General features: G+C 62.6%; 45 protein-coding genes and 1 pseudogene (1 of these 46 running past the window's edge). 27 read left to right on the top strand and 19 right to left on the bottom strand.

Annotated elements, in window-relative coordinates:
• Positions 1–240: 240 nt before the first annotated feature.
• Positions 241–1473 (bottom strand): ROK family transcriptional regulator, encoded by a 1233-nt coding sequence (locus tag J4E08_RS16365; protein ID WP_502949287.1) that lies wholly within the window; start codon positions 1471–1473, stop codon positions 241–243.
• Positions 1474–1735: 262 nt separating this feature from the next.
• Here J4E08_RS16365 and J4E08_RS16370 point away from each other — a divergent pair, with 262 nt between their 5' ends.
• The 16 genes from J4E08_RS16370 to infB all read left to right on the top strand — a co-directional run bounded on the left by J4E08_RS16370 (position 1736) and on the right by infB (position 24756).
• On the top strand, positions 1736–2761 hold the full coding sequence (locus J4E08_RS16370; protein WP_349539422.1) for a sugar ABC transporter substrate-binding protein: 1026 nt from the start codon (positions 1736–1738) through the stop codon (positions 2759–2761).
• A gap of 112 nt (positions 2762–2873) precedes the next feature.
• Positions 2874–3944: an ABC transporter permease gene (locus J4E08_RS16375; RefSeq protein ID WP_183966958.1), complete on the top strand. Its 1071-nt coding sequence runs from the start codon at positions 2874–2876 to the stop codon at positions 3942–3944.
• The gene (locus J4E08_RS16380; protein ID WP_349539423.1) at positions 3941–4741 is read left to right on the top strand and encodes an ATP-binding cassette domain-containing protein; all 801 of its coding nucleotides are present in this window, start codon (positions 3941–3943) and stop codon (positions 4739–4741) included. Before J4E08_RS16375 ends, J4E08_RS16380 begins: the two co-directional genes overlap by 4 nt.
• Before the next feature lie 98 nt (positions 4742–4839).
• Positions 4840–5619, top strand: a complete 780-nt coding sequence (locus J4E08_RS16385; protein WP_349539424.1) for a metallophosphoesterase family protein — start codon at positions 4840–4842, stop codon at positions 5617–5619.
• A gap of 189 nt (positions 5620–5808) precedes the next feature.
• Positions 5809–8184, top strand: coding sequence for a glycogen/starch/alpha-glucan phosphorylase (locus J4E08_RS16390; protein WP_349539425.1), 2376 nt, complete (start codon positions 5809–5811; stop codon positions 8182–8184).
• A complete protein-coding gene (gene glgB / locus J4E08_RS16395) occupies positions 8181–10385 on the top strand; it encodes a 1,4-alpha-glucan branching protein GlgB (RefSeq protein ID WP_349539426.1) in 2205 nt (734 codons plus the stop codon). Before J4E08_RS16390 ends, glgB begins: the two co-directional genes overlap by 4 nt.
• A gap of 31 nt (positions 10386–10416) precedes the next feature.
• A complete protein-coding gene (gene glgC / locus J4E08_RS16400) occupies positions 10417–11673 on the top strand; it encodes a glucose-1-phosphate adenylyltransferase (RefSeq protein WP_183966948.1) in 1257 nt (418 codons plus the stop codon).
• Between the two features lie 9 nt (positions 11674–11682).
• Positions 11683–12069 carry a hypothetical protein gene (locus tag J4E08_RS16405; RefSeq protein WP_349539427.1) on the top strand — a complete coding sequence of 129 codons (387 nt, stop codon included), beginning with the start codon at positions 11683–11685 and terminating at the stop codon, positions 12067–12069.
• Positions 12066–13514: a glycogen synthase GlgA gene (glgA, locus tag J4E08_RS16410; RefSeq protein ID WP_349539428.1), complete on the top strand. Its 1449-nt coding sequence runs from the start codon at positions 12066–12068 to the stop codon at positions 13512–13514. The genes J4E08_RS16405 and glgA overlap by 4 nt, the downstream gene beginning before the upstream one ends.
• A complete protein-coding gene (gene glgX / locus J4E08_RS16415; RefSeq protein WP_349539429.1) occupies positions 13511–15589 on the top strand; it encodes a glycogen debranching protein GlgX in 2079 nt (692 codons plus the stop codon). The genes glgA and glgX overlap by 4 nt, the downstream gene beginning before the upstream one ends.
• On the top strand, positions 15586–17508 hold the full coding sequence (locus tag J4E08_RS16420; protein ID WP_349539430.1) for a 4-alpha-glucanotransferase: 1923 nt from the start codon (positions 15586–15588) through the stop codon (positions 17506–17508). The genes glgX and J4E08_RS16420 overlap by 4 nt, the downstream gene beginning before the upstream one ends.
• A gap of 13 nt (positions 17509–17521) precedes the next feature.
• Positions 17522–19138, top strand: coding sequence for an alpha-D-glucose phosphate-specific phosphoglucomutase (locus tag J4E08_RS16425; protein ID WP_349539431.1), 1617 nt, complete (start codon positions 17522–17524; stop codon positions 19136–19138).
• Between the two features lie 253 nt (positions 19139–19391).
• Positions 19392–19958 (top strand): ribosome maturation factor RimP, encoded by a 567-nt coding sequence (gene rimP / locus J4E08_RS16430; RefSeq protein ID WP_183966936.1) that lies wholly within the window; start codon positions 19392–19394, stop codon positions 19956–19958.
• A 3-nt stretch (positions 19959–19961) separates the two neighbouring features.
• Positions 19962–21575 (top strand): transcription termination factor NusA, encoded by a 1614-nt coding sequence (gene nusA / locus J4E08_RS16435; RefSeq protein ID WP_349539432.1) that lies wholly within the window; start codon positions 19962–19964, stop codon positions 21573–21575.
• A 4-nt stretch (positions 21576–21579) separates the two neighbouring features.
• The gene (locus J4E08_RS16440; protein ID WP_183966932.1) at positions 21580–22227 is read left to right on the top strand and encodes an RNA-binding protein; all 648 of its coding nucleotides are present in this window, start codon (positions 21580–21582) and stop codon (positions 22225–22227) included.
• Between the two features lie 9 nt (positions 22228–22236).
• On the top strand, positions 22237–24756 hold the full coding sequence (gene infB, locus J4E08_RS16445) for a translation initiation factor IF-2 (RefSeq protein ID WP_183966930.1): 2520 nt from the start codon (positions 22237–22239) through the stop codon (positions 24754–24756).
• 179 nt (positions 24757–24935) lie between these two features.
• On the opposite strand, the gene J4E08_RS16450 is transcribed toward infB, so the two are convergent.
• The 4 genes from J4E08_RS16450 to J4E08_RS16465 form a co-directional block, all read right to left on the bottom strand.
• The gene (locus J4E08_RS16450; RefSeq protein ID WP_281374806.1) at positions 24936–25064 is read right to left on the bottom strand and encodes a hypothetical protein; all 129 of its coding nucleotides are present in this window, start codon (positions 25062–25064) and stop codon (positions 24936–24938) included.
• 184 nt (positions 25065–25248) lie between these two features.
• Positions 25249–25647 carry an 8-oxo-dGTP diphosphatase MutT gene (mutT, locus tag J4E08_RS16455; protein ID WP_183966928.1) on the bottom strand — a complete coding sequence of 133 codons (399 nt, stop codon included), beginning with the start codon at positions 25645–25647 and terminating at the stop codon, positions 25249–25251.
• Positions 25648–25772: 125 nt separating this feature from the next.
• Positions 25773–26987 (bottom strand): bifunctional glutamate N-acetyltransferase/amino-acid acetyltransferase ArgJ, encoded by a 1215-nt coding sequence (argJ, locus tag J4E08_RS16460; protein WP_349539433.1) that lies wholly within the window; start codon positions 26985–26987, stop codon positions 25773–25775.
• 2 nt (positions 26988–26989) lie between these two features.
• Positions 26990–27943 carry a peptidylprolyl isomerase gene (locus J4E08_RS16465; RefSeq protein ID WP_349539434.1) on the bottom strand — a complete coding sequence of 318 codons (954 nt, stop codon included), beginning with the start codon at positions 27941–27943 and terminating at the stop codon, positions 26990–26992.
• Between the two features lie 169 nt (positions 27944–28112).
• Between J4E08_RS16465 and secA the strand changes: the two genes are divergently transcribed.
• Positions 28113–30896 carry a preprotein translocase subunit SecA gene (gene secA / locus J4E08_RS16470; protein WP_349539435.1) on the top strand — a complete coding sequence of 928 codons (2784 nt, stop codon included), beginning with the start codon at positions 28113–28115 and terminating at the stop codon, positions 30894–30896.
• 840 nt (positions 30897–31736) lie between these two features.
• On the opposite strand, the gene J4E08_RS16475 is transcribed toward secA, so the two are convergent.
• Positions 31737–33161: an FAD-binding oxidoreductase gene (locus J4E08_RS16475; RefSeq protein ID WP_349539436.1), complete on the bottom strand. Its 1425-nt coding sequence runs from the start codon at positions 33159–33161 to the stop codon at positions 31737–31739.
• A gap of 48 nt (positions 33162–33209) precedes the next feature.
• Here J4E08_RS16475 and J4E08_RS16480 point away from each other — a divergent pair, with 48 nt between their 5' ends.
• Positions 33210–34133 (top strand): LysR family transcriptional regulator, encoded by a 924-nt coding sequence (locus J4E08_RS16480; protein ID WP_349539437.1) that lies wholly within the window; start codon positions 33210–33212, stop codon positions 34131–34133.
• A gap of 5 nt (positions 34134–34138) precedes the next feature.
• On the opposite strand, the gene allE is transcribed toward J4E08_RS16480, so the two are convergent.
• The 10 genes from allE to J4E08_RS16530 all read right to left on the bottom strand — a co-directional run bounded on the left by allE (position 34139) and on the right by J4E08_RS16530 (position 44100).
• A complete protein-coding gene (gene allE, locus J4E08_RS16485; protein ID WP_349539438.1) occupies positions 34139–34876 on the bottom strand; it encodes a (S)-ureidoglycine aminohydrolase in 738 nt (245 codons plus the stop codon).
• Entirely contained in the window at positions 34873–35997 is a 1125-nt protein-coding gene (locus tag J4E08_RS16490) for a M20 family metallopeptidase (RefSeq protein WP_349539439.1), read from the bottom strand. The genes allE and J4E08_RS16490 overlap by 4 nt, the downstream gene beginning before the upstream one ends.
• 3 nt (positions 35998–36000) lie before the next feature.
• Positions 36001–36939, bottom strand: coding sequence for a polysaccharide deacetylase family protein (locus J4E08_RS16495; protein WP_349539440.1), 939 nt, complete (start codon positions 36937–36939; stop codon positions 36001–36003).
• Between the two features lie 3 nt (positions 36940–36942).
• Positions 36943–37830, bottom strand: a complete 888-nt coding sequence (locus J4E08_RS16500; protein WP_349539441.1) for a polysaccharide deacetylase family protein — start codon at positions 37828–37830, stop codon at positions 36943–36945.
• Positions 37830–38549 (bottom strand): aspartate/glutamate racemase family protein, encoded by a 720-nt coding sequence (locus J4E08_RS16505; protein ID WP_349539442.1) that lies wholly within the window; start codon positions 38547–38549, stop codon positions 37830–37832. The genes J4E08_RS16500 and J4E08_RS16505 overlap by 1 nt, the downstream gene beginning before the upstream one ends.
• A 42-nt stretch (positions 38550–38591) precedes the next feature.
• Positions 38592–39404, bottom strand: coding sequence for an ABC transporter permease (locus J4E08_RS16510; RefSeq protein ID WP_183966904.1), 813 nt, complete (start codon positions 39402–39404; stop codon positions 38592–38594).
• A complete protein-coding gene (locus tag J4E08_RS16515) occupies positions 39401–40255 on the bottom strand; it encodes an ABC transporter permease (RefSeq protein ID WP_349539443.1) in 855 nt (284 codons plus the stop codon). Before J4E08_RS16515 ends, J4E08_RS16510 begins: the two co-directional genes overlap by 4 nt.
• Positions 40252–41310 (bottom strand): ABC transporter ATP-binding protein, encoded by a 1059-nt coding sequence (locus J4E08_RS16520; protein WP_349539444.1) that lies wholly within the window; start codon positions 41308–41310, stop codon positions 40252–40254. The genes J4E08_RS16515 and J4E08_RS16520 overlap by 4 nt, the downstream gene beginning before the upstream one ends.
• A gap of 3 nt (positions 41311–41313) precedes the next feature.
• Entirely contained in the window at positions 41314–42345 is a 1032-nt protein-coding gene (locus J4E08_RS16525) for an extracellular solute-binding protein (RefSeq protein ID WP_349539445.1), read from the bottom strand.
• A 108-nt stretch (positions 42346–42453) separates the two neighbouring features.
• Positions 42454–44100: a thiamine pyrophosphate-binding protein gene (locus J4E08_RS16530; RefSeq protein ID WP_349539446.1), complete on the bottom strand. Its 1647-nt coding sequence runs from the start codon at positions 44098–44100 to the stop codon at positions 42454–42456.
• A gap of 417 nt (positions 44101–44517) precedes the next feature.
• Between J4E08_RS16530 and J4E08_RS16535 the strand changes: the two genes are divergently transcribed.
• From J4E08_RS16535 to J4E08_RS16575, 9 genes and pseudogenes are all read left to right on the top strand, one after another.
• The gene (locus J4E08_RS16535) at positions 44518–45855 is read left to right on the top strand and encodes a methyl-accepting chemotaxis protein (protein WP_183966893.1); all 1338 of its coding nucleotides are present in this window, start codon (positions 44518–44520) and stop codon (positions 45853–45855) included.
• 226 nt (positions 45856–46081) lie between these two features.
• A pseudogene (locus tag J4E08_RS16540) lies at positions 46082–46183 on the top strand (IS5/IS1182 family transposase); the annotation flags it as partial.
• Between the two features lie 386 nt (positions 46184–46569).
• Entirely contained in the window at positions 46570–48051 is a 1482-nt protein-coding gene (locus tag J4E08_RS16545) for a sugar ABC transporter ATP-binding protein (RefSeq protein WP_349539447.1), read from the top strand.
• A gap of 72 nt (positions 48052–48123) precedes the next feature.
• Positions 48124–49149, top strand: a complete 1026-nt coding sequence (locus tag J4E08_RS16550; protein WP_221235592.1) for an ABC transporter permease subunit — start codon at positions 48124–48126, stop codon at positions 49147–49149.
• Between the two features lie 106 nt (positions 49150–49255).
• Entirely contained in the window at positions 49256–50254 is a 999-nt protein-coding gene (locus J4E08_RS16555; RefSeq protein ID WP_183966887.1) for a substrate-binding domain-containing protein, read from the top strand.
• A 117-nt stretch (positions 50255–50371) separates the two neighbouring features.
• Complete coding sequence (locus tag J4E08_RS16560) at positions 50372–51130, top strand: GolD/DthD family dehydrogenase (RefSeq protein ID WP_183966885.1); 759 nt, start codon at positions 50372–50374, stop codon at positions 51128–51130.
• Entirely contained in the window at positions 51130–52911 is a 1782-nt protein-coding gene (gene dhaL / locus J4E08_RS16565; RefSeq protein ID WP_349539448.1) for a dihydroxyacetone kinase subunit DhaL, read from the top strand. Before J4E08_RS16560 ends, dhaL (J4E08_RS16565) begins: the two co-directional genes overlap by 1 nt.
• A 122-nt stretch (positions 52912–53033) precedes the next feature.
• Positions 53034–53690, top strand: a complete 657-nt coding sequence (gene dhaL, locus J4E08_RS16570) for a dihydroxyacetone kinase subunit DhaL (RefSeq protein ID WP_349539449.1) — start codon at positions 53034–53036, stop codon at positions 53688–53690.
• A gap of 74 nt (positions 53691–53764) precedes the next feature.
• Complete coding sequence (locus J4E08_RS16575; RefSeq protein ID WP_349539450.1) at positions 53765–55744, top strand: bifunctional sugar-binding transcriptional regulator/dihydroxyacetone kinase subunit DhaK; 1980 nt, start codon at positions 53765–53767, stop codon at positions 55742–55744.
• A gap of 393 nt (positions 55745–56137) precedes the next feature.
• On the opposite strand, the gene J4E08_RS16580 is transcribed toward J4E08_RS16575, so the two are convergent.
• The 3 genes in view from J4E08_RS16580 to J4E08_RS16590 are tightly spaced (at most 36 nt apart) and all read right to left on the bottom strand, a layout consistent with a single transcriptional unit that may run on beyond the window.
• Complete coding sequence (locus tag J4E08_RS16580; protein WP_183966879.1) at positions 56138–56647, bottom strand: Lrp/AsnC family transcriptional regulator; 510 nt, start codon at positions 56645–56647, stop codon at positions 56138–56140.
• Entirely contained in the window at positions 56644–57504 is an 861-nt protein-coding gene (locus tag J4E08_RS16585; protein ID WP_349539451.1) for a VOC family protein, read from the bottom strand. The genes J4E08_RS16580 and J4E08_RS16585 overlap by 4 nt, the downstream gene beginning before the upstream one ends.
• Positions 57505–57540: 36 nt before the next feature.
• A protein-coding gene (locus tag J4E08_RS16590) for an SDR family oxidoreductase (protein WP_349539452.1) crosses the window boundary here: on the bottom strand, positions 57541–57671 show its 3' portion. It continues 580 nt past the right edge of the window; the window shows 131 of its 711 coding nt (coding positions 581–711); its start codon lies off the right edge, out of view — the gene reads right to left on this strand; it ends in the stop codon at positions 57541–57543.

Here is a 57671-nt window from a genome sequence, read left to right on the forward strand (position 1 = left end):
ATCCAGGTGCGTGTCGCTGTGCTTAACCGCTACACCGCTCTTGGCATGCCTGTCACAGAGCCCGTGGGGTAACTCCGTCCGGGGAAGGGGGAAGTTCGGCCAGACTTCGATTTGTGCAACAAAGCCCGCCCTATCCCCCCTGCCCGCAAACCGCCCTTCCCGTCTCCCGCGCAACTGGCCGCGCCGGGCCCGCATCCCTGCGCGGTTGACCAGAAACTCTTGCGCCAGAGAACTGACCGCTCACGCCTTCAGAAACGCATTGCGGTCCACGAGGAACCTGTCTGACAGCGGCAGGCTTGCCGCGCCCAGCGCCCGCGCATCATGACCTATGGTGCCGGGGCGAACTTCGGGAATGTCGATGCCTGCCACGCTGATCTCTTCCAGCCGGGCAGCGGTGCGCCTCACGATCTCGGCCCTGACCGCTTGCGGCATCCAGCCGTCGATCATCACCGTTTCGAAATCGATCATACTGGCGGCGGAGAATGTCGCGTAGGCCAACCCCTCGACCGCCTCCTGCATCCAGGCTTCCAGAACATCCGCGTCCAGCCGCCAGCTTTGCGGCGTGCCCCAGATCATGTCGGCGGAGCCACCGGCTGCCTTTATCATGTCCTCAAGCGAGTTGAGCGACGCCACGTCAACCAGCTGCCGCACCGCGTTGCCCTCGATCCCGATCGGGATGGAGCCAAGCGCCGCAGCGTTCCCGGTGCGACCAGTGTACAGCGTGTTGTCCATCACCATGCCACCGCCGATGAAGAACCCTATGAAAAAATACAAGAAATCACGCGGACGGCTCTGATCGCCAAAGACCAGCTCAGCCCCGCAGGCCGCAGACGCATCGTTGCGCAGATAGACCGGAAACTCCCATGCATCGGCGAGCTCCGTGGCGATATCGCGCTCACGCCAATCGGCCATATCCTCCGGGTTCACCCCCAGCGGCTTGGCCCAGTCGTGCAGGCGAAACGGGATCGCGATCCCCAGACCCGCGACGCGCGCGCGTTGCGCCTTGGTCAGATCCCCCAGCAATTCCTCAACCGACTGCTTGGCAAACTGCACGACGCTGTCCGGCGTCGGATATTTGTGTGTCAGATGCACGCGACCTTCGACGTGCCCGTAAAAGTCGGTCAGGATCAGCTCAAGGCTCCGCCGCCCCACCTTCAGCCCGAGGAAATAAGCGCCACTTTTGGCCAGGCTCATGGGCACGGACGGCTGCCCCACCTTGCCGCGCACCGGTTCACCCTTCTGCAACAGCCCGTCGGCCTCCAACCCGCGCATGATGACCGAAACGGTCTGCGCGGACAGCCCGGTCATGCGGGCAATTTCGGCCTTGGCGAGAGGGCCCACCTGGCGGATCAGGGTCAGCACCAACCGTTCGTTATGCGCCCGAACGCCGGACTGGTTGGACCCGCGCGCGCCCTCGATCATGGTGACCGGGTCCCCCTCGGGCGAGCCGTCTTTGTTGTTCTGGCGTCCCATCGCCTACCCTCCCCTGTTGCTCGCCCACTTCTGCACCGCAGCATGTAACATTGCAGTGCAGAACGATTTTTTTCGGCTTTGCGGCAAGACGCAATGGCAGGAACATCATCGGGATTTCGGTGCGCTGTCAATAATAAATGCGATTGATTTATTTATTGTTGACCGATGGCTCCGAATCAGTTTTTGTAAAGCTGAGAGGCCAAGGAGGGTCTTTGGGCCAAGAGGTGTCGCGCAGTGGCCCCGCGAACTCTGGGAGGATACCATGAAAAAAGTCTTAATGGGTTCGGCGCTTGCGCTGACCACCGCCGCGCTGTCCACAGCCGCTCTGGCAGAAGCTCACAACACCACTGCGTGCCTGATCACAAAAACAGATACCAACCCCTTCTTCGTGAAGATGAAGGAAGGCGCGACAGCCAAGGCCGAAGAGCTGGGCATCACGCTGAAAACCTTTGCCGGCCGCATCGACGGCGACCACCAGACGCAAGTGCAGGCGATTGAAACCTGCATCGCGGACGGTGCAAGCGGCATCCTGCTGACAGCCTCCGACACCGGCTCCATCGTTCCCGCGGTGCAGCAGGCCCGTGACCAGGGCATCCTGGTGATCGCGCTGGACACGCCGCTCAACCCGATTGACGCCGCTGACGCGACCTTTGCCACCGACAACTTCCTCGCCGGTGAGCTGATCGGCCAGTGGGCCGCCGCCACGCTGGGTGATGACGCTGCCAACGCCAAGATCGCCATGCTCGACCTTGGCGTGTCACAGCCGACCGTCGGCGTTCTGCGCGACCAGGGCTTCCTTCAGGGTTTTGGCATTGACCTCGGCGACCCGAACAAATGGGGCGACGAAGAAGATGACCGCATCGTCGGCAACGACGTCACCGCCGGCAACGAAGAAGGCGGTCGCCGCGCGATGGAAAACCTGCTGGCGTTGGATCCGATGATCAACGTGGTCTACACCATCAACGAGCCTGCCGCTGCGGGTGCCTATGAGGCGCTGCGCGCCATCGGTCGTGAAAACGACGTGCTGATCGTTTCTGTCGACGGCGGCTGCCCCGGTATCGCGAACATTGCAGACGGTGTGATCGGTGCGACCTCGCAGCAGTATCCGATGCTCATGGCCTCCAAAGGCATCGAGGCAATCGCAGCCTACGCCAAGGACGGCACCAAGCCCGAGCCGACCGAAGGCAAGGACTTCTTTGACACCGGCGTGAACCTCGTCACCGACAAACCCGTCGATGGTCTCGAGTCGATCTCTGTCCAAGAAGGCACCGACCGCTGCTGGGGCTAACGCCGCTTTGAAACACTGCGAAGGGGCGCACGACGCCTCTTCGTCCCTTGCCCGGACCATGTGATTTCCGTCCGCGCTGCTGACCGCACCCAATTATCCTCGGGAGGACCCCATGTCAGAGACCGCCTCGAAAGGGCAGGACTACGAATCCTCGTTGTCCAAGGCCACCGCCTCGGTCGCCGCGTTCGAAAAACGCAAAGGTCTGGTGCCCCAGATCCAAAGCGCCCTGCACGCCACTCCAGCGCTTGTTCCGCTGGTCGTTCTGGTCCTGTCGATCGTCACCTTTGGCGTATTGCTGGGGTCGAAGTTCTTTTCTCCCTTTGCGCTGACGCTGATCCTGCAACAGGTGCAGATCGTCGGGATCGTTGCCGCCGCGCAATCGCTCGTGATTCTCACCGCTGGTATTGACCTGTCGGTCGGTGCGATCATGGTTTTGTCATCTGTCGTCATGGGGCAGTTCACCTTCCGCTATGGCATCCCCGCGCCGATCTCGATCATGGCCGGCCTGATGTGCGGCACGCTGATGGGTTTCATCAACGGCTGGCTGGTGGCCAAGATCAAACTCCCGCCCTTCATCGTGACGCTGGGCATGTGGCAGATCGTTCTGGCGACCAACTTCCTGTATTCCGCGAACGAGACCATCCGCAGCCAGGACATCGAAGCCGAGGCGCCGATGTTGCAGTTCTTTGGCAACGTGATCCAGGTGGGGTCTGCCCGTCTGACCTTTGGCGCGCTCTTCATGCTGCTGCTGTTTGTCTTGCTGGCCTACATCCTCAACCAGACCGCCTGGGGCCGCCACGTCTATGCCGTGGGCGATGACAAGGAAGCCGCAGAGCTGTCGGGCATCAAGACCAACAAGGTCATCATCACCGTCTACATGGCGTCCGGTCTGATCTGTGCCTTCGCCGGTTGGGCGCTGATCGGGCGCATTGGGTCGGTCTCCCCGACCTCTGGCCAGCTGGCCAACATCGAAAGCATCACCGCCGTGGTGATCGGGGGCATCTCTTTGTTCGGCGGGCGCGGCGCGGTCATGGGCTCGCTCTTTGGCGCGCTGATCGTCGGCGTGTTCACCCTCGGCCTTCGCCTGCTCGGGGCGGACGCGCAGTGGACCTATCTGCTGATCGGCGTGCTGATCATCAGCGCTGTCGCAGTGGACCAGTGGATCAGAAAGGCATCGGCATGACCATTCAACCTATCGTTCAGGGCCGCGGCATCGTCAAACGCTACGGCCACGTGACGGCCATCGACCACGCGGATTTCGACCTATACCCCGGTGAAGTGCTTGCCGTGATCGGTGACAACGGGGCGGGCAAGTCCTCCATCGTGAAGTCGATCTGCGGCGCGGTCATCCCCGACGAGGGCGAGATCAAGATCGAGGGCAAGCCTGTCCACTTCACCTCGCCGCTGGATGCGCGCGAGCAGGGGATCGAGATCGTCTACCAGCAACTCGCGTTGTCCCCTGCCCTGTCCATCGCGGACAACATGTTCGCCGGGAGGGAGCTGCTGAAGCCCGGCATCCGGGGATCGCTGTTCCGTCAGCTCGACAAGAAGCGCATGGAGGATTTCGCCCGCGAGAAGCTGACCGAGCTGGGCCTGATGACCGTGCAGAGCATCAACCAGGCGGTCGAGACTTTGTCCGGCGGTCAGCGTCAGGGTGTCGCCGTGGCCCGCGCCGCAGCCTTTGCCAAGAAGTTCATCATCATGGACGAGCCGACCGCCGCGCTTGGTGTGAAGGAAAGCCGCCGCGTGCTGGAGCTGATCCAGGACGTCCGGGCGAAGGGCATCCCGATCATCCTGATCTCGCACAACATGCCACATGTGTTCGAGGTCGCAGACCGGGTGCACATCCACCGTCTTGGCAAGCGCCATGCGGTGATGGACCCCAAGAGCATCAGCATGTCGGATGCGGTCGCCATCATGACCGGCGCGATGGAGCCGCCCCCGGTGAAGCAACAGCAACTGACGCCGAAAGCGGCGTGATTGTCAGCTGACAATTTGCCCGGCCCAGCGCCGGGCTTTTTGCATTTGGATAATTAAGAAAAGTGTGCATCGTCTTCCCAAAATCGGAGGACGACCTGATGATCGGCGAGACTGGCGGCTCTTTTGCAGTTCTGGCCGACATTCATGGCAACGCGGATGCCTTACGGGCGGTTCTGGCGGACATTGACGCGCAAGGGATCACGCAGGTCCTGAACCTTGGCGATCTGTTCAGCGGCCCTTTGGCGGCACGCGAGACCGCCGAGATCCTGATGGCGCGCGAAATCCTCACCATACGGGGCAACCACGACCGCTATCTGCTTGAACAGACGCCTGCGCGGATGCAGCCATCGGATCGTGTGGCCTTTGAACAGCTTGAGCCTGAGCATCTGACCTGGCTTCAAAGCCTGCCCGCAACACTTTCCCTGACGCCCGATATCTTTCTGTGCCACGGCACGCCGCGCGATGACACCACCTATTGGATGGAGCATGTGCCACCTTCGGGCGTGCCGAATCGCAGACCGCTGGCGGACATCGCTGCGGAGGCGGAGGGCATAGACGCCAGCCTGTTCTTGTGCGGGCATACCCACATCCCGCGGCGGCTGGACATTGGCGGTGGCAGAGTGGTCTTCAATCCCGGAAGCGTGGGCTGCCCCGGCTATGATGACGACCTGCCGCTGTATCATGTGATGGAAACCGGCACGCCCGCCGCCACGTATGGCATTGTGACCCGCACGGCGCAGGGCTGGAGAACCAGCCTTGCGCAGGTGCCCTACGACCCTTGGCGCATGGTCGCCATGGCACGGGCCGCGGATCGCGAAGACTGGGCCGGCGCGATCGGCACCGGCTGGGTCGGGTCACTGCAGCCCCTCACAGCCTGACAGCGCCCAAATTTGTGGCAGAGGCGCCACCGGACCGGAGAAATGCCGCCCAACTGCGCACAATACTTGCGCGAAACATGCTCCTGCCGCAAATGTTAGCGGTAGCATAGACAGACGTCACGACGGGCTGACTTGTGGGCTCAGCGTGCTAGTGTTGAATGAAGCGACGACACCGCCGAGGGCTCCCCCATGAAAAATGATATCCTGCGCCACCTTCGCTATGGACTGGGCAAGGATGCTGCGCATTCCTCGACCTACGACTGGCGCATGGCCCTGAGCCGTGCGCTGCGTGACCGGATGGTGGACCACTGGATCCCCTCCACCCAGGCCGCCTACAAGTCGAAGTCAAAGCGGGTCTACTACCTGTCGATGGAATTTCTGATCGGGCGTCTGGTCGAAGACATGGCCTCCAACCTTGGGCTGGTGGACGAGGCGCGCGCTGCCCTGTCCGACCTGGGGCAGGACTACGATCTGATCGTGAAGGACGAACCCGACGCGGCGCTTGGCAACGGGGGTCTTGGCCGACTGGCCGCCTGCTTCATGGACAGCCTCGCCACCTTGGGCATCCCGGCGATGGGCTACGGCATCCGCTACGAACACGGACTGTTCGAGCAGGATTTTGTCGAAGGTCAGCAGGTCGAGCGCCCGGAAACATGGCTGCAACAGGATCACATCTGGGAATTTGAACGCCCGGAGGTCGAGTATCGCATCACCTTTGGCGGCCACGTGGAACACCACCACGACAAGGCGCATTGGCATCCCGGCGAGACGGTGCTGGCCACCGCCTACGACACGCCGGTGATCGGCTGGAAAGGGCGCTGGGGCAACACCCTGCGCCTGTGGGCGGCGCAGCCGGTCAAGGTCTTCGACCTGGCGTCTTTCAATCGCGGCGATTACCTGTCGGCCTCGCGGTCCGAGGCATTGGCGCGCACGATCTGCCGCGTGCTGTATCCCGATGACACCACCGAGACCGGCAAGGAGCTGCGCCTGAAGCAGGAGTATTTCTTTACCTCCGCATCCATTCAGGATCTGATCCGGCGCTTCATGAGCGACGGCGGGGACATCCGGAACCTGCCCGACGCCGCTGCGATCCAGCTTAACGATACGCACCCCGCCATTGCCGGACCTGAGCTGATCCGGCTGCTGGTGGACGATCACGGGCTGAAGATGGACGAAGCCATGGCGCTGGCGCGGCGTTGCCTCGGCTACACCAACCACACGTTGCTGCCCGAAGCGCTGGAGCGCTGGCCGGAGTGGCTGTTCGGCCGCGTGCTGCCCCGCCACCTGGAGATCGTGCGCGAGATCGAGGACGACCATCAGCGGCGGTTCCCGGACAGCCCGCGTATCCTTGAACACGGCAACGTCTGCATGGGTGAGCTGGCGTTCATCATGGCGCACAAGGTCAATGGTGTCTCGGCGCTGCACACGGAACTGGTGAAACAGACGGTGTTTGCCGATCTGCACAAGCTGCATCCGCAGCGCATCGTCAACGAGACCAACGGCATCACCCAGCGCCGCTGGCTGAAGACCTGTAACCCGGCCCTGTCCACCCTGATCACCGGGCAGATCGGCGACGGCTGGATCACCGATCTGGACGAATTGGCCAAGCTGAAGCCCTTGTCCGGCGACGCGCAGTTCAAGGACGCTTTCATGGCGGCCAAGCGCAGCAACAAGGAGCGGCTGTCCAACTGGGTCAAGGCCGAGATGGGCATAGATATCGACCCGGCCGCCATGTTCGACGTGCAGATCAAGCGCATCCACGAATACAAGCGCCAGCACATGAACATCCTCGAAACCATCGCCCTGTGGAACGAGATGAAGGCCCGGCCGGACGCGGGCTGGACGCCGCGGGTGAAGATCTTTGGCGGCAAGGCCGCGCCGGGCTATTACGTGGCCAAGGAGATCATTCACCTGATCAACGACGTGGCCGCGACGATCAACAACGATCCGGTGACGAAGGATCTGCTGAAGGTCGTCTATCCGCCCAATTACAACGTCACCATGGCAGAGATGCTGATCCCTGCCGCCGACCTGTCGGAACAGATTTCCACCGCTGGCAAGGAGGCCTCGGGCACCGGCAACATGAAATTCGCGCTGAACGGCGCGCTTACCATCGGCACGCTGGACGGCGCCAATGTGGAAATCCGCGAACACGTCGGGGCGGAGAACTTCTTTCTGTTCGGTCTGACGGCGGACGAGGTGATGGAGCGGCGTACCCACCCCGGCTATGCCCGCGCGGCGATTGATTCCAGTCCCCGGATGCAGCGGATCTTTGGCCAGATCGTCGAAGGGCGGTTCAGCCCGCAGGACCCAAGCCGCTATCACGGGCTGGTCGGCACGTTTTATGACAGCGACTACTTCCTGGTGACCTGCGATTTCGACAGCTATTACGACACGCAGCGCCGCGCAGACGAGGCGTTCAAGAACGAACGCAACTGGGCGGCGATGGCGCTGACGAACACGGCGTCGATGGGCTTTTTCTCTTCGGATCGGACGATCAAGGGCTATGCAAAGGACATCTGGCACGTGGGACCGCGGCCCGATGTGGCGGAGGCCGCGGAATGAGCCTGATCGACGCAGATGACCTGTCCCGGCTGTTGTCGGGGCAACATACGGATCCTTTTGGCGTTCTGGGCCTGCATGAGGTCGATGGCCAGTTGGTTGCGCGGGTGTTTCGCCCCGGCGTGGCCGAAGTGGAGGTGATCGACCGCAAGACCGGGCGCCGCGCCGCACGGCTTGAGCGGATCGAGGGCGAAGTCTTTGCCGGGGCCATTCCGCGTCGCAAAAAGTGGTTCCCCTACACGCTGCGCATGACCGAAGGCACGGACACCTGGGTTGAGGAGGATGCCTACGGGTTCGGCCCGGTGATGGGCGAGCTGGATGAATACCTGCTGGGCGAAGGGACCCATGGCCATCTGTGGACCGCGCTTGGCGCGCATGTGATGGAGCATCAGGGCGTCTTGGGCACGCATTTCGCGGTCTGGGCGCCGAATGCCCGGCGCGCCTCGGTGGTCGGCAATTTCAACGGCTGGGACGGGCGGCGGCATGTGATGCGGCGGCGTGGCGCGACCGGGGTGCACGAGATCTTTTTGCCCGGTGTCGCGGACGGCGACTCCTACAAGTACGAGATCGCCAATGGCGACGGCGCGCTGCTGCCGCTCAAGGCTGATCCCGTGGGCTTTGGCGCGGAATTGCCGCCGCGCACGGCCTCCGTTGTGCGCGACCTGCGAAATTACGATTGGAACGATGCGGGCTGGATCGCCCAGCGCGGCAAGACCCATGCCATTGATGCCCCGATTTCCATCTACGAAGTGCATCTGGAAAGCTGGCGCACCGTGCCGGAGGAGGGCAATCGCCCCCTCACCTACCGGGAGCTGGCGGCGCAACTGGTGCCCTACGCCGTGGACATGGGGTTCACGCATATCGAGCTGACACCGATTTCCGAATATCCCTTTGGCGGCTCGTGGGGCTACCAACCGGTCGGACTGTACGCCCCGACCAGCCGCTTTGGCTCACCAGACGATTTTCGGGCGCTGGTCGATGCGGCGCATCAGGCCGGGATTGGCGTCATCATCGACTGGGTGCCGGGGCACTTCCCGACGGACAGCCACGGGCTGGGCCGATTTGACGGCACGGCGCTTTATGAACACGCCGACCCGAAGGAAGGCTATCACCCCGACTGGAACACGCTGGTCTATAACTATGGCCGGGCGGAAGTGGCCAACTACCTGATTGCCAACGCGAAGTTCTGGCTGGAGGAATACAACCTCGACGGGCTGCGCGTGGATGCGGTGGCCTCGATGCTCTACCGGGACTATTCGCGCAAGGACGGCGAATGGGTGCCCAACAAGGACGGCGGACGCGAGAACCTGGAAGCCATCGACTTCCTCCGGCGCATGAATGAACAGGCCTACGCCGCCCAAGACGGGATCATGACGGTGGCCGAGGAAAGCACCGCCTTTCCCGGTGTGTGCGCGCGAACGGACGCCGGTGGGCTGGGGTTTGGCTACAAGTGGAACATGGGGTGGATGAACGACACCCTGCGCTACATGGCCGAGGACCCGATCAATCGGCGGTACCACCACGACAAGATGACGTTCGGGCTGCATTACGCCTTCACCGAGAACTTCATCCTGCCGATCAGCCATGACGAGGTGGTCCACGGCAAGGGCAGCCTGATCGCGAAGATGCCCGGCGACGACTGGCAGAAGTTTGCAAACCTGCGCGCCTATTTCGGCTTCATGTGGTGCCATCCGGGCAAGAAGCTGCTGTTCATGGGCTGTGAATTCGCCCAGATCGCGGAGTGGAACCATGAGCAAAGCCTGGATTGGCACCTGCTGGAAAATTCTGCTCATGCGGGTGTGCAGACCCTGATCCGCGATCTGAACACGCTATATCGTGAAACGCCGGCGCTGCACGGGCTGGACAGCAAGGCCGAAGGCTTCACCTGGATCGACGGTGGCAACGCCAACGACAGTGTCTTTGTCTGGACGCGGCAGGGCGCTGACGGCGAACCGGTGTTGGTCGTGGTCAATTTCACGCCCATGACACACCACGGCTACAGGATCGGCGTGCCGCGCGCAGGCCATTGGAACGAACGCCTGAACACTGATGCGCCGCTCTATGGCGGCTCAGGTCAGGGCAACCCAGGCGGACGCACCGCCGACCCGGTTTCCGCCCACGGGCTGGACCATTCGATCGAGATCATCGTGCCGCCGCTGGCCTGCGTGGTCTTTACTTCGTCCGACGCAAAAGCGGGGAGTTGAGCGCCGGACCGGACCCAGAAAGGGGGGAGACATGGATAACAACGACCGTTTCACACTGGCACAGCAGACCATGGCATTTGTGCTGGCCGGGGGCCGTGGCAGCCGGCTGAAGGAAATGACCGATGTGCGGGCCAAGCCTGCGGTCTATTTCGGCGGCAAGACACGCATCATCGACTTTGCCATGTCGAACGCCACCAATTCCGGCATCCGCCGCATCGGCGTGGCGACGCAGTACAAGGCACACAGCCTGATCCGCCACTTGCAGCGCGGCTGGTCCTTCTTTCGGGCGGAGCGCAACGAGGGTTTGGATATTCTGCCCGCGTCGCAGCAGCTTGACGAGACCAACTGGTACAAGGGCACCGCGGATGCGGTCACGCAGAACATCTCGATCATTCGCGGCTATGAGCCGAAGTATATCCTGATCCTCGCGGGGGACCACATCTACAAGCAGGACTATTCCTACATGCTGGAGCAGCACGTCCAGACCGGGGCAAAGGTCACGGTGGGCTGCATCGAGGTGCCCAAGGCCGAGGCCAGTGCCTTTGGCGTGATGGCGGTGGATGAGAACGACAAGATCATCGACTTCGTGGAAAAGCCCGCCGATCCGCCCACCATGCCCGGCGACGACACGCAGGCATTGGCGTCCATGGGCATCTATGTGTTCGAGGCGGAGTACCTGTACGAGATCCTCGAAAAGGACCGCCCCGACGATGAATCGGAGCATGATTTCGGCAAGGACATCATTCCGGCGATTGTGAAGCAGGGCGGTGCCTATGCGCATCCGTTCAGCCGGTCCTGCGTGCTGTCGGGGCTGGAATCGGAACCGTACTGGCGCGACGTGGGTACTTTGGACGCCTATTGGCAGGCCAACATCGACCTGACGGATTTCAATCCGCCGCTGGATATCTTTGCCACCGACTGGCCGATCTGGACCTATTCCGAGTTGGTCCCTCCGGCCAAGTTCATCCACAACGAAGAGGGTCGTCGCGGTCAGGCTGTGTCCTCCATGGTGTCGGGCGGCTGCATCATCTCCGGCTCGTCGCTGTATCGCTGCATGTTGTTCACCGGGGTGAAGACGCACAGCTATTCGCAGCTCGAAGGGGTGGTGGCCCTGCCCTACGCCGAAGTGGGCCGTCGCGCCTACATCAAGAACGCCATCATCGACCGGGGCGTCAAGATCCCGCCGGGGCTGGTGGTGGGCGAAGATCCGAAGCTTGACGCCAAGCGGTTCCGCCGTACGGAGAAGGGCATCTGCCTGATCACCCAAAGCATGATCGACGCCCTGTAAGGAGACGCCATGACGCTGGAAACCGGCAGCTGGGAGCTTTGGGCCGGGGGCGATCTGTCCCTCGTGCTGGATGTGGACCCGCATGTGGCCTTTGCGTACTTGGTGCGCGAAGGCGGCGGGATGCTGTGTTCGGTCTGGGTGTGCAACCTGCCGGGGCCGCTGCCGGACGAGGATGACGAGGAGGCGCTCCCCGTGGTGGCGAACGCCTTTGTGCTGCCCGGTGCCACGGCGCCTGCCTCGCTTGATGCGCTGGAAATGATCGTGACGCCAACCCGCTGGGTGCTGAGCTGGCCGGGCGGGCGGTCGGTGCTATCTGCAACGTCGACGCTGGGCTGGTCCAGCGCCGTCGGGGCCGACTCGCCCTTTGCCAAACCGCTTGAGGAACTGCCAATATGAACGTGCTGATGGTCGCTTCGGAATGTGCGCCTTTTGTAAAGACAGGCGGGCTGGCCGATGTGGTGGGAGCGCTGCCCGGTGCGCTGGCCCGGCATGGGGTCGACGCGCGGGTGATGCTGCCGTGTTACCCCTCACTGTTTCCGCTCCTGCCCAAAGGGGTCGAGGTGGCGAGCTTTGGCGATCTGCCCGGCGGGTCGGGGCGGCTGGTCATGGTGGAGGCGTCAAGCGACACCGCGGGGCTGACCCTTCTGCTGCTTGATGCGCCGCAACTGTTCGACCGCGCGGGCAAACCCTACAACGGGCCTGACGGGCAGGATTGGCCCGACAATCACCGCCGCTTTGCCTCATTGGCGCAGGCGGCGGCGCGCATTTGTTTTGACGGACTGGAGGGCTGGAAGCCTGACGTGCTGCACGCCCACGACTGGCAGGCGGCGCTGGCCCCGGTCTACCTGAAACAGACCGGGCGCACGGTGCCAAAGACCGTGATGACCATCCACAACATTGCCTTTCAGGGGCGGTATGGCCCGCAGGTGATGCCGGAACTGGGCCTGCGCCACGATTGGTTTCACGCCGATGGGCTGGAGTTCTATGGCGACCTGAACTTTCTCAAGGCCGGGCTGGTCTACGCCGATCATGTCACCACCGTATCGCCCAACTATGCGCGCGAAATCCTGACGCCGCGCTTTGGCATGGGGTTGGAGGGCGTGTTGCAAGCCCGGACAGAGACGCTGACCGGCATTCTGAACGGCATCGACACCGCCGCCTGGGACCCGTCCAACGACCCCGCCCTGCCCGCGCCGTATGATGTGAAAACCCTCAAGGCGAAAAGCGCCAGCCGTCTGGCGCTGGCGGGCAAGCTGGGGCTGGATACGGATCACGCGGGGCCGCTGTTTTGCGTGATCTCGCGCCTGACAGAGCAAAAGGGCCTCGACGCGCTGGCGGCGGCCATCCCGCATCTGGTGGACCAAGGCGGGCAACTGGCGGTGCTGGGCACCGGAGAGCCCGCGTTGGAGGCACTTTTCCAGCAGGCCGCACAGGATCACCCCGGCCGTGTCGGCACGTTCATCGGCTATGACGAGGGCTTTTCGCACCTCGTCCAAGGCGGTGCAGATGCGATCCTGATCCCCTCGCGGTTTGAGCCGTGCGGGCTGACGCAGCTGTATGGTTTGCGCTATGGCACGCTGCCGGTGGTGGCGCGCACCGGCGGGCTCGCCGATACGGTGATCGACGCCAACGCCGCCGCGCTGGCCGCCAAATGTGCCAATGGGTTTGTTTTTGACGAGGTCACGCCGGAGGCGATCAGCGCCGCGCTTGACCGTGTCTTTGCCGCTTATGCGGATCCCAAGCAGTGGCAAGCCATGATGCGCGCCGCCATGCGCCAGCCCGTCGGATGGGAGGAGCAGGCAGGCGCCTACGTCAGCCTGTACGAAAGCCTGCTGCAATGACACCAACATATGAGGTCACCGCCGGACGCCCCAACGCGCTTGGCGCGCAGTGGGATGGCGAGGGCACCAACTTTGCCCTGTTTTCCGACCACGCGCATCGGGTGACGTTGTGCCTGTTCGACACGGACGGCAGGGAAACTCACCAGATCGACTTGCCCGAACGCTCCGGTGCAGTCTGGCATGGCTATGTGCCGCGCCTGTCGCCCGGTCAGCTGTATGGCTACCGCGTGGATGGGCCGTATGCGCCGGACCGGGGCCATCGGTTCAACGCAAACAAACTGCTGCTCGACCCTTATACGCGTGATTTTCACGGCCCGTTCAAACACGATCCCGCCTGTTTCGGCTATGTCTGGGGCGAAGGCGACCAGAGTTTTGACACCCGCGATTCTGCGCCGTTTGTGCCAAAGTCGGTGGTCAGCCACCCGGACTGGCTGCCGCAAGATGCCCGCACGCTGAACCGCGACTGGGAAGATGCGTTTATCTACGAAGCGCACGTCAAGGGCACCACCATCCAGCACCCGATGATCGCAGAGGACAAACGCGGCACCTACGACGCCATGGCCTCTGACGCGATGCTGGAGCATCTGACCACGCTTGGCGTGACGGCGGTCGAGCTGTTGCCGGTTCAGGCGTTCAATCCCGAAGGTGCGCTTCAGGACCGTGGGCTGACGAACTACTGGGGCTACAACACCATCGGTTTCTTTGTGCCGGAGCCAAAGTATCTTGGCCCCTCCGGCGCGCGTGGGTTCCGCGCGATGGTGGACCGGTTCCATGCGGCGGGCATCGAGGTGATCCTCGACGTGGTGTACAACCACACCGCTGAAAGCGACCATTACGGCCCGACGCTGTCCTTTCGCGGCATCGACAACGCGTCCTACTATCGGCTCCTCGATGGGCAACCCCGCTATTACGTCAACGACACCGGGACCGGGAACACATTGAACGTGTCGCACCCGTTTGTGCTGCGGCTGATCCTTGATTCCATGCGTTACTGGGTGACGACCTTTGGCATGGACGGGTTCCGGTTCGATCTGGCGACGACGCTGGCGCGAGAGCCGAGCGGCTTTGACCGACACGGGGGGTTTCTGGACGCCCTGCGACAGGACCCTGTGCTGTCCAACGTCAAACTGATCGCGGAGCCGTGGGACATCGGGCCGGGCGGCTATCGGCTGGGAGGGTTTCCGCCCGAGTTTGCCGAGTGGAACGACCGCTACCGCGACACGATCCGGCGCTTCTGGCGCGGCGATGCACGGGCGGCGCAGGATCTGGGCGGTGCGCTGCTGGGCACGGCGGATCTGTTCGACACGCGCGGGCGACGCGCATGGTCCAGCGTCAACTTTGCCGCCGCGCATGACGGGTTCACCACCGCGGACGTGACCGCCTACGAGCAGCGCCACAACGAAGCGAACGGCGAAGACAACCGGGACGGACACCACGACAATTTTTCCGACAACTTTGGTGTCGAGGGAGAGACCGACGATCCCGACATCCGCGAGGCGCGCCGCAGGCGGGTGCGCAACCTGCTGGCTACCGTGTTCCTCAGCCAGGGGACACCCATGCTGCTGGCCGGGGACGAAGGTGGAAACACGCAAGGCGGCAACAACAACGCCTATTGTCAGGACAACGAGACAGCTTGGCTGGATTGGGAGGTGATGGACGGCAACCTGATCGCCTTTACCGCCGCGCTGGCAGCGTTCCGGCATGCTCATCCCACGCTGCGGCAATCGCGGTTTCTGCATGGCGCGGAACGCTCGGATGGGCGGCGTGACGTGGAGTGGCAGGCGTTTGACGGCGGCGCGCTGAACTGGCGAGATCCGGGGCTGTCGTCGTTGTGCATCCTGCTGCGCGGGTCTGCTGAATCTGCCACGGGAGATACGTCGACCGACACGATCCTGCTTGCGCTGAACCGAGAGGACGCGGATCAGGAATTGCATCTGCCCGACATTGCCCCGCGCCGCTGGCAGCAAGAAATTGACACGTCGCGCGACAAACAGGGTGCGACCATGATCGACGAAAAGACTGTGACCGTGCCGCGTTGCTCTCTGGCCGCGTTTGTCGCGACGGAGGCCACATGAGCGAAACGCTCCGCGCCCTTGCCAACGCATACGGCATTCACCCCGGGTTTCACGATCTGGGCGGGCAGTATCGCACCGCCGCCCCTGAAACGTTGCGCGCGCTTCTGGCGGCAATGGATGTGCCTGCGGGGACCGAGGCGGAGGTCGCGGACTCGCTCGCCGCATTCACCGCCGCGCAGGACGCCCGCCATTTGCCGCAAGAGACAGTGCTGGACGAGGGCACGCCCTGCACCCTGCCCTGCCCCCCGTGCGAGTGGGTGCTGCTGGACGAGACCGACACGGTGAAGGCCGAAGGCAAAGGCATCATCGCCCTGCCGCCGCTGCCCTTTGGCTACTACCACCTTGATGTGCGTGGCAGCGATTGGCGGGAGGAGGTCTTTGTCCTGTGTCGTCCGGCCCGCGGGGCCCCGCTGGTGTCCGAGTTGATCGGCGCGCCGCGTGGCTGGGGCGTGGTGGGTGCCCTGTATGGGCTGCGATCTGACGACAACGGCGGGGTGGGCAGCTTTGCCGATCTGGCGACGGCGGCGCAGCAGTTGGGTCAGGTCGGCGCGCAGTTTCTTGGGATCAATCCGATCCATGCGATCGGCTGGACCGCCAGGCACATCACCTCCCCCTACTCGCCCACGCATCGCGGGTTCCTCAACATCGACCATATTGCCCTGCCCGGCATGGGGCCGACGCCAGAGGCCGAGCTGATCGACTACGATGCGTTCCGCAGCCGCCACAATGCCGCTTTGGAGGCGCGCTTTGCGCAGGTGGAGGATAGCGCACCGATCACCAGCACGCAGCACGGGCTGGAGGATTTCGCCACCTTCGAGGCGCTGTCCGAACGCTACGGCGATGACAGCCGCACGTGGCCCGCCGACCTGCGCCGTCCGGGGGCCAAGGCGCGCGCTGCCGCGGGTCCGCGCGCCCGCTTTCACGCTTGGGCGCAAGCCGAGGCGGAGCGGCAACTGGATCAAGCCGCGCGGACCGCGCAGGAGACGATGGGCCTTGGGCTGTACCTCGATCTTGCCGTCGGGCCGCGTCCCGGCGGGGCGGAGCCCTGGATGAACCCCGATACCATTGCGCGCGGCGTGTCCATCGGTGCGCCGCCGGACCACCTGAACCCGGAGGGGCAAAGCTGGAACCTGGCGGCCCACGCGCCAAGGCAACTGGCCGCCGCACGATACCGCCCGTTGCGACAGATGCTGTCCGACCTGATGCGCCGTGCCGGGCTGGTTCGGATCGACCACGCGCTTGGCCTGACACGCAGCTTTTGGCAGCCCGAGGACGGCAGCCCCGGCGGATACATCACGCAGCCCTTCGAGAGCCTGCTGGCGGTCATCGCCATCGAGGCGCGTCGCGCACATTGCGTGGTGATCGGCGAGGATCTGGGACTGGTGCCGGACGGTTTCCGCGAGACGATGAACGCAGCCGGTCTGCTGTCCTACGCAGTCTGGCAATATGAGACCCACGAGGACGGCACTCTGTTGCCGCCAGAGGCGCTGCGCCCCTTTGCCCTGTCGTGCTTTGGCACCCATGACACGCCTTCGATTGCGGGGTTCTGGCACGGCACGGACATCGCGTGGTGGCACGCCATGGGCTGGCAATCAGGCGAGGAGACCCGCCGCCGCCACGACCAGCGCGCCGATCAGCGCCACGGGCTACGCGGGCTGTGCGCCCTGCCGCCCGACGCGCGCCAGCCACAGATCACCGCCGCGATCCACAATCGCCTGATGCAGTCGCCATCGTGCCTGACGGCGCTGCAACTGGACGATCTCTTTGGCCAGGTGGAGGCGCAGAACCTCCCCGGTACGATTGATGAACACCCGAACTGGCAGCGCCGCCTGCCCTGTTCCAGCGACGCACTGGCCACGGCGCCGGATCTGCGCGATACCTTGCCCGACAGCGCCCTGACGCATGGGCAAATTGATTAAAAGGACTGAATTTATGGATGTTGTGAGCAAACCGATCACGCCTTTCGACGGGCAGAAGCCCGGCACCTCCGGCCTGCGCAAGAAGACACGTGTGTTCATGGAGCCGGGCTATCTGGAGGCTTTTGTTCAGTCGACCTTTGACGCCATCGGCGGATGCGCGGGCAAGACGTTTGTGGTGGGGGGCGACGGGCGCTATTTCAACGCCGAGGCGATCCAGACCATCCTGCGGATGGCGGCCGCCAATGGCGCGGCGCGCTGCATCGTCGGCCAGAACGGACTGCTGTCCACACCTGCGGCGTCCAACCTGATCCGCAAGCGCGAGGCCAATGGCGGGCTGATCCTGTCGGCCAGCCACAATCCCGGCGGCATCGACGAGGATTTCGGCATCAAGTACAACATCGCCAACGGTGGCCCGGCCCCCGAAAGCGTGACGGCAAAGATCTTTGAAAACACCAAGGCAATCTCTGGCTACAAGACGCTGGGAACGCCGGACATCGACCAGTCCGCCATCGGCGAGACCAGCGTGGGCACGATGACGGTCGAGGTTGTCGATCCTGTCACCGAATATGCCGCGCTGATGGAAGAGCTGTTCGATTTCGACGCGATCCGCGCCCTGCTGGCGGGTGGTTTCAGCGTCAAGTTCGACGCGATGCATGCCGTCACCGGGCCTTATGCCACCGCGATCCTCGAAGGGACGCTGGGCGCACCTGCGGGCACCGTGCTGAACGGCGTTCCGCTGGTGGACTTTGGCAAGGGCCACCCGGACCCGAACCCGATCTGGGCGAAGCCTTTGGTAGATCTGGTCATGTCCGAGGACGGACCGGATTTCGCCGCGGCCTCTGACGGGGATGGCGACCGCAACATGATCCTCGGCAAGGGCATTTACGTGACGCCCTCAGACAGTCTGGCGGTTTTGGCGGCCAACGCGCATCTGGCCCCCGGCTATGCGCGCGGTCTGGCGGGTGTGGCGCGGTCCATGCCGACCTCGCGCGCAGCGGATCGCGTGGCCGAAAAGGCGGGGATCAACGCCTTTGAGACGCCCACCGGCTGGAAGTTCTTTGGCAACCTGCTGGACGCGGGCAAGGCCACGCTGTGCGGTGAGGAAAGCGCCGGCACAGGGTCCGACCACGTGCGCGAGAAAGACGGGCTTTGGGCGGTGTTGCTCTGGCTGAACGTGCTGGCGTCGCGAAAGATGTCGGTGCAGGACATCCTCATGGACCATTGGCAGACCTATGGCCGCGACTATTATTCGCGCCACGATTACGAGGCGGTGGACACAGCCGTGGCCGAGGCGATCATGGCCGACCTCCAGTCGCTGTCCAACGGCACCATGCCCGCGGGCATCGAAAAGATCGACAGCTTCTCCTACACCGATCCGGTGGATGGCTCCGTGTCTGAAAACCAGGGGATGCGCGTTTTCTTCGAGGGTGGCGCGCGTGCGGTGATGCGGCTGTCCGGCACCGGCACGGAGGGCGCGACGATCCGCCTGTATCTGGAACAATACACGCCCCCCGACGGCGATCTGACGATAGACACCCAAGAAGCGCTCGCCCCGCTGGTGGCCGCCATCGACAAGCTGACGGACCTCAAGACCCGCACGGGCCGCGATGCGCCTGACGTCATGACCTGACCGCCGGATCGACAGCGACCCAAGGGAACAGCGCGGTGCGCCGTCTTTCCTTGGGCCGTGAAATGGCGCTGTGACGCGCCGCTTGGCCGAGGGTCCGACGCGCGTTGGCGATTCCGCTTGCAAAATCCCCAACGCCCGCCTATATCGCCCTCAACAGCGAGGTGCTGAGGCCTGAAAGGTCGCAGCGCCCACCGAAAAGATGTGCGGGCCGCTGGCCCGCTTTTTTGTTTCTGCGCCCGAAAGGCAAGACTACATGACCGACCTGATCGCAAAAACCGGCATGGACAAGAAGATCGCCGAGATCATCGCGCCGGTGATTGAGGACATGGGATTCGAACTGGTCCGCATCCGTCTGCAGGGGGGCAACACACCCTTGTTGCAGATCATGGCGGAGCGTCCCGAAGGCGGGATCGAAGTGGACGAATGTGCCGAGATCTCGACCGCCGTGTCCGCCATTCTCGACGTCGAAGACCCGATCTCTGACCAATACACGCTTGAAGTGGGAAGCCCCGGTATCGACCGTCCGCTGACCCGTCTCAAGGATTTCGACACCTACGAAGGGTATGAAGCCAAGATCGAGACGCATGATCTGATCGACGGCCAGAAACGGTTTCGGGGTATTCTGGCCGGGGTCGAAGGCAGCGAGGTTCTGGTGAACGTCGATGCCGGCACCATCGGCCTGCAATTCGACTGGCTGGCCGATGCCAAGCTGGTTCTGACGGACGAGCTGATCAAAGAGATGCTCAAGGCGCGCAAGACCGCCGCAATTGACGAAACCAAGTACGACGACATCGAGGCCGAAGGGCCCGAGGAGGAGTAAGAGATGGCAATCACATCCGCCAACCAGCTGGAACTCCTGCAGACGGCCGAAGCCGTCGCGCGCGAGAAGATGATCGACCCCGGCCTTGTGGTCGAGGCGATGGAAGAATCGCTCGCCCGTGCGGCGAAGTCGCGCTACGGCGCGGAGATGGACATTCGCGTGGCCATCGACCGCAAGACCGGTCGTGCGACCTTTACCCGTGTCCGCACCGTGGTCGAGGAAGAAGAGCTTGAGAACTATCAGGCTGAACTGACCGTCAAGCAGGCCAAACAGTACATGGCCGACCCGCAGATCGGTGACACCTACGTCGAAGAAGTGCCGCCGGTGGAACTGGGCCGGATCGCGGCGCAGTCGGCCAAACAGGTTATCCTGCAAAAGGTCCGCGAAGCCGAACGCGATCGTCAGTACGACGAATTCAAGGATCGCGCAGGCACGATCATCAACGGTCTGGTCAAGCGCGAGGAGTACGGCAATGTCATCGTCGACGTGGGCCGTGGCGAAGGCATCCTGCGCCGCAACGAAAAGATCGGCCGCGAGGCGTATCGCCCCGGCGACCGCATCCGCTGCTACATCAAGGATGTGCGCCGCGAGACCCGTGGCCCGCAGATCTTCCTGTCGCGCACCGACCCGCAGTTCATGGCCGAGCTGTTCAAGATGGAAGTGCCGGAAATCTATGACGGCATCATCGAGATCAAGGCCGTAGCCCGTGACCCCGGTTCGCGCGCCAAGATCGGCGTGATCTCTTATGACAGCGGCATCGACCCCGTCGGCGCCTGCGTCGGTATGCGCGGCAGCCGCGTTCAGGCGGTGGTGAACGAGCTTCAGGGCGAAAAGATCGACATCATCCCGTGGAACGAGGACATGCCGACCTTCCTGGTGAACGCTCTGCAGCCCGCCGAAGTGTCGAAAGTCGTTCTGGACGAAGAAGCCGAGCGCATTGAAGTTGTGGTGCCCGATGAGCAGCTGTCGCTTGCCATTGGCCGTCGCGGTCAGAACGTGCGTCTGGCGTCGCAACTGACCGGCCTCGACATCGACATCATGACCGAGGAAGACGAATCGAAACGCCGTCAGGCGGAATTCGAAGTGCGCACCAAGCTGTTCATGGACACGCTGGACCTCGACGAGTTCTTTGCTCAACTTCTGGTGTCCGAAGGCTTTACCAACCTCGAAGAGGTGGCTTACGTCGAACAAGACGAGCTGCTGGTCATCGACGGCGTGGATTCCAGCACCGCCGAAGAATTGCAGACCCGCGCCCGCGAACACCTCGAAGCGCAGGCCCGTGCGGCCCTTGAACGCGCAACCGAGCTGGGCGCTGACGAAAGCCTGCTGAACTTCGAAGGGCTGACCCCGCAAATGTGCGTGGCCCTGGCCGAGGACAACGTGAAATCGCTCGAAGACTTTGCAACCTGCGCCGACTGGGAGCTGGCTGGCGGCTGGACCACGGTCAATGGCCAGCGCGTGAAGGACGACGGCCTGCTGGAACCCTACGGCATCGACCTCGAAGAAGCGCAGAACATGGTCATGACCGCCCGCGTTCTTCTGGGCTGGGTCGATCCGGATGACCTCGTGTCCGACTCGGCAGAAGTCGAAGACGACGCGGTCGAGGCGGAGGAGTAAGCGATTGACCCGAGGGGGCAGCGAAAAACACAATGACGACGGGCCGGAACGGAAGTGCCTTGCCACAGGCGAAGTACAGCCGAAAAGCGGGCTGATCCGCTTCGTCGTCAGCCCTGACGCACGGGTCGTGCCCGATCTGGCTGGAAAACTGCCGGGAAGAGGTTTATATGTCTCTTCCGAACGGACTGCGCTGGACCTCGCGGCGAAGAAGAATCTCTTCGCTCGTGGCGCCAAACAGCCGGTTACGGTCCCGGAGGGGCTTACGGATCTTCTGGAACAGATGCTGGTGAAACGGGTGATCGATTTGATCTCGCTGGCACGCCGATCAGGGGATGCCATCGCCGGATACGAAAAAGTGAAGGCGATGCTCCAGTCGGAGGAAGCCTCCGTGCTGATTCAGGCCGAAGACGGCTCGGGTCGGGGCAAGACGAAATTAAGCACGCCGTATGGCGGGCGATACATCGGCTGGCTGTCCGCAGATGAACTGGGGGCGGCCTTTGGTCGACAAACTGTGATACACGCCGCGCTTGGCTCTGGTGGACTCGTTCCGCGTATTGTAGAGGAAGCCATGCGCTTGAAGGGATTCCGGAGTCCATCGCAACCGGCGACGACATCGGGTGATCGCGGCGGCAAGTCCCGCCGGAAAGGATGAATACGTTTTATGAGCGATAACGACGGCAAGAAAACTCTGGGTGTGCGTGGTAGTGGTGGCGGCCGGTCAGGCAGCGTGAAGCAGAGCTTCTCCCATGGACGCACCAAGAATGTCGTGGTGGAAACCAAGCGCAAGCGCGTCGTGGTGCCGAAGCCCGGTGCCGCTGGCGCTGCGGGCGGCGGCAAGGGCGGTCCTGTGGGCGGCTCGGGTGGTAAACGCCCCGCCGGGATTTCCGACGCGGAGATGGAACGCCGCCTGAAGGCACTTCAGGCAGCACGGGCGCGCGAGGCCGATGAGACCGCCGCGCGCGAGGCAGAGGACAAGCGCCGCACTGAGGAGCGCGAACGTCTTCGGGCCGAGAAGGAACTGAAGGAACGCGAACAGCGCGAAGCCGAGGAAGCGCTCAAGCGCAAGGCCGAGGAAGAAGAGCGCAAGATCCGCGAAGCCAAGGAAGCCGAAGAGCAGAAGGCCAAGGCAGCTGCCGCAGCTGCCGCTCAACCGGCCCCCGAGGATGCAGCCCGCAAGGCACCGCGCGGACCTGACGCCAAGCCGGGCGCAACCGCGCCGCGTCGCGACGGTGACAAGGACGACCGCAGCCGTGGTCGTGGTGGCGCCAAGGACGGCGGACGCCGTGCCGGCAAACTGACGCTGAACCAGGCTCTGTCCGGTGGCGAAGGTGGTCGTCAGAAATCCATGGCCGCAATGAAGCGCAAGCAAGAGCGTGCGCGTCAGAAGGCGATGGGCGGTCAGCAGCAACGTGAAAAGGTCGTGCGCGACGTCAGACTGCCCGAGGCGATCACCGTCGCGGAGCTGGCAAACCGCATGGCAGAGCGCGTTGGCGATGTTGTGAAGTCCCTGATGAACAGTGGCATCATGGCGACCCAGAACCAGTCGATCGACGCAGATACTGCGGAACTGATCATCGAGGAATTCGGCCACAAGGTTGTCCGCGTCTCTGATGCCGACGTCGAAGACGTCATTCAGGCCATCGAAGACAAGGAAGAAGACCTGCAGCCCCGTCCCCCGGTCATCACGATCATGGGCCACGTTGACCACGGCAAGACATCGCTGCTTGACGCGATCCGCCAGACCAACGTGACCTCCGGTGAGGCGGGTGGCATCACCCAGCACATCGGCGCCTACCAGGTGACGACCAAGGACGGACAGGTTCTGTCCTTCCTCGACACGCCTGGCCACGCGGCCTTCACCTCCATGCGCTCACGCGGCGCTCAGGTGACGGACATTGTTGTTCTCGTTGTTGCGGCAGATGACGCCGTGATGCCGCAGACCGTCGAGGCGATCAGCCACGCGAAAGCGGCCAATGTGCCGATGATCGTGGCGATCAACAAGATCGACAAACCGTCCGCGAACCCGACCAAGGTGCGCACGGACCTTCTCCAGCACGAAGTTGTGGTGGAAGCGATGTCTGGTGAAGTGCAGGACGTCGAAGTCTCGGCCCAGACGGGTCAGGGTCTTGACCAGCTGCTCGAAGCTATCGCGCTTCAGGCAGAATTGCTGGAACTGAAAGCCAACCCGAACCGCCCCGCCGAAGGCGCGGTGATCGAGGCGCAGCTTGACGTGGGTCGCGGTCCCGTGGCCACCGTTCTGGTGCAACGCGGTACGCTGAAGCAAGGCGACATCTTTGTTGTGGGCGAGCAGTACGGTAAGGTCCGTGCGCTGATCAACGACCAGGGTGAGCGCGTGTCCGAAGCCGGACCTTCTGTTCCTGTCGAGGTTCTTGGCCTCAACGGCACGCCTGAAGCCGGCGACGTTCTGAACGTGACGTCGACAGATTCTCAGGCTCGTGAGATTGCAGAATATCGCGCTCACGCCGCCAAGGAAAAGCGCGCTGCAGCTGGTGCTGCGACGACGTTGGATCAGCTTCTCCAGAAGGCGAAAGAGGACGAAACTGTCTCCGAGCTGCCAATTCTGGTGAAGTCCGACGTGCAGGGCTCTGCCGAGGCGATCACGCAGGCTATGGAAAAGATCGGCAACGACGAGGTGCGCGTCCGCGTACTGCACTCGGGTGTTGGTGCCATCACGGAATCCGATGTCGGCCTGGCCGAAGCATCGGGCTGCCCGGTCATCGGCTTCAACGTCCGTGCAAACGCACCGGCGCGGAACGCTGCCAACCAGAAGGGCGTGGAGATCCGTTACTATTCGGTGATCTACGACCTCGTGGACGACGTGAAGAAGGCGGCCTCTGGCCTGCTGTCCAACGAAGTGCGCGAGAACTTCATCGGCTATGCCAACATCAAGGACGTCTTCAAGGTCTCCCACGTTGGTAAGGTTGCGGGCTGTCTCGTCACCGAGGGTGTCGCACGTCGATCCGCAGGCGTTCGCCTGCTGCGCGACAACGTCGTTATCCACGAGGGCACGCTGAAAACGCTCAAACGCTTCAAAGACGAAGTGGCTGAGGTTCAGTCCGGACAAGAATGCGGTATGGCGTTCGAGAACTACGAAGATGTGCGCGCTGGCGACGTCATCGAAATCTTCGAGCGTGAAGAGATCGTTCGTACGCTCGACTGATCGCGTATACATCTGAAAGAACAAAGGCCGCGCTTTCAGGAGCGCGGCCTTTTCCTTTGCCAGAGATCGAGGTCCGGACACCGAAATCAAAAAAGGCCCCCGGGATAACGGAGGCCTTCGGATACATTGGCAATGGAGCGCTCAGTCGGCGTCCAACTGCGTTCTAACGTCTGGGCGGTTCAGCCTGCGACGAGGCGTCCGGTGTAGGTGCTTTCACCAACGCGGACAGAAACACGGCCATCTGGAAGTGTCTTTTCCAGCAAGCCCTGAACAGACACATAGTTACCGATCGTGATGGTTTTCAGCATGTTTCTTCCTCCCAAACGTGCATTACCTCTTCTTTGATAATGCTAACGCAAGATTATTGCTACAGCCTTAAGTCACGAAAATTTCACGATTGATGCATCAATCATATGCAGAGGCCCCAAAACGCGATGAAATTTTCAACAAACATGCTTTGTTGACCGTTTTGTCCGTGAAGCTGCAACGGCTTTACAACCAATCGCGGAGAATCGGTATCAGGGGGACGTCGGCTGGCGGCATGGGATAGTCCTTGAGCGCATTTGCCCGGACCCATTTCAACGCCTGACCTTCGCGCGATTGCGGCGTGCCCTTCCACTTTCGGCAGGCAAACAGCGGCATCAGCAGGTGGAAGTCGTCATAGCTGTGCGACGCGAAGGTCAGTGGCGCAAGGCAGCTGTCCCATGTCTCGATGCCCAGCTCTTCTTCCAATTCGCGCACCAGTGCCGCCTCGGGCGTTTCGCCGGGCTCGACCTTGCCGCCCGGAAACTCCCACAGACCAGCCATGGACTTGCCGGCGGGACGTTGAGCCAAAAGGATCCTGCCATCGGGATCAATAAGCGCGACGGCGGAGACGAGGATGATTTTCATGATAATGTCCTGTAGTGACAGGAGGACTGTGCTGTGCGCAGCGACGGGGGGATCTGCCCCTGCCCCTCCCCCGGAGGTCGTTGGGAAGCAAAGAAGCAGGGCGTGGCACCCTGCTTCACTGAATCTTATGAACGGTAATCTGCGTTGATTGAGATATAGCCGTGGGTGAGGTCGCAGGTCCAGACCGTGGCCGCGCCGTGACCCAGGCCAATGTCGACGTCGATGCTGATTTCCGGCTGCTTCATGACGGCTGCGCCCTGTTCCTCCTGATAGTCGGGAGAGACCCAGCCCTTTTCTGCCACGAGGATGTTCCCGAACCGGATGGTGAGCGCATCGCGGTCTGCCTTGGCACCGGATTTGCCCACAGCCATGACGATACGGCCCCAATTGGGGTCTTCGCCGGCAATTGCGGTTTTCACCAGCGGGGAGTTGGCGATGGACAAGGCATGCGTGCGGGCATCTTCGTCAGTGGCAGCGCCTGTGACATTCACAGTGACGAATTTGGTCGCGCCTTCGCCGTCCTTCACCACGAGGTGAGCAAGGTCGCGGAAAACGTCCTCCACCGCCGTGGCGAAGTCAGCATTGCCTTCGACGGTCACGCCGGACGCGCCTGTGGCCGCCATCAGCAACGTGTCCGAGGTGGAGGTGTCGCTGTCCACGGTGATGTTGTTGAAGGTGCGCGCATTGGCGTTGGAGACGATCTCTTGCAAGGCGGCGCGACTGATTTTCGCGTCGGTAAAGACGTAGACCAACATGGTCGCCATATCCGGCGCAATCATGCCGGACCCTTTGGCCACGCCTGCGATCTTCACCGGCTTGCCGTCCACCATGATTTCGCGCGCGGCGCCCTTGGGGAAGGTGTCGGTGGTCATGATCGCCTTGGCCGAGGCTGCCAAGTCGTGGCGCGACAAGGCTGATACGGCCTCGTCCAGCTTTGCAATGATGCGGTCATGCGGCAGCGGCTGACCGATCACGCCAGTGGAGGAGGTGAAGATCCGGGTCTCCGGCAGCTTGGTGGCCTCGGTCACAGCCTTGCAGATGGCGGCGACGGAACCGTCGCCCGCCTTCCCGGTGAAGGCATTGGAGTTGCCGGAATTCACAAGGAATGCAGCACCTTGATCGCTGTCAGTGCCCAGCTTGGCCTGACAGTCCAGAACCGGTGCAGAGCGCGTTGCGGAGCGGGTGAAGACTCCCGCCACGACGGAGCCCGGATCAAGAAGCGCGAGCATCACATCGTCGCGCCCTTTGTATTTTATCCCCGCGGCGACGGCGGCGAACCGCACGCCTTCGATGACGGGAAGCTCGGGAAAGGCCGCCGGGGCCAGCGGGGACACTGTCATTTTCAGTTCTCCAGAAGGTCGGTTTGCGACAGGATCGACGGATCGACCGAGATCTGCGGTGCGCGGCTGACATCGGTTTTGCGCATCAGGTCGTCGATGTGCTTTTCGACGGCTTCTTGCTGCACCTTCTGCACGATCTCCGCACGCACGTCATCGATCGACGGTGCCGTGAGGGACCGGGTGTCGTTCAGCTTGATTACATGCCAGCCGAATTGCGTCTCGATCGGTCCGGTCACGTCACCGGGGGCCATCGAGTCCACGGCCACCTGAAAGGGTTCGACCATCATGCCAGAACTGAACCAGCCCAGCGAGCCACCGTTCGGGCCGGACGGGCCAGTGGATTTCTCACGCGCCACCTGCGCGAATTCCGCACCGCCCTTGACCTCTTCGAGAACCGCGAGGGCCTCTTCTTCGGACTCGAGCAAAATATGGGAGGCGTTGAATTCCTTGCCCTGCTCCACATCGACGTAATCGCGCTTGTAAATGTCCGTAATGCGGTCGTCATTGACCGCGCGATCGGCGACGGCTGTGATTGCAACGGCAGCCATCAGGGACCGGCTCTCGTTTTCCAGCGACAGTCGGACCAGCGGCGTTTCCTTTGCATCGCCGGACTGGGCCAGCACCTCTTGCTGGATCAGTTGCTCCAGCAGGCTGTCCCACAGTTGTTCGTCAGGAATGGATTGATACTGCTGTGGCAGCGATGCCTTGGCCACGATCATATGACCCACCGTGATCTGCGTGTCCCCCACTGTGCCGACCACCTGATCCAGCGCCTCTTTGCCAACGACGGGCGCGGTTTCCTGCGGGCTGGGAGCAGCCTCGGCTGTGCTGTGATCCTCGGTCATGGCGGAATCATCATCGCCACCGTGGCTTTCGGCCCAAGATGCAACAGGCATTGCCAGCATCGCTGCCAGAAGCGCGGCGCTCAGGCGCAGATCTCGTGTGGTTTTCGTCATACCGTCCTCCTCATCCGCAAGCCTATACCTGCGGGAACATTGACACTGTCCGGCCTGCCGCTTACATGCCGCAAGGGCCCTGCGTGGCCGGTCTCTTGGCCTGTGTATTGGCTCGGTGCGAGGCGGGCAAGCAGATGCCGCACACGAAACCGGGAACAGGTACTCAGGCATGTTGGGAAAATTCGCGCGTAAGGTCTTCGGCACTCCGAACGACCGCAAGATCAAAGCGACCCGCCCTTTGGTGGAGAAGATCAACGCGCTGGAGCCCGAGTTCGAGAAACTCGACGACGCCGGCCTGATCGCCAAGACCGCTGATTTCAAGGAGCGCCTTGCTGGCGGCGAAAGCCTCGACAGCCTGCTGCCAGAAGCCTTCGCCAACTGCCGGGAAGCCGCCAAGCGCGCGCTGGGTTTGCGGGCCTTCGACGTACAGCTGATGGGCGGGATTTTCCTGCACCAGGGCAGCATCGCGGAAATGAAGACCGGTGAAGGCAAGACGCTGATGTCGACCTTTGCCGCCTATCTGAACGCGCTGACCGGGCGCGGCGTGCACATCGTCACCGTGAACGACTACCTCGCCAAGCGGGACGCCGAATGGATGTCCAATGTCTACGGCGCGCTGGGTCTGACCACCGGCGCGATCTACCCACGCCAGCCCGAAGCCGAAAAGGCCGAAGCCTACGCCTGCGACATCACCTACGCGACCAACAACGAGTTGGGCTTTGACTACCTGCGCGACAACATGAAGTCCGAGATTTCGCAGCTGCATCAACGCGATCACTACTTTGCCATCGTGGACGAAGTGGACTCGATCCTGATTGACGAAGCCCGGACGCCGCTGATCATCTCCGGTCCGGCGGACGACCGTTCCGAGCTGTACCAATCGGTGGACAAGTTGATCCCCGAAATGAACGACGATCACTTCAGCGTCGACGAAAAGACGCGCAATGTGACCTTCACCGACGAAGGCAACGAATGGCTCGAAGAGAACCTTCAGGCGCGTGGCCTGCTGCCCGAGGGTCAGTCGCTGTACGATCCCGAAAGCACCACTGTCGTCCACCATGTGAACCAGGCGATCCGCGCCCATAAGCTGTTCCAGAAGGACAAGGATTACATCGTCCGCGATGGCGAGGTGATGCTGATCGACGAATTCACCGGCCGCATGATGGCCGGACGCCGCCTGTCCGACGGTCTGCATCAGGCGATCGAGGCCAAAGAAGCGGTGGAGATCAAGCCGGAAAACGTCACGCTGGCGTCGGTGACGTTCCAGAACTACTTCCGCCTGTACGAAAAGCTCGGCGGCATGACCGGCACGGCTGTCACAGAAGCCTCTGAGTTCATGGAGATTTACGGTCTTGGCGTGGTCGAAGTGCCGACCAACCGCCCTATCGCCCGTATTGATGACGATGATGCAGTCTATCGCACCGCGAAGGAAAAATACGACGCCATCGTCAAGAAAATCGGCGAGTCGCATGCCAAGGGCCAGCCCGTCCTCGTGGGCACCACCTCGATTGAGAAATCCGAGATGCTAAGCCAGTTGCTGACGCAGGCGAACCTGCCGCACAATGTCTTGAACGCGCGCCAGCACGAGCAAGAAGCGCAGATTGTCGCTGACGCCGGCAAACTGGGCGCAGTGACCATCGCGACCAACATGGCTGGCCGCGGCACGGACATCAAACTGGGCGGCAACGTCGACTTCAAGGTGATGGAGGCCATCGCCGCCGACCCCGAAGGCGATCCCGAGGCCATCCGTACACGCATCGAAGAGGCGCACACCGCCGACGAGCAGGCGGTCAAGGACGCGGGTGGCCTGTACGTGCTCGCGACCGAACGTCACGAATCGCGCCGGATCGACAACCAGCTGCGCGGCCGTTCCGGTCGTCAGGGCGACCCGGGGCGCTCGTCGTTCTTCCTGTCGCTCGAAGACGACCTGATGCGGATCTTCGGATCTGACCGGCTCGACAAGGTGCTGTCTTCGCTGGGCATGAAAGAAGGCGAAGCGATCGTTCACCCTTGGGTGAACAAATCGCTGGAGCGCGCGCAGGCCAAGGTCGAAGGCCGCAACTTCGACATCCGCAAGCAGCTGCTGAAGTTCGACGATGTGATGAACGACCAGCGCAAGGTGATCTTTGCCCAGCGTCGCGAGATCATGGAAAGCAAGGACATCTCGGAGATCACGACCGAGATGCGCGAAGAAGTCATCGACGAGCTGGTGGACATTTACTGCCCGCCCCGCAGCTATGCCGACCAGTGGAACCTGCAAGGTCTTTACGCCGCCTGCATCGAGAAGCTGGGCATTGACGCGCCTGTCATGACCTGGGGGGACGAAGACGGCGTAGATCAGGACGAGGTGAAACTGCGTCTGGAAACCCTCACGGCAAAGGTCATGGCCGAGAAGGAAGCCGCCTTTGGGGCCGACACAATGCGCTCCATCGAAAAGCAGTTCTTGCTTCAGACCATCGACAAGAAATGGCGCGAACACCTGCTGACTTTGGAGCATCTGCGTTCGGTTGTGGGCTTCCGCAGCTATGCGCAGCGCGACCCGCTGAACGAATACAAGAACGAAGCGTTCCAGCTGTTCGAGAATCTGCTCGATGGTTTGCGCGAGGACGTGACCCAGCAACTGGCTCAGGTCCGGCCAATGACCGAAGAAGAGCGTCAGAAGATGATGTCCGAACTGCGCGCCCAGCAGGAAGCGATGCAACGCGCCGCTGCGGCCGCGCAACAACCGCAAGCAGCCGCGGATGCCCAGGGCGCTCCTGCATCGTCAGAGCCTGCCGGTCTTTCAGCCCAACCTGCTGCGGGCGTGGCACAAGCCACCGGTTCTGCTCCCGACGGCGCCGCGCCCGGCTTCGACGAGACGGATCCCACCACGTGGGGCTCCCCAGGCCGCAACGATCCCTGCCCATGCGGCTCCGGTGACAAATTCAAACACTGTCATGGACGCATCACCTGACGTGAGACTTGCAGACAACGGTCGAGTTTGTCCCAAACCGAGGCAAGTTTGTCCCGAGGGCTGTATTTAGGGGGCGCCGCAAGGCGCCCCTACTTCATTTAGTGCCTGGCGTTTAGGATACTTTATTTCAATTTCAAGCCACTTCTGACCACCTGCGCTGGCAGTCCTCCAGTCCGCCGCACGGCATGAGAGACGCCATTGCTCCGCTGGGCGGCACGGTTGAGGTGACGTTTGACTCGACCTCGACTGCACTCCCAGTGTCGCTACGCTGATCTGCTGCATGTACGGGATCGACCGGCTTCAAAAAAGGCTTTGCCATTCACACATCGCCGAACGATCCATCCCGTTCCGCAAATCATCGCTTGTCGCCGCAAACATATGAGGGAGAGCATTCGGCACAGGCTTGGCTATCGCCCTCACGTGTCAGTCACCCATTCCATTCACCACAGAACGCAAGAACCAGTGTATACTGCCGTCACAAGATCCTAGGCGTCGATCGGCGCGGCAAATGTGATCCGGTTCGCCCCTAAGACGGCCTTCAGAAAAGCGGTCATCTGACGCGGACATGTCGAAGAGAACTTGCGACGAACCGGAAACGAGAACCTGCTGGATCGCTGCGCCTTCACGATTTCATCGTGGCTGCGGAAACCCCGGATAAGACTGGCGGGATTGGCCAATTCGTTGGCTCAGGCATCGTCTAAGCGGTCGTCCATTTTGCGTAGGAAGCAATGAAAACCATAGGCCGAGAAAGCCATCCTCGTTTCGGTGCCGCGTTCGCTATCAGTCCTTTGCTTGGCGCAGCACGCCACCGAAAAGCCTGCGCCAGAGCATATATGGCCGTCAGATGTCCGCTGGCATGAAAAGCGCGGAGGGGTTGAGGATGCCGAGCGGATCCATTTGAGCCTTCAGGCCGCGCATGAGGGCAAGCTCCTCCGGCGAACGACAATGCCCCAACCACCGCGATTTGATGCGGCCGACCCCATGCTCGGCCGTGACGGCCCCCTGCCACTCCCGCAGCAAGCCATAGATTGCGGCCTCAACCTGATCTTCTGCGGCGGAACTGCCGTTGTGCGCCACGAGCAGATGGACGTTGCCGTCCCCGACGTGGCCGACCTTCAACACGCCGAGCGCGTCGGGAAGAGTGGCAAGAACCGCATCAGCGGCATCGCAAAAGGCGCCCAGGTCCGAGGGTGACACACCTATGTCAAAGTTGACGTGATGCCCGAAGTCGTCGTCGACCTCTCCAACCGCTTCGCGCACAGACCAAAGCGCCTGCATCTCGGCCAGAGATTTTGCCAGAACACCGTCTTCGACGAGGCCCTGCTCGAATAGCTCGGCGAAGAACATTTCTAGCTCTTCGTTGGTTTCCGCCGCTTCAGCCTCGACCTCGATCAGCAGATAGAAACCGTGCCGCCCCGCAATGGGCGCGGTCGCGAGAGAGGTCTCGTGGCAGACGAAATCCCAGTAGTCCGGCCACATGCCTTCGAAAGCCCTGATCCGTGTGCCGAGCCGCTGGCGAGCCGCGGCGAGGCACGCCAATGCGGCGGCGTGGTTTGGCAGCGCGAAGAGCGCCAGGGCGCTTTGTGGAACGTGGCGGCGCAGTTGCAGCACCGCCTTGGTGACCACGCCGAGGGTGCCCTCGGAGCCGATGAAGAGCTGTTTCAGGTCGAAACCGGAGTTGTCCTTGACCGTTTTTCCCAGCCGGGACACCACGGAGCCATCTGCCAGAACCGCCTCAAGCCCCAGCACGTTGGCCCGCGTCATGCCGTGTTGCAAGACACGGATGCCGCCCGCGTTGGTGGCAATGGTGCCGCCGATGGTTGCCGAGCCGCGCGCCCCGATGTCCACCGGGTAGTCGAGACCTGCGGCGCGGGCAGCGTCCTGCACCGCTTCGAGAGGCGTGCCCGCCCAGGCGGTAAGGGTCATGGCCTCCCTGTCGATCTCGACAACGCCTGACATCCGTTCCGTCGACAAGACGACCGCGCCTTGGGGACTGCACGCGCCCCCCGAAAGCCCGGTGCGCCCGCCCTGGGGCACGACACCGATACGGTACTGGCTGCAGATCGCGAGCGCGCGCGACACGTCTTCGGTGCTGGCCGGACGCAGCACGGCGACGGGTCTGTCGCCCAAGAGGCCGGACTGATCCGAGGCATAGCGGTCACAGTCGCCGTGGTCCCTCAACAGGCCTTTTGGGCCAAGGGCTTCTGCCAGCGCATTCACCGCGTCTGCCTGCGCAATGTCCTGTTGAATGACTGTTGTGTCCATCTATGATGCGCCCCTTGAAGTTACGTTGTTCGACCGCGAGAGATCCCGATGTCCCCCCACAGCAAGATTCTCGGGCGCCTGCCCGGGTTGCGGCATTTTATCGAAGTTGCCCAGCTTGGCTCCTTCCGGGCGGCGGCAGACAAGCTTCATGTCGCCCCCTCGGCGGTCAGCAAGCAGATCAAGAACCTCGAGTTCGCACTTGATGTGGAGCTGTTTCGGCGCGACCGTGGCCGCGGGGGACTTGAGCTGACCGAGGCGGGCGAGATCCTTGTGCGGCGCTGTGCGTCGGTGGTCAACGAACTGACCATCGCGCAGGACGAAATCCATCAGTTGCAGGGTCTTCAGCGCGGGCATCTTCGGCTTGGCGTCAACGAGGTTCTCGCCTCGGACCTGCTGCCCGGCATCCTGCGTGACATGAGCTACAATCATCCGGGGCTGCAATTCACCATCGTGGTCGAGAATAGCCGTGAAATCTTTACCCGGATGCAGGACGGGGACATCGACATCGCGCTTGGCTACAACTTTCCGCCGTCGCCGGAGATCGAGACGTTCGCCACCCTGAAGCGGCGCACCTATGTCGTCACCGCGTTGGATCATCCGATGGCACGGCTGCGCAGCGTCAGACTGAAAGACATCGAGGGCGAGAAGATGATCTTTCCCGACCACTCGATTCCGATCCGGCATCTGCTTGAAGATGCCTTTACGCAAAGCAACGTCACCGTTCGCGAGGTCATGAACACCAACAGTTTCACGCTTCTGCGGCAGATGGTTGAAAGCGGCATGGGCATCGGGATCGTCGTCGGCCGCTTTTTGCAGATCCGCCGCGAGAAGATCGCATTCATCGAGCTGCAAGACCTGCCCTTCGACAGCCCGCCAGCGGCCTGCTGCCGCTTGGCGGGGCGCACGCCGACCGCATCCTCGGTGGCGTTCGCGGCAGCCATCAAGACGATCTTCGCAAATTATGGCGGATAGATCGCTCATCGTTGTGCCAGTGGCGACCTGTTGTAGTTCTTGTAAATGAGGTAGCGCGACGGGGTGCGGCCCAAGGCCCCGAACCATTGCGGCACATGCGGTCCCATCCAGATGGCATCGCCTGCGCCCACCGGATACCATTCGTTATCCAGCCGGTAGACGCCACCGCCGTCAAGCATCAGCAAACCATGTTCCATGAAGTGCGTCTCGACGTAGGCGAGCGAGGCGCCAGGGTGAAAGTTCATGATGTTGAACTCGCCATCGAACCCCGCGTCGGTCGGCAACATTTTCTGCACCATCAGCCAGTCGTCGCCGCGCAGGGGGGTGCCGTCGATCTCGGACACCGACCCAAAGATCGGCGCAGGCAGTTCGCCGCGCGGGAGGAAGCGCCACTCGAACAGCACGAAACGCGTGGCGGCAGGGGCGGTCAGCGTGGCCGTGTCAGCGGGCGGCAGAAAGGCATAACCTTCGGCCTCCAGCGTCTGCCCGGTGGAGGCGCGGACGCGACCTTCCAGAACGAAGATGAAGCGGGCAACGCCCTCTGCGGCAGGCGCGATCCCTGACAGACCATCGGACGTGCGCACCAGCGCCATGGCGAATTTCGCGCCCATGTCGGGGCTGATCAGGAATGCCAGCTCCGCACCCGGCCAGTCGGGCTGGGTGATCCACTCATGGCTTTCCGGGGTCAGCAGCGCGTGGTTGCGTCGAATGTCGGAGCGGGTTTGTCCGAAACTTGGTTTCATGAGTTGTCTCCGGTTGGGCGCGTGCCCGCGTAGGTCAGAATGAGGTCACGCAGCAGCGCCATACGGCGCGCCAGCGGCTCCACGAGGATGTGCTCCTGCGGCGAATGCCAGTTGTTGCCAATCGCGCCGAGCCCGTCGAGCGTCGGCACCCCGGCGGCACAGGTGAAGTTGCCGTCACTGCCACCGCCCGAGCGGGTCTCGATCATCGGCGCGCCGAGGCCCGCGTTGATCTCCCCTGCCCTTGACAGCATGGCGAGGGTTTCGGGGGTGCGGGCAAGGCTGGGTTTCTCGATTTCGCCAGACAGGGTGATCTGCACCTCAGGGTCGTCCGATTTCAGAACCTTCAGCGCCTCCTCGACGGCGAAGCCAAGCGCATCATCGGCAAAGCGCACGTCAATGTCGCAGGCGGCGTGACCGGCGACCACATTTGGCTCGGTGCCACCGCGAACCCGGCCCACATTGACGGTGGTTTCGGTTTGCAGATCGGTCATGCCCTCAAGCACGCCGATGGTGCGCGCCATCTGCAGGATCGCCGAGCGCCCGTCGGCAAAGGCCGATCCAGCGTGGCTTTCGCGACCGTGGAATTCCAACGTGTACTTGGCGCGGCCCTTGCGGAAGGTGATCGCCTCGTCACCGCGCGCGGGCTCGGGGATGAGCGCCGCGCCCATCTTGCGCGCCTCGGCCTGGATCAATTCGTGCGAGGTGGGTGAACCAATTTCCTCGTCGGAGTTGTAGATCAACGTCACCGGACCGGGCAGCGCGGTGCCTGAGGCGACGATGTCGCGCATGGCACAAAGCGCAAGGTAGCCGCCGCCCTTCATGTCGGCGATGCCTGGCCCGTACTGGCGGTCGCCGTCGCGTCGAATATCGACGCTGCCGGGGGCGCAGACCGTGTCGATATGGCTTGTTACAAGCACGCCCGGGCCATCGCCCCCGGCAAAGCGCGCGACGAGGTGGTCGCCCATACCGTCACGGCCCGGGACGCGCTCGATGGTGCAGCCCAACGGTTCCAGTTGCGACTGGATGAGGTCGATCTGCCTGCCGATGCCCGCGACGTCGCCGGTGGGGGTGTCGATCTCGACCCATGCCATCAGGCCCTTGAGGATGTCTTCGCTGTTCATGGTTCAGCTCAGGCTGTCAGCATAATCTTGCCAGATGCTCGGGGCGAGCTTCAGGCTGGTCTCGGCGGGCTGCACGGTTTGCCAATGCGCGGCGATCTCGGCGCCGGTGGCGGCCCAGACGCCGGGATGTGCCATTGCCTCGCGCAGCACGGTGGCGAGATTGTCGAAGCGATGCCCCCAGCCTGATCGCGCCGGAGAGACGCACAGGTTGAAGTAACGGCCGCGACGATATTGCGCCCGGAACTCCGCCCGCCAGTTGTTCAGCAGCGCTTGCGGGCGCTCCAGGCCGGTGCCTTCGCGCGGGAACATCAGGAAGAACGTGTCGTCGAAATGGTAGTAGTAGGGCAGCGCCAGCAGCGCCTCTTGCTTTACGGGGTCCGAGACCCAGTAATAGGGCGCATCATCCGCGAGGCCGTTGCCGATATAGGCGTAGCCGCGCGCCTTTAGCAGGCCGACGGTGTCATCCGTGGCGCAGCCGGTCGCCGCGCGATCATCGGGACGCGAGAGCGCGAACCAGCCCTTGGGCGCGCTGCCGGTGGCGCGGGTCAGCACCTCGGTCGCGCGGTCCATATGCCCGGCCTCGACGCCGGCATCCAGCAGAGCGGGGTCCTCACCGTAAAGGCCTTGTGCGGCGATCTCATGTCCCGCGCCCAAGATACGCTCGATCACGTCTGGGTAGGCCTCTGCCACGATGGCGGGGGTGGCAAAGGTGGCGCGGATGTTCAGCTCGGCAAAGAGTGCCAGGAGGCGGTCCAGCCCTTCGTTCAGCCCGTAATGCCATGTCGAGTAGGCGAGGTCCTTGGCGGTGATGCCCTTGCCCGCGCTGGCGGGGTTGAGGTTCACCGTCAGGCCAAGGGCCATCTGCTGCCCCTCGGGCCAGCGAATGGCGCTGTCGCGAATTCCGATCTCGTCGGAGGTGGTATAGTGATCTTTCCAGGGCATGGCTTACTTCGCCTCCGGCATCGGGTGGTTTGTCAGGATATGCTGGGCCAGCGCGTCACAGGTGGGGAACCAAACACCCGGCAGGGTCTTCATGCGCTGGATCAGTCGCTGGATCATGTCGACCCGCATGGCGTGGCCCGACACGAAAGGGTGCAGCAGGAAGTTGACGTAGCCGCCCTGCTTGTACTGCTGGAGGAAGGCGGCCCACCAGATCTCGAACACCTCGTCCACGTCCATCACGCGCTGCGCGTCGTTGGGCGTATCGAGCCAGCCGAAGCTGAAATACATCGCGTCATCGAGCGCATAGTGGAATGGCAACTGAAGGATCGGGTTCTGGCCGTCGGCGTCCAGCTCGTAGAACGGCATGTCATGCGCGGAGGTGAAGGAGTTGTAGACCACGCCCTTCGACTTCAGCAGGCCGGGTGTGTGGCTCGACCGCGTGCCGGTGATCGGTGCGCCTTGCACGGCACTCAGCGCGGCGAGGGTACGGGTCAGGTGGGCGTCCTCAATCTGCGGGTCGGGATACACCTCGTGTTCCCACATGTGATCGGCCAGCTCGTGGCCGTTCTTCACCGCCTCCTTCAGCACCTCCGGGTACAGTTCGCAGATGCGACCGGGGGTGAAGAGCGTGACCTTCACGTCATCTTCGTCGAACATCTCCATGATGCGCCAGACACCGGTGCGGCCGCCGAATTCGCCCTTGGCTTTCTGCCCCCAGGGCTCGTTCAGGAGGCGGCGCAGCAGCATGGCGTCGAAATCGAGGGTGAAGTTCACCGCGATCTTCACGCCGTCAGGATAGGCGAAATCGGGGATCGGAATGCGGCGGCTGCGTTGGAAGCGGGCCGTGTCGACCAGCGACTGGAAGGCTTCGGGAGAGTGCTGCAAGGACATCATGCGCTCCGTAGGTTCGGGCGCGGCAGGCCCGCGCGGTAAAGAACGGCCGCCTCGGCGGCTTTGAGCCCGGCGATCACCGGGTTGACGACCGGCACACCGACCGCCTCGGCCAGACGCTCTGGCAGGCCCGGGATGAAGGACAGCGCGAAGCAGCCCAGCACAAGCACGTCGGCGCCCTGCGCCACGCAGGCGCGGGCGCGCTCGACGATGGCGGGCAGGTGGGTGTCGGGATCGCGGTTGAGATCGGCGACGGAGCCGCCCACCGTGACCTCACCAACGAAGTTGCCTTCAATGCCGATGCCCCGGATGCGGCGGCGCAGGCCCTTGGGTGTCGGATCCGACGACAGCACCGAGAACCGCTCGCCCATTTGTACGGCGGCCAGCATGCCGGACTCCCCCGGGCCGATAACGGGCAGGCCCGACACTTCGGTCAGGGCGTCCACGGCAGGATCGCTGAAGCAGCCGATGATGACCGCGTCATGCTTGTCCGCCCACCCCCCCGCCGCGGGGAAAAGCGCCGGAAACACCATCGCCACGTCTGCCGTGCTTTCGATGGCGCTCGGGCCGATTTCGGGGGAGTTGATCGACACCTCTGCCGAGGGCGCCCAGGCGCGAAGCATCTCCAGCCGACGGGACACCACCGCGTCGCCGGCGGTGCGGTGCAGCGGACTGGCGAGTTGATAGAGAAGACGGGGGCGTGCCGACGGGTATGGCATGGGGTTTTCTTTCGTGACAGGGAGGCTCCTGACCCCGAAGGATCAGAAGGCGCGTTGCAAGCCGACGAGTTTCTGCACAAGGGCCACGCCAAGGATCGACAGCAGGATCGAGAGGGTCGCGGCGGCGGCAGCGGTGGGCTTGAACTCGTAGGTGAGGAAGTCGAACAGCGCGAGCGGCAGGGTGTTGCCCCCGAGCGGCTTGAGCAACAGCGAGATGGTGTAGAGATCGAAGCTGTTGATGAAGGCGAAGATCCCTCCCATCGCCAGACCCGGCATCACCAGCGGCAGGATCACCAGCCGGAAGGTTTGCCAGCCCGTTGCGCCAAGGCTTTGCGAAGCTTCCTCCAGCGCGTCCGGCACCTGCCGCATCGCCGCGGCGATCGACACGTAGGCATAGGGAAAGGACATCAGGATGTGCCCCATCTGCAGCCCCATAACGGTCTTTGCCATCTGGATCTTGTAGAGGAAGAACAGCAGCCCGACGGCGGTCAGCAGCTCGGGCACCAGCAGCGGCAGGGTCATGCCCAGCTGGTACCAGCCCGACAGGCGGCCGCTGATGACCTGGCCCGCCATGGCCGCCATCATCGCGACGGTCATGGTCACCACAGCCGTCACCGCACCGATGCGCAGAGACATCAGCAGCCCGTCCACCAGGTCCTGACGGTCGAAGAACTCGAAATACCAGCGCAGAGAGATGCCCTGCGGCGGAAATTCGATCATCAGCCCGTTGGTGAAAGACGCACCGATGATCATCACCAGCGGTGCCATCAGGAAAACATAGAGCAGCACGATCAGGATGCCGAAGCCGATGTTGACCGGCTTCTGGTGGGGGAAGGTGTTGGACATTTCGCTCATGCCTTGGACCTTTCCATGAGACGTGACGTGAGCGCGGTGAACAGCACCACGACAAGGATGCTCGAGAGCGACAGCACTATGGCCAGCGCGGAGCCGAAGGGCCATTGGAAGGTGCCGGTGAGTTCACCGATGATGAGCGTCGGCATGTAGCTGACCATCTGTCCGCCCAGCAGCGCGGGGGTCACGTAGGCCGCCACGGCAAGCACGTAGACGAGGATCATGCCGGGATAGATGCCGGGGAAGCTCAGCGGCAGTATGATGTCACGGAACACCTCGCGGCGGCTGGCGCCCATAGAGGAGGACGCCTCGACCAGCGTCGGGGAAATGTTGCGAAGTGCATTGTTGATCGGCAGAACCATGAAGGGCACGAAGACGTGGACCAAGGCCAAAATCACCAACCCTTGGGTGAACAACAGCCGCAGCGGCCTCTCTATGATCCCCAAGCCGAGCAACACCTCGTTCAGCGGGCCGTTCAGCGCGGCGGCGATCATCCAGCCGAAGTTGCGCACCAGCACCCCGGTCATGAGCGGTGACGCGATGCAGGCATAGAGGAAGACCGCCTTCATGCCCGTGGCCTTCGACATGTGCCACGCGATGGGATAGCTGACCATCAGACACAGCACCGCCACCACACCAGCGGTCAGCAGCGACCGCCCGAGCACGGCCCAGTAATAGCCGTCGCTCAGGATGCGGTCGTAATGCATCATGGTGAAATCGTCGCCGAAGGGCGCTGTTTCACCGGGGGTGCGAAAGCTCATCTCAACCATGTTCGTGATCGGCAGGATCATGAAGACGAAGATCAGCGCGATGGCCGGGATGGCCAGCAGAAGTTTCGGATTGCGCAGGGTCATGGCGTGACCTCTGGCATCAACCAGGCGTGGGTGTGATCGATAGCAATGCCCACCTCTTTGCCGGCCACCACTTGGTGGTTCGGCTCGGCAGCCAGCTTCAGCACCGATCCGTCGCTAAGCGTGATCTCGCAATGCAGCGCCGCACCGAGGAAGGCTGATTTCGTGACCGTTCCGCGGAAGGTGCCCGCCTCGGGCGTGGTCAACGAAAGTGCCTCGGGACGCAGCAGCAACTCGGCGGGGCCGGTGATGCCCGGGACACCCGCCAATTCCAGCGTGACCCCTGCGGCGGAGATGGTATAGCGGCCCTCTCCATGCGGTGTCACCGACTGGCATGGGATGAAGTTCGCCTCGCCGGTGAAGTCGGCGACGTAGCGTTCCACCGGCTTTTGGTAGATTTCGCGCGGGGTCGCGAATTGCGCCACGCGCCCCGCCTTCATCACGGCCACCATGTCCGACATGGCCATCGCCTCGGACTGGTCGTGGGTCACGTAGAACGCGGTGATGCCGGACTGCTGCTGCAAGTCGCGGATCAGCCAGCGCACCTCGTCACGCAGGCGCGCATCCAGGTTGGCCAGCGGCTCGTCGAGCAGGAGCAGCTTGGGTTTCAAAACCAGGGCACGCGCCAGCGCCACCCGCTGCTGCTGACCACCCGAGATGGCGCGCGGCAACCGATCCCCGAGACCGTCGAGGCGCACCAGCTTCATCGCGTCGTGCACCCGTGTGGTGATCTCCGGTTTGGGCAACTTCTGGATTTTCAAACCGTAGCCGATGTTCTCGGCTACGGTCATGTGCGGGAAGAGAGCATAGTTCTGAAAGACCACGCCGAAACCGCGACGGTTGGCCGGGGTCCCGAGGATGGACTCCCCGTCTACCGTGATTTCCCCACCATTGGCCTCGAGAAAGCCTGCAAGGCACCGCAAGGTGGTGCTCTTGCCGCAACCTGACGGCCCCAGGAGGGTCACCAGCTGGCCACTCTCGGCCTTCAGAGACACCCCGTCGAGTGCGAGGAAATCCTGATACCGCTTGCGCAGATCCCTGACTTCAACCGTCGCCATAACTCAGATCGTCCGTTCCCAGAGGTCGTTCAAGCCCGGCATGATTGCGAGCGTCTCGTCCCAGTCAAACCGGATGGCCTGGCTGACCACTTCGGGCTGGAGGGGCCACTTCTGAAGCTCCTCGGGCAGCTCCACGGTCTTGTTGACCGGCGCGATGAGCCAGTTTTCAGCCATCCACAGCTGGATTTCCGGCGACAGCACGAAGTTGATGTAGTCGAAGCCAAGCTGCTTGTCGGGGCTGTTCTTGAACACCGAGAAGGAGTGATCGAACACCAGCATGCCCTCTTCCGGCACAACGTAGTCGAGTGGGATGCCGGCCTCTTGCATCGCCTTGACCTCGCCAAGGTCGATCGGTGCCACGGCCACCTGGCCCTGCGACAGCAGCGGGGTGAGCTGTGCGGAATAGCCGATCTGCGGAAACGGACCCAGCTGCTTGAATTTCGCCACGGCCGTTTCGATGTCGTCGCGGCCCGAGCCGAAGTGCTCACCGGCCCACATCGCCATCATGGTCGCGGCGGAGTTGGTGATCTTGTAGAGGCCCAGCTGCCCCTTGAAACGCTCGTCCCAGAGGTCGGCCCAGCCTTTGGGCGGCTCGGAGACGAGGTCGGTGCGGTAGGCAATGACCAGCGGCGCCAGCATGCCGGTGACGGCGGTGTTGCCTTTCAGGATCGCGGGCTCGATCACATCGGCCATGTTCGGCACATTTTCGGGCGTAAGCTCCGCGAAATAGCCCTCGTTGCGGATCATCGCGGTGTATTTTTCGTTCAGCATGACCGCCGGGAACGGGGGGTTGTCCGGACCGGCTGCGCGGAAGTTGGAGATCCAGGCCATCCCGAGGCCGATGTCGAGATCGAAGTCCTTGCCGATCTGCTCGGCGAACTTCGGCATCACGTGCTGGCGCCAGTCGTTTTCCCAGCGCCCGCCGAACATATTCACAATAAACGTGTCGGACTGGGCGAAGGCCGGGGCACCGATCGCGCCGAGAGCCGCGGCCCCGACCGAGGTCTTTAGGAAGTTGCGTCTTGTGAAGGCCATGAAAGTAACTCCTGTTGGTTTTTTTATAGCATGGGCGGTTGCGTACCCGGGGAAGGAAGGCCGCAACCACCCGAGAACCCCACTGCGCAGCGGGATTTCGGGGCCGCCCTACATTTCGATCATCGTGGGGTCGAGACGCAGGTCGATCAAGACGGGGCCATCGCGTTCGGAGATGGCGGTGCAGGCCGTATCAAGGGTGGCGTCGTCGGTGACGCGCACCGTCGCGAAGCCCAGCGTTGCACAGGTCGTGGCAAAATCGATCCGGGCAATCATCGACAGCTCCGGGTCCATCTTGCGGTTGGTGAACTGCACATGCTCGGCACCGTAGCTGCCATCGTTGCACAGGATCACGATCAGGTCGGCCTTCTCCCGGACTGCCGTTACAAGTTCGCTCAGACCCGACAGGGTGAAGCCACCATCGCCAGCCAACAGCACGGTCGGGCGATCATCAATCGAGGTCGCTGCTCCGATCGCTTCGCCCAGCCCGCAGCCGATGGCACCGAAATGTGACGTATAAACAAGGTCCTGCGGCCGGGTGACGGGAAGATTGCGCCATGCGCTTGTGACGAACCGTCCGAGGTCGGCGACAAGCACCCGGTCCTCGGGCAGGGCCTGATGCAAACGGCGCAGCGCAGGCGCCATGTCTACCGTACCCGGCGCGGTCTTGGCCGCTGTCGGCACCCTGGCAAAATCTGTGGCTTCGGTGCGCAGGCGTTCGGCAAGGTCCGGGTCGGTGACCCCCGACCCGGGAATTTCGGCCATGTCCAGAAGCTCTGTGAGCGCGGTTGCGGTGCCGGCGAGATCACCGATCAGGCGCAGGGTCGCTGTATCAAGTCGAGGCGTCTCCTGGACATCCGGAAGGATCTGAACCACGCGCTTTCCCTTAGTATAGGCGCGCTCTTCGGTGGTGTGCTTGCTCAGGCTCGCGCCAAAGGCGAGGATGCAGTCCGATTGCATGATGACGTCGACGGCCGTAGGATGACTGAGCCCGCCGCAGATGCCTATGTTGAAGGGCTCGCCGTGGAACAAGCCTTGTGCCTTCAGCGTGGTAGCCAGTGGGGCTTCGATCCGTGCCGCAAGTGCGATCAGCGCCGCGCGGGCCTGAGGGGTAGCGGCCCCGCGGCCCGCAAGAATCAGCGGGCGACGGGCCGAAGCCAGCATCCCGGCTGCGTCTTCCAGCGGCTCGCCCGAGGCAGGAGCCATTGCGCAGTCGGGCACCGCAACGGTCGCGCCGGTCGCGGCAATGTCATCCCACATCAGATCGACCCGCATGTTGTAGACAACGGGGCACCGGCGATGCGCCGCGATGCGAAACGCGCGATCCAGATCCTCGATTGCGGTGGCCGGGCTGCGCATCTCGATAAAGACAGCGCCGGTGCTTGCCACGACCTCACGCTGGTCGATCTTCTGCAAGTGCTGAAGGTCACCGGGTGCCGTGTCGCCGCAGAGCACGACAAGAGGGATGCCGCCTCGCGCCGCCTCGGCCAAGGCCGTGATCACATTGGTCAGCGCCGGCCCGTGCGTGATCGTTGCCACACCGGTACGGCCCGTCGCTTGCGCAAAGCCAATGGCCGCCAGAACGGCGTTGGCCTCGTGCGTGCAGGCGACATAGCGGCCAAGCTCTGCATCAACGTAGGCGTCCACCATGAACAGGTTGGCATCTCCGACGAGGCCGTAGAGGTGGGTCGTCCCGTGGGAAGCCAAAGCTCGGGCCAACCCTTGATGCAACTTCAACGTGTCCGCCGTATCTTTCATGTCGTGCCGTATGCCTCATCCGTTTCTGAAGATCACCTTAGGGCGACCCGATGCGTGACAAAAGTTCATTTTATGAACTTGAAAAGTTCCATAAAGGAACCTTAATTTTGGCAAGACATTCGGGGTACAATCAGGCTTTCGCTGGCACTCTTCGATCAAATTGCGCGCGTCCCAAGAACGTCGCCGTGCGCCTTCCCGAAGAACGCGCGAGAACTTGAACGCTTGAGAAGTCCCTTTCAACGACGTGACTGCCAGTTGTGGGTGCGTTTCCGTGCCCAGTTACCGGGACCGATCGGCGAAACTGATGCCACTGCGCTGCACAGCGCAAAGGTTCTGTCCCACAACAAGGCCATCGGACATTAAAGGTTTGTACGCTTTTTGCCCCTATTACCGACTGCGATTAGGCAGGAGAACAGCATGTGGTTTCGACATCAGACGGCTTCCCAGGGTGATCAAACCATAGGGGCCCAGGAAGCTATCTTCCAAATTGTAGAGCGCACACAAGCCGTTATTCACTTCTCGCCAGACGGCATCGTCCTTGCAGCGAATAATCTTTTTGTTGATGCACTCGGCTACACCACCGAAGAGGTCGTCGGCCTGCACCACAGCGTTTTCGTGCAGAGGAAATTCAGAGAAACTCAAGCCTACCAAGACTTCTGGCAAAAACTTCGAGACGGCGAATTCTTCACAGATGAATTTCCCAGAGTGACAAAAGATGACAAGGTCATCTGGCTTTCGGCAACTTACGCTCCGGTCTTCGACAAAGCCGGCAAAGTCGTGCAAGTTACTAAAATTGCTACCGAAATCACCAAGCAACGGGAAGCAATCCATGCGATTTCCAAGGGACTCGAAGCCCTGAGCAACGGGAATTTGAGACATCGCATCAACCTGCCGTCACAAGATCGTATGAGAGAGGTGGCTGACAGCTTCAACTCTGCGGTCGAAAGCGTTTCGACCTTGATCGTACGGGTTCAAAATGTCGCCAGTTTGATTGATGCGATGTCACAGCAAATAACATCAAATACTTCAGATCTGTCACGGCGCACAGAAACTCAGGCAGCCACCTTGGAACAAACGGCAGCTGCTGTGGAAGAGTTGAGCAACCATTCGAGGTCCGCGTCGAATTATGCGCAGGAAGTCGGAAAAGAGGCGCAGACGACCAGAGTGGCGGCGGAAGATAGCAGCAAAGTCGTAAACGACGTTACTGATGCCATGACCAGGATTGAAAACTCTTCCGAATCCATATCCGAAATCATCTCGGTGATTGATGATATAGCTTTCCAAACCAACCTATTGGCATTGAATGCAGGCGTTGAAGCCGCACGCGCAGGAGAGGCAGGCCGTGGCTTCGCCGTTGTTGCTTCCGAGGTTCGACAGCTGGCCCAAAGGTCAGCCGCCTCCGCCCAGGAAATCAAGTCTCTTATAGGTCAAAGCACTGAGCACGTTCAGGAAGGAGCCGATCTGGTCAAAAAGGCTCGCAGCGATTTGGAAGCGATTTTCCGCGGTGTTGAGCTGATAAGCGAACGGATCGGAACTGTGGTAACCGGCCTCCAAGAGCAGACCTCTACTTTGACGGAAATTAATACTGCGGTTTCGCAACTCGACAGAGTGACGCAACAAAACGCCGCGATGGTAGGCGAGACAGCAAGCGTCACAACTGAGTTGTCTAAGAACAGCGTATCACTGTCTGACGCAATTTCGATTTTCGACATTGATGTGGTCGAGACAGAGTACAAAATTGCAGCAAACGAATAAACTGGAATTTAGATAACGCGCGATTTGACACATTTGGTTACCCTCGGTCCGGTGCGGGTCGGTATCAACAGGTATTACCTTGGCACTGACCTTCTTCTTCCGCCTGAGGAATAGGGAGGCCTTTCCACTTTGCTTTCAGGCCATCCGGAAAAACTTGGCCTTCACCAAGGCCATGAGGTCGACCCTCAGTGCACCGCGAAGCACGATTTCGGCAGCCTTGTGATCTAGGGGCAAGGACTGGAGGCGTGTTGCGACCCGCTATGACCGATGCGCAAAGGTGTTTCTCTCAGCCATCGCCCTCGCAGCTCTCGTAATCTACTGGTTATGAATCCTAACCCTAGCAGAACTGCTTGATTGAAGACTCGTCTCGGGCAGGCGCCCGCCGAAGCCCGGCCAAGTGCGCCCCGCCGCGTTCTTCGACATCCTCAAAATTGGCGCCCCCTACAGCACACCCGAAAGCTGATCGCCACACTTGGGAAACACAATTGAACACCTCTTAAGCCCGATTGCACATGCAAGGCCCTGCCTCACTCAATGTCGAGACGTCCTGGCATTGGCCGCAACCTGCGTCACAGCACCACGGAAACCCGGAACTTGAACTTTGTAAAAAACTTTTTGACAAATGTCAGAATTTAGGTAGCTTACCTAATGGAAGGAGCGGCCTGACAAAAGTCAGACGCTCGCCGGGCACAGACGGCAGACAGGGAGTACAAGATGCAACAACCACTGCTCGTGGCCGATGGCTTCAAGAAAGCCTTCAATGGAGTACCAGCCCTCAAGGATGGCCGTTTCCGACTGGAGCCGGGCTCCGTTCACGCGCTGTGCGGCGGCAATGGCGCGGGCAAATCGACTTTTCTGAAGATTCTCATGGGCATCCACCAGCGCGACGGCGGGGTGCTTTTGCGCAACGGGTCGGAAGTGGTATTCAACGATCCATCAGAGGCGCTGACCAATGGCATTTCCATCATTGAGCAAGAGCTAAGCCCCGTTCCGGCCATGACCGTCGCCGAGAACATCTATCTCGGGCGCGAGCCTGTGGGGTTCCTCGGGCGCGTCGACTTTCGCAAGATGAATGCCGATGCGCAGGCGCTGCTCGACGGTTTTCATTTCGGGATCCGCGCCGACACCATGATGATGGACCTCACCGTAGCGCAGACCCAGCTGGTCGAGATCGCCAAGGCCCTGAGCTATGACGCCGAAGTCATCATCATGGACGAACCCACCTCCGCCCTGGGCGAGGCGGAGGCCGACCAGCTGTTCGAGGCGGTGCGCACCCTCAAGGCACGTGGCAAGGGCGTGATCTACGTCAGCCACCGCCTGTCCGAGATCTTTAGGATCTGTGACAGCTACACGGTGTTCCGCGACGGCGCCTTTGTCGAGGATGGCGCGCTCAGTAATATCGACAAGGACCGGTTGATCAACCTGATCGTTGGCCGCCCCCTCGCCGAAGAATTTATCAAGGAAAACACCCCGGAAACCGAAGTCGCGCTGAGCGTGCGCAACCTGTCCGCAGCCCATGGCGTGGCCGAGGTGGATTTTTCGGTAAAACGCGGCGAGATCCTGGCGCTTTACGGTCTGCTCGGTTCAGGGCGGTCCGAAATATTCGACCGTCTCTTCGGCCTGTCGTCGGAAACGACGGGGGAGATCCTGATCGACGGTAAGCCGGTGAACATTACGACCCCCCGGCAGGCGATCGACGCAGGCCTGGCCTACGTCACGGAGGACCGCAAGGGGTCTGGGCTGGTGCTGTCAGGGGACGTCCGCGACAACCTCTGCCTTGCGACGCTTGACGCCATGTCGCCGCGCTTCGTGATGAATGGCCGCGCCGAGGCAGAGGCCGCCGAGCAGATGATCGATACATTGAACATCAAGACGGCGACGGACCGGCTGGGCGTGTCGAACCTGTCCGGCGGCAACCAGCAAAAGGTCGTTTTGGGCAAATGGTTCCTGACCGAGCCCGACATCCTGCTGCTGGACGAACCCACTCGCGGCGTCGACGTCGGGGCCAAGCGCGAAATCTACCGGGTCATGTCCGACTTCGCCCGCAACGGCGGCACCATCATCATGGTGTCCTCCGAAACGGACGAGGTGCTGGGCATGGCTGACCGAGCCGTTGTCATGCGCGACGGGCGCGTGGCCGGTGAACTGAACCGGGCCGAGATGTCGGCCGAAGGATTGCTGCACCTCGCCGTCTGACGCGCTGAGCCGGGGACGCTTTGAGCCCCCGCGCAGGACAGGCGACGTGCAAACCCCACAGGGAGAATTGACGTGGAACAGCAGATGAAGGCCGAAGCCCCCGCCGGGGCCGGCACCGAGCAAAAGCCGACGATGACGGACCGGATTGGCCCAATTGCGCAGCGATACGGCATTCTGATCGCGCTGCTGGTGCTTTGCGTGGCGCTGGCAATCGTCAGCGAGAACTTCCTGAGCTCGCGCAACATCATCAACGTGCTGAGGCAGACCTCGATCAACGGGATTCTTGCCATCGGCATGACCTTCGTGATCCTGACCCGCGGCATCGACCTGTCCGTGGGGTCGGTCGTGGCGCTGTCCGGCGTGGTCGCCGCCAGCTTTGCCACCACGTCCTCCTCGGCCTTCATTCCCGGCACTCCCTACATGGCCGCCATCCCGCTGATCATCGGCGTTGTCACGGGCATGGCAGTCGGTGCAATTTCGGGCCTTGCGGTGGCGCGCTACGCGGTGCCCGCGTTTGTCGCGACGCTCGGGATGCTGTCGGCTGCGCGCGGACTGACGTTGATCTATTCCGACGGGCGCCCGATCCCGGCGCTGACAGACGGCTTCCGCTGGATCGGAACGGGCGACATCGCGGGCATTCCCCTGCCGATTATCCTGTTCGCGCTGGTCTTTGCCGTCTCGCATTTCGTACTGACCCGCACCCGCTTTGGCCGCCATGTCTACGCGGCGGGCGGCAATCCGCACGCCACCAAGGTCTCCGGTATCTCGGTCAACCGCATCCGGTTTTCAGTCTACGTCATCTCGGGGGCCTTGGCTGGCATCGCGGGCATGGTTCTTGCGGCACGCACCGGGTCGGCACTGCCGCAGGCTGGCGTCGCCTACGAGCTTGACGCCATCGCGGCGGTCGTCATCGGCGGCACCAGCCTGGCGGGCGGAATTGGCCGGGTCAGCGGCACCGTGATTGGCGCCCTGCTGATCGGCGTCATGAACAACGGGCTCGATCTGCTGGGCGTGGAATCCTACTACCAACAGGTCATCAAAGGCGCGCTGATCGTCGCGGCGGTCATGCTCGACCGCTCCCGCAAGACAGAAGACTGACAGCCTGACCCTTCAAGAATTACCCCGGACGCGAGGGTGGCGCAGCCACCCTACCGGAGGAGCATGTCCGGGGCGGCTCCAAGATCGTCACCAAGGAGGAAACCACATGACGTTCAAGACTTTCACAACCACCGCAAGTGCCATGGCGCTGACCCTGTCGCTGGCCACCGGCGCAAGCGCGCAGGACGACAAGGTCAAGATCGGCGCGACCGTTTACGGCCTCAACGCCGAGTTCATGCAGCTGTGGGCCAACGCCGCCCAGCAACACCCTGCAGTGACCTCTGGCCTCGTTGACCTGACCGTCTTCGACGGCCGCTATGACGCGTTGGTCCAGCAGGACCAGTTCGAAACCATGATCACCCAAGGCTTTGACGCCATTGTCTTTGTCCCGATGGACATCGAAGCGGGCGCCACCGCGGTCGAGCTGGCCCACGAGGAAGGCATTCCGGTCGTCGGCTCCAACGCGCGGGTGAACAGCGATCTGCTGACCTCCTACGTCGGCTCGAACGACGTTAAGGCCGGCTACATGGAAGCCAAGGCCGTTCTCGACAAGATGAACTGCGAAGGCGACGTTGTCATCATCGAAGGCCCGATCGGCCAGTCCGGTGAAATCCAGCGTGGCGAGGGCAACGAACAGGCACTGGCCGAATGCCCGGACGTCAAGATCCTCGAACGTCAGACCGGCAACTGGTCCCGCGCCGAAGCGCAGAGCCTGATGGAAAACTGGCTGACCTCGCATGGGTCCGACATCAAGGGCGTGATCGCGCAGAACGACGAGATGGCGCTTGGCGCGATCGAGGCGATCAAGGCTGCTGGCATGGACCTGTCCGAGTTCTCGATTGCTGGCGTGGACGGTGTGACCGACGCGCTCAACGCAGTGAAACGCGGCGAGATGGACTCGATCCTGCAGGATGCGACCGGTCAGGCGCAAGGCGCCATCGACGTGGCAATCAAGGCAGTGATGCCCGATTACGAGCCGCAATCCTCGCTCTGGGCTGATTACCCTGAACTGGACTGGGCTGACGGTGCCGAAAGCCTTTATCAGGTTCCGTGGACCCCGGTGACTGGCGAGAACGTCGACAAGCTGCTGGCCGAGCGCCAGTAAGCCAGACCCAAGACGGCCCCGGCGTGATGCTCCCCACGCCGGGGCGACCTCCCGCAGCCCGAGGTTCAGGGCGCGTGGCTGCGGACGCACCTCCCCCCCCTCCTGAAAGGACATGACATGTCTGGACCCATCGATTTCTCACTTGCGGGCAAGACCGCCATCGTGACGGGCGCCGCCTCGGGCATCGGGGCCGCCATTGCCGAGGCGTTTGCCGCCTGCGGCGCGCGTGTGGCGTTGCTGGACATGAACCTCGACGCGGCGCAGTCCAAGGCGGACACGCTGGACGGCGAGGCGCGGGCCTTTGCCTGCAACGTGACCGACGCCGACAGCATTGCGACGGCCGTTTCGGATGTGAAAACCGCGTTCGGCGGCATCGACATTCTGGTAAACTCTGCCGGGATCGTGGACCTTGCCCCCGCCGAAGACCTGTCCGGCTCCGCATGGTCGCGCACCATCGACGTGAACCTGACCGGCAGCTTCCTGATGGCCCAGGCCGTGGGCCGCGTGATGATCGCCGCTGGCAACGGCGGGCGCATCATCAACCTCGCCAGCCAGGCCGGCTCCGTCGCCATCGACGGGCACGTCGCCTATTGCGCCTCCAAATTCGGCATCATTGGCGTGACAAAGACGCTCGCGCTGGAATGGGGCGGACATGGAATCACAGTCAATTCGATTTCGCCCACGGTCGTCCTGACCGAACTGGGCAAAAAGGCCTGGGATGGCCCCAAGGGCGACGCCATGAAGGCGCAGATCCCGGTGGGCCGCTTTGCCGAGCCGGAGGAAATCGCGGCATCAGCAGTCTTTCTCGCCTCCGGTGCGGCGGCGATGATCAACGGAGCCGACCTTTTGGTCGACGGCGGATATACGGTGAAATGATGACGGATCAGACAGGCACGCCCGGGACGGGCAAGGAAATGCAGCGCTTCATCAACGATCCGGATGATCTGGTGGATGAAACCGTTGCAGGCTTTGTGAAGGCGCATCGCGACCTCGTGCAGAAAGACCCGATGAATGCCCGCGTGGTGACCTCGCGCTTTGCCCCTCAGGAGGGCAAGGTCGGCATCGTCACCGGCGGTGGCTCCGGGCATGAACCGGCCTTCATCGGCTACACCGGGCGCAACATGGTGGACGCGGTCGCAGTCGGGGAGCTGTTTTCCTCTCCCACGGCAAAGAGCTTTGCCGATGCGATCCGCGCAGCAGATGGTGGCGCAGGGGTTGCGGTGCTTTACGGGAACTACGCCGGCGACAACATGAATGTCCGCATGGCCAAAGAGATGGTCACCCCCGAAGGCATCGAGGTGTCGACGGTCGTGGCGAATGACGACGTGTGCTCGGCCCCCCTGACCGACCGCGAAAAACGGCGCGGCGTGGCGGGCGAAATCTTCATGTGGAAGATCGGCGGCGCAAAGGCTGCGCTTGGCGGATCGCTGGACGAGGTGATCGCCGTTTCGCAACGGGCAGTGGATGCTACCCGCTCTGTCGGCGTTGGTCTTGGCCCCTGCACCCTGCCCGCCGTCGGGCATCCGAATTTCCAGATCGCACCGGGCACCATGGAGGTCGGCATCGGCCACCACGGAGAACCCGGCACGCGCGTCGAGCCATTGAAAGCCGCAGATGACGTGGCCGACGACATGCTCAAGATCGTGCTGGACGATCACGACCTGCCCGAGGGCACCGAAGTGGCCGTGTTGGTGTCCGGGCTTGGCGCGACGCCGATCAATGAGCTCTATGTTCTCTACGACCGGCTCGAAACCGGGCTGGAGGCGGCAGGCCTGCGGGTGCACCGCGCCTTTGTCGGCAATTACTTCACCTCGTTGGAAATGATCGGCGCGACCTTGTCGGTGATGGCGCTTGACGATGAACTGAAGGCATTGATCGACGTCGAATGCGCCTCGCCCGGCATGGTGGTGACTGGCGCACCGACGGCCCCTGTGGGCCAGGTCACACGCCGTACGCGCACGGCCACCGCTGGCGCGGCATCGGCCAAGGTGCCCCGCGCGCCGGAGCCGACCACAACGCCGATCTTGCCGCTGGCGGAGGCCTCCGGCATCGTCGAGGACATGGCCGCGGTTATCGTCGCCAACAAGGCGCATCTGTCAGAGATCGACGGGCTGATCGGAGACGGCGATCACGGCATCAACATGGCCAAGGGCTTTGGCCGTGCCGCCGAACGCATCGCCGGGCAGGTCATGCCGCTGGACAAGGCGCTGGAACAGCTCTCCGACGTGTTGATGTCGGAAATCGGCGGCTCCATGGGGCCACTTTACGGCTTCATGTTCCAGAACATGGCGCTGTCCATCGCTGAGCGCGATGCCATCGATGCCGAGGGTTTTGCCGCCATGATGCAGGCAGGGCTGGACGGGGTGCGTACCACAGGCTCGGCACAGGTCGGGGACAAGACCCTGATCGACTGCTTCGTGCCTGCGGTCGAAGCGTTCGACGCCACAAAGGCCACGGGTTTTTCCGAAGCGCTGACGGCAATGAGCAAGGCTGCCGAAACGGGCCGGGACAGCACCGTGGATATGGTGGCAAAGCTCGGGCGGGCTGCACGTCTGGGTGAACGGTCGCGCGGCGTGCCGGACGCCGGAGCTACGTCCTGCTGCCTGATCCTGAACGAGCTGGCCGACGCCGTTGCGCGCCGCCTGATCTCGGCCTGACCCTTGTGCTGCGGCCCCGATCCCGCCGGGGCCGTATTGCGCGCCGGGCCGCCGGACGGTATGCAGCAGAACGCCGCGCTGTCGAAAATGCCAGCGGCAGCCTTCGATCCGGAACCAGTGCCATGTCCAGCTTTACCCGATCCGACCTGACCGACCTGTTTCGTGCCTTTGCCCAGCGCATGGCCGCTGAACGGACCCTTCTGGGCGAACTCGACGGTGAGATCGGGGATGCGGACCATGGTGTCGCCATGGCCGACGGGTTCGAGGCCGCCGCCCGCGCGCTCGCCAATGTAGAAGACGAAAACCAGACGCTGGGGGACGGATTCACACTGGCGGGGCAGGTCTTGCTGAATGCTGTTGGGGCAACGACGGGGCCGCTATATGCCAGCGCCCTGACCCGTGCCGCCACTACCTTTGGTCCCGAGCAAGAGGTTCCATTCGATCACTTGCCTGCGCTGATCCCCGCTATATTCGAAGGCGTCGAAAGACGTGGCCACGGAAAGCCCGGCGACAAGACCATGCTGGACGCGTGGTGGCCTGCCGCTCATGTGGTGACGCATGAAGACCACGCCGCAAGTGGCACGGTCGAATGCCTCCGCGCCGCCGCACAGGCCGCCGCCAAAGGCGCAGAAGACACCCGCGCCATGATGGCGTCGCGCGGGCGCGCGGCCCGTCTGGGGCCACGCAGCATCGGACACCTCGATCCCGGTGCGGTCTCTGCCGCTGCCTTGTTGGACGTGTTGGCCAGCTGGGCCGCCGACCATGAGCGGCTGACCTGATGCCCGCGCGAGGAACCCCGCGGAGCGCAGCGCCCACTGGGGACAAGCGTGCCCCGACCCGGTTTGGCGAAGACATGCTGCTGTGGGCGGCCTGGCTCTATTATGAAGAGGGCCTGACGCAGGCAGAGATCGCCACGCGGATCGGCGTCTCCCGTCCATCGGTCAACGCTTACCTTGCCGACGCCCGCACGCGCGGCATCGTCTCCATCGAAATCGACCCTGACCGGTTCCGCGCGCTGACTTTGTCGCAGGCCATGCAAACCCATTTCGGACTGAACGACTGCATGGTCATCCCTTCGGACGGCAACGACAATCCATTGACGGATCGGCTTGGCGCCGCTGCCGCCCAGGTTCTCAGACATCTGACAAAGTCGGGCGAGACTGTTGCCGTGACCTGGGGGCGGACGATGTTGGCCATGGCCAGCCACATGTCGCATGGCGCGCTGCGAGATGTCCGCATCGTGCAGGCCACGGGCAGCACCACGGCCAAGATCCCCTGGACTCCCGAAGCCTGCGCCACCCGCCTTGCAGAAAACCTCGGCGCGCGGTGCATCCCCCTGTCCGCCCCGGCCATTGTATCGACCGCCGAAGTTCGGGACATGCTATTGCACGAACCCGTCCTTGCCGAGCAAATGGAGGTCCTGGCGCAAGCCGATCGTATCGTTCTCGGGATTTCCTCGCTCCGGCCCGAAAGCACGATCCACACCAGCGGCCTTTTCGACGAAGTTTCGATCCGCGACCATTACCATGCCGCGGTGGGCAGCATCGCAGGCCGCATGATTTCCGCCAACGGCGCACGGGTGGATGGTCCGCTGGAGGGGCGCACCATAGGCATGGATCTGGACATGATCCGCAAGGTGCCGGAGCGCATGGCCGTCGCCGGCGGCATGGACAAGGTGCAGGCCATTCTGGCCGCCCTGCGCGGCGGCTATGTCTCGACGCTCGTCACCGATGCCGATACGGCCCGGGCGATCCTGACCTCCGAAGGCTACGAAGACCGCCCGCCCCGCAGGCCCGACGCCCCTTCTGAGGCCCTGCCAGAGCGCACACGGGTCAAGAAATTCCTCAACCGCCCACGCGATGCTGTGGACGAGGCCATCGCAGGCGCGCTTTTGGCGCATGAAAGCATCCTCGCCCCGGTGGATGGCGCTTCGCGTGCGATCCGCGCCCGGCACGGGCCACGCCCCGGCAAGGTCGGGCTGGTGATCGGCGGCGGCTCCGGCCATGAACCGGGCTTTCTGGGCTACGTCGGCCAAGGCATGGCGGATGCAGTTGCGGTGGGCAATATCTTCGCTTCGCCGCCGCCGGACCCGATCCTTGCCGCCACGAAAGCGGCGGATGGCGGCACTGGGGTGCTGCACATCTTCGGCAACTTCTCGGGTGACCTGATGAACTTCGAGATGGCCGCCGAAATGGCCGAAGCGCAGGGCATTGCCGTTCGCACCGTGGTGACCACGGATGACATTGCCTCGGCCCCTTTGGACACGCGCAGTGCCCGACGCGGGGTGGCTGGCAATGTCTTTGTCTTCAAGGTGGCGGGCGCGGCGTGCAACAGGATGCTGCCGCTGGACAAATGCGCCGCCATTGCCGCGCGGGCAGCGGACCGCTGCCTGACCATGGGTGTCGCGCTGGAGCCCGGCGCCTCTCTCGACACTGGCCGCCCGAGCTTTCGGCTTGGCCCGGACGACATGGAAATCGGCGTCGGCGTGCATGGCGAACCGGGGGTCGCCCGAACGCAGGTGAAATCTGCCGATGAAACCGCTGACCTCATCGTTGACCGCATATTGGACGAGATCAATCCCGCCAACGGCACCGAGGTCGCCCTGCTCGTCAACTCCTTGGGCAGCACCCCTCAGATGGAGCTCTATATCCTGAACCGGCGGCTGCGGCGTCGACTAGAGGCGCATGGGATCACCGTTCATCTCACGCTGCTGGGCCATTACTATACATCGCTTGACATGGCCGGCGTCTCGATCACGGTGATGCAGCTCGATCTGGAGCTGAAGGAGCTGTTGAATGACCCATGCGACAGCCCAGCCTGGAGCCGCGCCTGACACGGCAGAGCACACGCTTCAGACCGATTTGGGTGTCCCGTCGATCATCTCCTTGCCTCCCCGCATTGGCTTGCGCGCCTTCTGCCACCATCAGAGCCATTGAGGCTTTACGTCATCCGCAGTTTTGTCGTCGCAAAGGTCCGGTCTCGGATGAAGGGTCGGTTAAAAGCGCGGGGCGAAGCCGACACCAAGGCGCACGCCATGACATTCAAGGCTTGAAATGCCGACCGCCTCTGGCTGCACAATGGCGCAATCCGCCTCCTGGATCTCCACTGAGGGCCGCATCAAGAATGACCCCGTCCGATCACCGCGACACATGATGCTGCCGCACCGGGGTGTCCGACCTCACGGCGTTGGTCGCGGGCCTGCTAAAGTCGCCCGAGAGAGCGTTTCTCAGAGGTATTTTGTCGGAATCGATGTGGTGAACTTCAATTCTTCCATCGAGATCATCGAATTGACCTGACTGAACTCCAACCGTTCAATCATCTTTTTATAGACAAGATCATAGGCGCTCATATCCGGGACGACGACCTTCAAGATATAGTCGATCGTGCCTGTCATCCGATAGGCTTCGACAACTTCGGGGATTTCGTCGATCAGATCGCAAAACCGCTGCAACCACCCGATTTCATGACGCGGCGTGGTGACCCCGATGAAAATCGTCATGGGGACATTGGCCCGCACCTGATCAACCAGCGCCACGCGCTTTTTGATCAACCCGGCTTCCTCCATCCGTTTGATCCGTCGCCAGCAAGGTGTCGGCGACAGACCAACCGCGTCCGAGATGGCACTGATCACCGTGTCACTGTCACGCTGCAGGATATCGAGAATCTTCTGATCAATGTCATCAAAGGTGATCGTGTCGGCCGACTTCGTCCCGGTTTTGCGCTGTTTTTCTGTCATGCTGGCACAAATTCGACAATGACGCCCGACGCGTGTTCGGGCGCAACTGCCAGTCCCGTCTGCGTGACAATCGGGGCGAGACCGGCATCGTCCAGACATTGGCGCGCAGCATTCATGTCGGTCACCTTGACCCGCAAAGACGTGAAGGCCCCCTTGGCGGTCAAAGACACATCGACACCGGGGTAAAGCGCCTGCATCGCATCTTGTGACATCAGGACAAGCGGCGCAGAATTGGCGCCGGTATTGACCGTCACGCGACCGTTGGTCTCGCTGGTCGACCCGTCAGCCCACAACCGCGCGAAGCGTTTTCCATCCGCTTGCCGGTTTTCGGACAAGGCAAGGATCGCATCAAGGCCACAAGCCGTGTTGGCATGGGTCAGCAGCTCGGGCAGCCAGACGGTTTCGGGCGTCTTGTGCTGGCACATGAAGACGGATCCAAAGGGCAGTTCCGCATCGTCAAAGACCACCGTCGAAAAGGCCGCCATCGCCGACCCACCGTCGGGCAGCGGCACCGGGCGCTCGAAACTGCCAAGACCGTGCGTCCCGATGCCAAGCTCCGCAAGCTGAGTTGCCGCAGCCTCGGCGGTGCCGATCCGGCAGGCGATCGCGTGCAGCCCCTGCCCCTGTTCTGTCAGCGCCTTGCCGCGCGCCGCATTCAGCGGCGTTGCGCGCAGCAGGCCCAACAATTCGAAATAGTCGTCAGGAAACATGATGGTGTAGTTGGCAGACCCCTTTGCCTCGGAATGCAGGCCACGCGGCGACAGGGTGAACCCAAACGCCGCATATTGCGCAGCGGCCTTGTCCAGATCCTGAACCAGAGCAAAACAGTGATCTATACCTTTGACAGGATGAGACATTTCATTTTCCTTTCAAATGTGAAACTGGGGCGGAACTCACTTGCGCACCGGAGCCAGTAGAATCTCGTGCACTGCAACGACCGGGTTCATATGCGCCACGTAAAGTGCGGTTTGCGCCATGTCCTCGGGCTGAATCATATGGTCCAGTGTCGAGACATCGAAACCGG

The organism is Sagittula sp. NFXS13, assembly GCF_040148795.1.
Classification (GTDB): Bacteria; Pseudomonadota; Alphaproteobacteria; order Rhodobacterales; family Rhodobacteraceae; genus Sagittula; species Sagittula marina.

Coding starts and splice junctions, on each gene's coding strand:
- J4E08_RS16475 (WP_349539436.1), bottom strand. CDS start 33,161: ATGGACACAACAGTCATTCAACAGGACATTGCGCAGGCAGACGCGGTG.
- J4E08_RS16420 (WP_349539430.1), top strand. CDS start 15,586: ATGAGCGAAACGCTCCGCGCCCTTGCCAACGCATACGGCATTCACCCC.
- J4E08_RS16520 (WP_349539444.1), bottom strand. CDS start 41,310: ATGGCGACGGTTGAAGTCAGGGATCTGCGCAAGCGGTATCAGGATTTC.
- dhaL (WP_349539448.1), top strand. CDS start 51,130: ATGACGGATCAGACAGGCACGCCCGGGACGGGCAAGGAAATGCAGCGC.
- J4E08_RS16385 (WP_349539424.1), top strand. CDS start 4,840: ATGATCGGCGAGACTGGCGGCTCTTTTGCAGTTCTGGCCGACATTCAT.
- allE (WP_349539438.1), bottom strand. CDS start 34,876: ATGAAACCAAGTTTCGGACAAACCCGCTCCGACATTCGACGCAACCAC.
- J4E08_RS16375 (WP_183966958.1), top strand. CDS start 2,874: ATGTCAGAGACCGCCTCGAAAGGGCAGGACTACGAATCCTCGTTGTCC.
- J4E08_RS16510 (WP_183966904.1), bottom strand. CDS start 39,404: ATGAGCGAAATGTCCAACACCTTCCCCCACCAGAAGCCGGTCAACATC.
- dhaL (WP_349539449.1), top strand. CDS start 53,034: ATGTCCAGCTTTACCCGATCCGACCTGACCGACCTGTTTCGTGCCTTT.
- secA (WP_349539435.1), top strand. CDS start 28,113: ATGTTGGGAAAATTCGCGCGTAAGGTCTTCGGCACTCCGAACGACCGC.
- glgB (WP_349539426.1), top strand. CDS start 8,181: ATGAGCCTGATCGACGCAGATGACCTGTCCCGGCTGTTGTCGGGGCAA.
- J4E08_RS16575 (WP_349539450.1), top strand. CDS start 53,765: ATGCTGCTGTGGGCGGCCTGGCTCTATTATGAAGAGGGCCTGACGCAG.
- J4E08_RS16380 (WP_349539423.1), top strand. CDS start 3,941: ATGACCATTCAACCTATCGTTCAGGGCCGCGGCATCGTCAAACGCTAC.
- J4E08_RS16515 (WP_349539443.1), bottom strand. CDS start 40,255: ATGACCCTGCGCAATCCGAAACTTCTGCTGGCCATCCCGGCCATCGCG.
- J4E08_RS16585 (WP_349539451.1), bottom strand. CDS start 57,504: ATGTCTCATCCTGTCAAAGGTATAGATCACTGTTTTGCTCTGGTTCAG.
- J4E08_RS16450 (WP_281374806.1), bottom strand. CDS start 25,064: ATGCTGAAAACCATCACGATCGGTAACTATGTGTCTGTTCAGGGCTTG.
- rimP (WP_183966936.1), top strand. CDS start 19,392: ATGACCGACCTGATCGCAAAAACCGGCATGGACAAGAAGATCGCCGAG.
- glgX (WP_349539429.1), top strand. CDS start 13,511: ATGACACCAACATATGAGGTCACCGCCGGACGCCCCAACGCGCTTGGC.
- J4E08_RS16560 (WP_183966885.1), top strand. CDS start 50,372: ATGTCTGGACCCATCGATTTCTCACTTGCGGGCAAGACCGCCATCGTG.
- nusA (WP_349539432.1), top strand. CDS start 19,962: ATGGCAATCACATCCGCCAACCAGCTGGAACTCCTGCAGACGGCCGAA.
- J4E08_RS16390 (WP_349539425.1), top strand. CDS start 5,809: ATGAAAAATGATATCCTGCGCCACCTTCGCTATGGACTGGGCAAGGAT.
- J4E08_RS16580 (WP_183966879.1), bottom strand. CDS start 56,647: ATGACAGAAAAACAGCGCAAAACCGGGACGAAGTCGGCCGACACGATC.
- J4E08_RS16535 (WP_183966893.1), top strand. CDS start 44,518: ATGTGGTTTCGACATCAGACGGCTTCCCAGGGTGATCAAACCATAGGG.
- glgA (WP_349539428.1), top strand. CDS start 12,066: ATGAACGTGCTGATGGTCGCTTCGGAATGTGCGCCTTTTGTAAAGACA.
- J4E08_RS16545 (WP_349539447.1), top strand. CDS start 46,570: ATGCAACAACCACTGCTCGTGGCCGATGGCTTCAAGAAAGCCTTCAAT.
- J4E08_RS16490 (WP_349539439.1), bottom strand. CDS start 35,997: ATGAACAGCGAAGACATCCTCAAGGGCCTGATGGCATGGGTCGAGATC.
- J4E08_RS16480 (WP_349539437.1), top strand. CDS start 33,210: ATGTCCCCCCACAGCAAGATTCTCGGGCGCCTGCCCGGGTTGCGGCAT.
- J4E08_RS16525 (WP_349539445.1), bottom strand. CDS start 42,345: ATGGCCTTCACAAGACGCAACTTCCTAAAGACCTCGGTCGGGGCCGCG.
- J4E08_RS16505 (WP_349539442.1), bottom strand. CDS start 38,549: ATGCCATACCCGTCGGCACGCCCCCGTCTTCTCTATCAACTCGCCAGT.
- J4E08_RS16365 (WP_502949287.1), bottom strand. CDS start 1,473: ATGGGACGCCAGAACAACAAAGACGGCTCGCCCGAGGGGGACCCGGTC.
- J4E08_RS16425 (WP_349539431.1), top strand. CDS start 17,522: ATGGATGTTGTGAGCAAACCGATCACGCCTTTCGACGGGCAGAAGCCC.
- infB (WP_183966930.1), top strand. CDS start 22,237: ATGAGCGATAACGACGGCAAGAAAACTCTGGGTGTGCGTGGTAGTGGT.
- mutT (WP_183966928.1), bottom strand. CDS start 25,647: ATGAAAATCATCCTCGTCTCCGCCGTCGCGCTTATTGATCCCGATGGC.
- J4E08_RS16530 (WP_349539446.1), bottom strand. CDS start 44,100: ATGAAAGATACGGCGGACACGTTGAAGTTGCATCAAGGGTTGGCCCGA.
- J4E08_RS16555 (WP_183966887.1), top strand. CDS start 49,256: ATGACGTTCAAGACTTTCACAACCACCGCAAGTGCCATGGCGCTGACC.
- J4E08_RS16370 (WP_349539422.1), top strand. CDS start 1,736: ATGAAAAAAGTCTTAATGGGTTCGGCGCTTGCGCTGACCACCGCCGCG.
- J4E08_RS16465 (WP_349539434.1), bottom strand. CDS start 27,943: ATGACGAAAACCACACGAGATCTGCGCCTGAGCGCCGCGCTTCTGGCA.
- J4E08_RS16500 (WP_349539441.1), bottom strand. CDS start 37,830: ATGTCCTTGCAGCACTCTCCCGAAGCCTTCCAGTCGCTGGTCGACACG.
- J4E08_RS16495 (WP_349539440.1), bottom strand. CDS start 36,939: ATGCCCTGGAAAGATCACTATACCACCTCCGACGAGATCGGAATTCGC.
- argJ (WP_349539433.1), bottom strand. CDS start 26,987: ATGACAGTGTCCCCGCTGGCCCCGGCGGCCTTTCCCGAGCTTCCCGTC.
- glgC (WP_183966948.1), top strand. CDS start 10,417: ATGGATAACAACGACCGTTTCACACTGGCACAGCAGACCATGGCATTT.
- J4E08_RS16405 (WP_349539427.1), top strand. CDS start 11,683: ATGACGCTGGAAACCGGCAGCTGGGAGCTTTGGGCCGGGGGCGATCTG.